The organism is Citrobacter sp. Ce104 (assembly GCF_030334595.1).
GTDB classification, from domain to species: Bacteria; Pseudomonadota; Gammaproteobacteria; order Enterobacterales; family Enterobacteriaceae; genus Citrobacter; species Citrobacter europaeus.
Genome location: NZ_JAOWDP010000065.1, coordinates 1 through 55,421, shown reverse-complemented (window position 1 = coordinate 55,421; position 55,421 = coordinate 1). Strand labels below are relative to the sequence as shown.

Below are 55,421 nucleotides of genomic sequence, written 5' to 3'. Positions count from 1 at the left end.
GATAACACGTTCGGATAACGCGTCATCCCCCAGCTTTTCGCGCCCACGCAGGGCGCACTCCCAGACAATCAGTACACGCCAGCCCAGCGCCTGCAACATTTCACCGTCCCGCGCGTCACGCTGGACATTTTTGCCAATTTTTTCCAGCCAGAATTCCGTTCGTGTTGCGGGGACTTTAAATAGATAGCAGTGGTGATGATGCCAGAAACAACCGTGGGTAAAAATCACACAACGATAATCATCGACCACGAAATCGGGGCGACCGGGTAACGTCGCATCCTGCACGCGAAACGTTACCCCCTGCTCTGTCAGCAAGCTGGCAAGGCGTTTTTCAATGGCAGTATCGCGGGTGGCTATCGCCCGCATATTTTTACTGCGCGTTGCCTTATCGTGAACGTCTGCCACGCAGGTTCTCTTTCTCGCGAATAGCGACCGCCTGTTTGATTTTTGGCTCCAGCAGCCTGGCGACCGCCGCAAACGCCGGGACGACCACCGAGTTACCAAACTGACGATATGCCTGCGTGTCCGACACCGGGATCCTGAACTGATAACCCTGAGGTGATTCGAACCCCATCAGACGCGCGCACTCTCTGGGCGTCAACCTGCGAGGACGGTGTCGCTGATTGTGCGGATCATCAAAATCCTTTTCACCCAGCGCCAGATCCCAGCCGCGGTCGATCAAGATCTCCGCCCCATCTTTATAGTAACGCGCCGATAATGTACGCGTTACGCAATCGGGATTGCCGGGATACACCATGCCATAGCCAAACCCATTCCCCCGCGCCTGATGCTTTTTCGCATAGCGATACAGATATTTCCACAGCACCGGCGTCAACACATATTTTGCATCAACGGTCGGCTCAAGCAGCTCCGCCAGCGTAGTGCGCCGCTGAGGATAGCGGGAGATAATATCGCGCAGCGTGAAGTCTGATTTCAGATTTAGATCGCGGCGAAAGCCGACGAGCACAATACGTTCGCGATGCTGAGGCAAGAAATGTTGCCCGTCGATAATTTTCGGATCGTCCGGTCCGTTATCGTCTGCATCCGCCACGTCATAACCCAGCTCGTCCAGCGTTTGCATAATGATGCGGAAAGTTTTTCCCTGATCGTGGCTCTTCAGGTTTTTGACGTTTTCGAGCACAAATATTGCTGGCCGACGCGCATTGATGATGCGCACCACGTCAAAAAAAAGTGTGCCCTGCGTGTCGCAGGCGAAGCCATGAGCACGACCTAACGCGTTTTTCTTTGATACGCCGGCCAGTGAGAATGGCTGACAAGGAAACCCCGCCAACAGCACATCATGCTGAGGAACATGCTGGCGAATATGTTCTGCCGCCTGCTGGTCGCTCACCCCATCATGATGACTGAGGGTGATATCGCGAATATCTTCATTAAAATGGTGCTGGTGAGGATCGCAGTAGTGATTCGCTTTGTAGGTACGCACCGCATGCTTGTTCCACTCACTGGTGAACACGCACTGCCCGCCAATCGCCTCAAAGCCGCGACGAATGCCGCCAATACCGGCAAAAAGATCGATAAAGCGAAAAGCATAATGTGGATGATGCGCAGGCGGCGTCGGCAGCAAGGCTTTCAGATGAGCCAGCTCGCCATCGCTGAGACGATGCCATGTCTCATTGGCGACAACTCGCTTAAAGATGGCCGGACTCCAGCGGTTCTCGCCAACACCATTCAGATGAGCAACCAGCGTTTTCACGTCATAAATTTCAAGCAACTTCGCCAAAATCACCTGTGCGGTGGCGTCGTTATCATCTGTCATCGGGTTCATGGAGCCTGCTACTGAAAAATTATCCTGCATACATTTAACCGGCCGAAATGGATAACCGACAGATTAACATAAAATAGCGCGGTTGACGTTGCGGCTGTACTGGCAACTAACGCGCTATAAGGGGTTGAATCGCGTCAAGATCCAGCATTTCATATTCTCCTTTTAACTCCGCACTCAGTTTCGCCATGTACGTCAATAAGAAGTCAGCATTATGTTGCGCCAAATGCCGGCCTTGCGCGGTTTGCATCGTTAGCGGCAGCATTAACAGTTTGGTCTGGAAGTGATCGAGCGCGTACTGTTTATCATCAAGACTACGCTGCCTGGCAAACGGATCTTCCGCATCAAACAGCGCCACGCCTAACGCCCCGGACACGGCAAATACACGCGCTAAACCAATCGCCCCCAGCGCCTCAAGCCGGTCAGCATCCTGCACAATTTTGGCCTCAAGGGTTTCTGGTACAATTTTGGCGCTGAAACTGTGCGCCTCAATGGCATGGCACACGGCAGGTAATCGTTGGTGTGGAAAATCAGGGAAATCGTGCATCAAAACGCGACGTGTTTCCTGGGCTGCCATTACCGATGAACGATGACGATCGGGATGATTCTTCGGCAAACTGACGAGATCATGGAAGTAGCATGCCGTCAGCACCACCAGCCAGTCTACGGTCGCATCCGTGCTCAGCTTTTGAGCCGTCTTCCACACACGCCGAAAATGAAAGATGTCGTGAGCAGCGTCGTGCCCTGAATGATTTTCACGCAACCAGGCTTCAAATTTCGACTGCCAGTCATGTCGTTCCATACTCTCACTCTTCGCAGAAAGAAAACCACCTTAGCAACAATTCTCATATCAGACTACCGCCAACCCTGCATATCACCACTATATATTATTTTATAATAATCATATTTTCTGCGAATATATAATCAGCATTAGTCAAGACGAGCAGATAAATTATAAATATGACAGCAAAATAAATAACGAACATCAATAATATATATTTAACAATAAAATAAATATAAAACATAACTCAATGATAACAAAGCATTTATCATAAAAATAAAAACATGATAAACATACAATATTAATGATGATAATGCGCTGGTGACATATTTTGAAATATCTTAAATACATTTGTTACATGTTATATTTTAAATTAAATGAACTTCATAGATAGTATCCGAATGTAGTCTTTCAAATAGTGTTACATATTCATTTTAATTATTATATAAAGGAAATACATAATGAAAAGAAAAGTACTGGCACTGCTTCTCCCTGCTTTATTAGCTGCAGGCGCAGCTAATGCGGCTGAAATTTATAATAAGAACGGCAATAAACTGGATCTGTACGGTAAAGTCGATGGTCTGCGTTATTTCTCTGACGATGCAGGCAGCGATGGCGACATGTCCTATGCACGTCTGGGTTTCAAAGGCGAAACGCAGATCAATGATATGCTGACTGGTTATGGTCAGTGGGAATATAACATTCAGGCCAACGGCACCGAAGGTGATAAAGGCGATTCCTGGACTCGTCTGGCTTTCGCTGGCTTAGGATTTGGTGAGAACGGCACCTTCGATTACGGTCGTAACTATGGCGTCGTCTATGACGTAGAAGCCTGGACCGACATGCTGCCAGAATTTGGTGGCGATACTTACACCCAGACCGACGTGTACATGACCGGTCGTGCTAACGGCGTTGCCACCTATCGCAATAAAGGCTTCTTTGGTCAGGTTGATGGTCTGAACTTCGCCCTGCAGTATCAGGGTAATAACGAAGGTAGCAGCTTAGGTCAGGAAGGTTCCGGTAACAGCACTAACCGTAAACTGGCGAAAGAAAACGGCGACGGCTTCGGTATGTCTACCTCCTATGACTTCGACTTCGGTTTAAGCCTGGGTGCGGCGTACTCCAGTTCCGATCGTACTAACGAGCAAGTTGCAGCTGGCCGCGGCGATCGTAGCTATACCGATAAATATGCTGGTGGCGAAACAGCGGATGCCTGGACTATTGGCGCGAAATATGACGCTAACAACGTGTATCTGGCTGCTATGTACGCAGAAACCCGTAACATGACAGCATACGGCAGCGGCTCTTATAAGAATGCTGCAGGGGAAGATGTTGCGAAAGGCGGTATCGCCAACAAAACGCAAAACTTTGAAGTCACTGCTCAATACCAGTTTGACTTTGGCCTGCGTCCTGCGGTTTCTTTCCTGATGTCTAAAGGTGTTGATTTAGGCGGCTGGGATCGCGACAGCAATGGCAATTACCGCTACACCGACAAAGATCTGGTCAAATATGTTGATGTGGGTATGACTTACTACTTCAACAAAAACATGTCCACCTATGTTGATTATAAAATCAACCTGCTGGATGAAGACGACAGCTTCTACTCTGATAACGGTATCGCGACAGACGACATCGTTGCCGTTGGTTTAGTCTATCAGTTCTAATTGATGCACAAACGCGCAAGCCCGCTTCATATGAAGCGGGCTTTTTATTTATATGAAACGTATTTTTTTACCGCACGGGCATGACAACGATAAACTTGTGAGGATACTCAAAGAAAAAAACATCCGTGAGAACTGTCGTTGAAAGCAAGGCGTGCAAGTGCTTGAATAGTGGCGGAGAGAGGGGGATTTGAACCCCCGGTAGAGTTACCCCTACTCCGGTTTTCGAGACCGGTCCATTCAGCCGCTCTGGCATCTCTCCGTTTTGGCGGTTGCCATGATGCCAGGTAATTTGGCATTTTAACAGACCCAGTTCCGTCAATTTCGTTCAAGTGACGAGTTTGCGAGCAAAACGATGATTAAGTGGCCCTGGAAAGAACAAGAAACAACCCGGAGTGACGACTGGCCGTGGGACGACGCCATGGCTATTCCCCTTTTGGTTAATCTCACCGAGCAAGAACAAGCCAGACTTGTCGCCCTGGCAGAACGCTTTTTACAGCAAAAAAGAATGGTCGCTCTTCAGGGATTTGAGCTGGACCCGCTAAAAAGTGCGCGCATTGCTCTGCTGTTTTGCTTACCTGTTCTGGAACTGGGGATTGAGTGGCTCGACGGGTTTCATGAAGTTCTCATCTACCCTGCCCCGTTTGTCGTAGACGATGAATGGGAAGACGATATTGGGCTGGTGCATAACCAACGCGTTGTACAGTCCGGACAGAGCTGGCAACAAGGCCCAATAATCCTCAACTGGCTTGATATTCAAGATTCCTTTGACGCCTCCGGCTTTAATCTGATCATCCATGAAGTGGCACACAAGCTTGATATGCGTAATGGCGATCGTGCCAGCGGTGTTCCGGCAATCCCCCTGCGCGATATCGCCGGTTGGGAACATGACCTGCATGCCGCAATGAACAATATTCAGGATGAGATCGATCTGGTTGGAGAAACGGCCTGCAGTATAGATGCCTACGCAGCGACCGATCCTGCAGAATGCTTTGCCGTGTTATCCGAGTATTTTTTCAGCGCGCCTGAATTATTTGCTCCGCGTTTTCCTGCCTTATGGCAGCGTTTCATCCAGTTTTATCGCCAGAACCCCATGGAACGGTTACGCGATACCCGGGGAGACGACGATTATCGCTCACCAAATGCGCATTAACACTGAATTTGAAGATTAATTAACCAATTGAAATGACGCGCTAATTTTACTGTTGACACCTCATGGCGAGGTCAGTAATATGCGCCTCGTTCACACGATTCCTCTGTAGTTCAGTCGGTAGAACGGCGGACTGTTAATCCGTATGTCACTGGTTCGAGTCCAGTCAGAGGAGCCAAATTTAAGAAGCCTGCTTAGGAAACTAAGCAGGCTTTTTGCTTTTTATGTCTGTTAAAAAAATGCCTGTAAGAGAGCGCCCGGCTTGCCATAACGCCCCATCCGCCGTTGCATCACATCGTTGATTAAAGTTGTGTAAATGTAAATCGTTTAAACTTTGCACTTATTGTAAGTGCTAGTGATTATCATTTATTGTACGCGAGCCAAAAGAACGAGCCTTGCTCGGTTCACTGTATGTTCCAATTACTCTGGGATAAAAACGATGAATGCTCTGCCTCGCACCGGATTGCGCCGTATCACGCTTGCCTCTGCCCTCGTCTTCTCTGTCAGCCTGCCTGCTTTCGCTCAGGAAACGTTAACGCTTTATACCACCCGCGAACCGGGTCTGATCCAGCCTTTACTTGACAGCTGGACTAAAACCAGCGGCATCAAAGTGAGTACGGTCTATATCAAAGACGGTATGCTTGAGCGTGTTAAGGCTGAAGGCAAAAACTCGCCTGCCGACCTGCTGATGACCGTCGATGCCGGTAATCTCATCGATTTAGTTGAAGCCGGTGTAACCCAGCCGGTAGAGTCAGAAGTACTGAAAGCCGCCATTCCTGCGAATCTGCGCGGTGCGGATAATCAGTGGTTTGCGCTTTCTATGCGCGCTCGCGTGCTGTATGCCGAGAAGTCGCTGCCAATCGATAACTGGCATTACGAACAGCTCGCCAGCCCTGAATACAAAGGAAAAGTCTGTATTCGCTCCGGCCAGCACCCGTACAACACGGCGCTGATCGCCGCGATGATTGCCCATCATGGCGAAGCCAAAACCGAAGAATGGCTGCGCGGCGTGAAGGCTAACCTGGCACGTAAAGCCACCGGCGGCGACCGCGATGTTGCCCGCGATATCCTCGGCGGAATTTGTGATATTGGTCTGGCTAACTCCTATTACGTCGGTCATATGAAGAACGCCAAAGAAGGCAGCGATGCGCGTCAGTGGGGCGATGCCATAAAAGTCGTTAAACCCACCTTTGAAAATGGCGGTACGCACGTCAACATCAGCGGTGCAGCCGTTGCCCGCTATGCGCCGAATAAAGCCGATGCCGTTAAGCTGATGGAATATCTGGTTTCGGCGCCTGCCCAGCAGCAGTACGCGAAAGCGAACTTCGAATATCCGGTACTGAAAGGCGTAACGCTTGACCCGGTTATCAGCGCCACAATCGGTGAAATCGATGTAGATAAAACGCCGCTAACCGAAATCGTGAAGTATCGTAAACAAGCTAGCCTGCTGGTAGATAAAGTTGGATTCGATCAATAAACCTCTGCAGTTTCCGACGTTACGCGGCCTGGTTTCCGGGCCGCAGTCATTATTAACGCCGTTGCATCTTGGCGCGCTGTGCGTCGCACTTGGCGTCCTGACCCCTGTCGTTGCGCTGATCTGGCAGGCCACCCAGGCCGATTTATCCCACTGGGATAATCTCATGACATATGTACTGCCATCTGCGCTAAAAAACACCGTGCTGTTGCTCGCAGGTGTCGCTGTAATGGTCGGTGTCATTGGCGTAGGCAGCGCATGGGCGGTGACGGCATGGGATTTCCCTGGGCGAAAAATTCTCAGTTGGGCGCTGCTGTTGCCGCTGGCGATGCCGACCTACATCGTCGCCTTTGCGTGGCTCGATCTGTTGCATCCGATAGGTCCCCTGCAAACCTTTATCCGTTTCTTACTGGGATTTGACAGCCCGCGACAATTCCGCCTGCCAGATTTACGTTCTCTTTCCGGCGCAATAATTCTGCTCGGATTAGTGCTTTATCCTTACGTCTACCTGACAACCCGCGCTATGTTTATCAGCCAGCCGGCCCATTTACTGGAAGCTGCGCGTACGCTGGGATGCAGCGCAACAGGAGCCTTTTTTCGCGTCGCTCTCCCCATGGCTCGTCCGGCACTGGCCGTTGGGATCAGTCTGGCACTGCTGGAAACGCTCAACGATATTGGCGCGTCAGAATTCCTCGGGGTACAGACCTTAACGGTTACCGTGTACACCACGTGGATCTCGCGTTCTGATTTATCTGCCGCGGCGCAAATCGCCTGCATGATGCTGATGTTTATATTTTTTATTCTGACGCTGGAATTTTATGGCCGCAGAAAACAGGGCTTCAGCAGCCGCAGCCTGCGGGAAATTCAACCCACGCGCGTGCAGGGCTGGCGTGGCTGGCTGCTCGGTGGCGTTATTTCACTGCCGGTTGTGCTGGGTTTTCTGGCCCCGGTCCTGTTTTTAATTTGGGAAAGCGCCAAACGCATAGGCGATGAGAACCCAATATCCTCCTCGTTACTGTCAGCATTACAAAATACGCTATCACTGGCGGCGGGAACCACGCTGGTGGTGGTGTGTGTCAGTATGCTGGTTGCCTGGAGCGCGCGCCACAGCGCCGCAGATAACGCGATGCCGGGATTTCGTCGCGGTGTAATGCGTCTGGCGTCTTTAGGCTATGCGGTTCCCGGCACCATTCTGGCGATTGGTTTTTTAACCCCCGCCATGGCTGTCGACCGCTGGCTGGCTGATTTACTGGATGTTCGCGGCCTGCCGCTGATGTCTGCAGGGATCCTGCTGGTAATTTGTTGTGCCATGCGTTTCCAGGCGATTGCTATCGGCGCGCTGGACTCCGGCCTGGGGCGCATCCCGCCGGCGCTGGAACAGGCTTCACGTCTGCTGGGTGAGAATGGTGCGGGCACATTTGCACGGGTTCATTTCCCATTGCTGCGCCCGGCGTTAGTGAGTAGCGCCCTGCTGGTTTTTGCCGATGCCATGAAAGAACTGCCAACCACATTGCTTTTGCGCCCGGTAAACTTCGAAACGCTGGCAACGTTGCTGTATGCGGAAGCTGCCCGTGGAACCTATGAAGAAGGCGCTATCGCCGCGCTAATGATTGTTTTAGCTGGCACGCTACCGGTTATTTTGTTGGTGCGTCATCAGATGACTCGCCGTGGTTAAGAGAGCAACAATGTCAGAAAATGCATTACGACTCCAGGATGTGCACGTTGCCTACGGTAACAGCCAGCAATCGGTACTGAGCGGATTTTCAATGTCGGTACGTAAAGGAGAAATCGCCTGTCTGCTGGGCGCTTCAGGCTGTGGAAAAACTACGGTGCTACGCGCAGTTGCCGGATTTGAACGGCTGCGAAGCGGAGAGATCTATGTGTCACAGCGCCGCGTTGCCGGTCCCGGGATTCATCTGCCGCCGGAGAAACGTCATGTCGGCATGGTCTTTCAGGAATATGCGCTGTTCCCCCACCTGACCGCGCAGCAAAACGTGGCCTTTGGATTACGACGTATGCCACGCGAGGAGCAGCAGGTTCGGGTGGCGGAGCTGTTAAAAATGGTGGAGTTGCACAGCCATGCCAGCCGTTATCCGCATGAACTTTCCGGCGGGCAGCAGCAGCGTATCGCGCTTGCGCGCGCGTTGGCCCCGCATCCGGAAATCCTGCTGCTCGATGAGCCTTTCTCCAGCCTGGATAAGCGTACGCGTGAGCGTCTTGGCAACGAGGTACGGGATATTTTACGCGCCGCCGGGCAAACGGCACTGCTGGTTACCCACAGCGAACACGAAGCGCAGCTGATGGCTGACCATATTGGCGTGGTAAAAATGGGGCAGTATCAAATTAAAACAGCGACCCACCCTGGCTAAAGGTAATCGGGTCGCCGTGATAATTAATAGTGCGTCTGAACCAGACTGATGTTCACCGGCATGCCGGAGCGTCTTTCCAGCGCCTGATTTCCGCGACTCACATCCACGTCATTCCCGCTGATGAAAGTGCGCAACGCGGGAGTGACTGGCAAGGGAACCTGTCTGTCAGACTCATATTCCGAACGGTTTCGTGACAGGGGTTCATGCACTTCCACCCAACGACTACCGTCGGGCTCTACGCTGTATTTCACCGGTCGGTCTATCAGTTGCACACGCGTCCCAACCGGTACGGTATCAAACAGATATTTAATGTCATCATTACGCAAACGGATACAACCCTGGCTGACCCGCAGACCAATGCCAAAATTCGCATTTGTGCCATGTATGGCATAAAGCCTGCCGATATAAATCGCATACAGCCCCATCGGGTTATCTGGTCCAGCGGGCACAAACGCAGGCAAGGATTCCCCGCGTGCGGCGTATTCACGGCGGGTATTCGGCGTCGGCGTCCAGCTCGGCGCTTCCTGCTTACGCTCGACCGCCGTCACCCAGTTACGCGGCGTTTCTCTTCCCGCCTGACCAATGCCAATGGGTAAAACTTCAACCGTATTACTGCCAGCGGGATAATAGTAAAGGCGCATTTCTGCGACGTTAATGACGATCCCCTCGCGCACGGTATCCGGTAAAATCAGTTGCTGAGGCACAACCAGCGTTGAGCCAGACTGTGGCAGAAAAACATCTACGCCGGGATTGGCTTCAAGCATGTTGCTCAACCCCTGCCCGTACTGCGCGGCAAAGGCTTCGAGCGGCTGAGTGTTTCCTGAAGGGACCGTAATAGTCAAAGGGCTTCCCACCAGGCGACTTCCTTCTGGCGGCAGCGGATAGCTCACCGCCTGCGCGCCCTGACATGCGAGCAGCATAATGAGTGAACAAAGCAGTTTCACACGACGCATCTTTTTCCTTTCCTTCGTCGCAGCAGACATCCGTTAATTATAGCTTTTATTATCTGTTTTAGTGGGTTACGTCTAAAATGTGCATAAAAAACCCCGCCATCCCGCGGGGTTCAGGGCTCACGTAACTACGCTTCCTTACCATCCGGAAGCACAATGTTACTGGCGGCGAGCTGCCCCATGTTGGAGTACATTGCACAGGCCGCTTCAATAATCGGCATCGCCAGCGCGGCCCCGCTACCTTCGCCCAAACGCATCCCCATGTTGAGGTACGGATCCAATTCAAGATGGGCCAGCGCAGTGCGAGCGCCCTTCTCAGCGGAGAAGTGTGATGGGATCAGGTAAGGTTTAATCTGCGGCGCAATCTGGCTGGCCGCCAACGCAGCAGAGTAAGAGAGAAAACCGTCCAGCACCACAGGCAGGCCACAGGAGGCCGCCCCCAGCATCACCCCCGCCATACCGACAAGATCAAACCCGCCAACCTTAGCCAGCACATCGATACCGTCATTACGATCCGGTTGGTTGACGGCAATAGCTCGCCGCACAACCTCAACTTTATTGCCTACTCGGGAAAGCGGCAGGTTAGCGCCGATACCTACCACATCCTCAGCATCGCTGCCGGTCAGCACGCTGACGATTGCTGCTGCAGGTGTCGTATTTGCCATACCAAGTTCACCAACGCCAAACAGCGTTACACCGTCTTTGGCCAACTCATGAGTATAACGAATAACTTCCAGCAGCAGTTCTTCGGCCTGCGAACGGCTCATTGCCGGGCCTTGGGCAATATTGCCGCAGCCGCGCGCCACGCGCATGTTCACCACGCCAGGAATAGGTTCGGCATCAATACCGACATCAATCACATGTACCTTTGCCCCCGCTTGCGCGGCCAGCACACAAACGCCGGTTGTCCCGCGCGTCATATTCGCGGCCTGAATAGCCGTGACGATTTTAGGCGAAACAGCAACCCCTTCATCCCACACGCCGTGATCGGCACACATCACCAGCATCGCTTTGCCGTTCACATGCGGGGTGCCTTTCAGGCCAGGCATACCGGCCAGTTGCACGGCGAGCGATTCGAGCCGCCCAAGGCTTCCCGGCGGTTTAAGCAAGCCGTCGATATGCTGTTGTGCACGCCGCATCGCAGCACTATCAGGTGTTGGGATTGCGCGGAGTAAAGAGGTTAAAGTCTGCATAAGGGTTCCAGTATGTTGGCTGACTCAGAGCAGAGCCAGCAGGAAAATCAACTCGCCAAGTTCAATGGCTGCGCCCAGCGTATCGCCGGTCTGCCCACCCAACGTGCGTTTTAATAACTGCCCAAGAATAAAAATCGCCACTATCGTAACAACCAGCGCTGCAACGCCGCGCATGCCGGGAAGAAGCACGGCAGCCAGGATCGCCGCGAATCCCAACGTGACGCAGGTTTGACGCCCGGTGACTTTACCAATAAAGACATTACCCAGCCCTTCTTCGCGGGCGTAACGATGTCGATACATCAGCAAAACAGCGGTACCCCGTCCGGCGACACACGCTGCAGCAAGCGCCGCCAGCATCGGTGTGCCACGCAAAGCCAGTTCGCTCACCACCAGCACTTTCGCCAGCAACACGAAAATTAACGCCAGTCCGCCGTGGGTTCCCAGACGGCTGTCACGCATGATTTCCAGCATCCGCTCACGTCGACGGGCAGAAAAAATGCCATCACAGGTATCCGCCAGCCCGTCGAGATGAAATCCCCCGGTCAATAACGCCAGGGTAAGGACGGCAAACAGAGCCGCCAATGGCACTCCGCACCAGGGCTGTAGCGCCATAAAGACCAGCCCCGTCAGGCCTCCCAGCACCACGCCAATCAAGGGGAACATCACAATACCGCGCGAATAGTGCTCGAAATCCAGTCCTTGCGACCAGCGTGCAGGAACGGGCAAGCGACTGATAAAAGAGAGCATTGCCCAGAACAACTTACTCATTTAATTTTGACTCCAATTCCTGATACCACCAGCCAGACCTCATCAGCTGCCGCCGCCAGTCGCTGGTTCACGCGTCCTGCAATATCGCGAAAATGCCGTGCCAGACGATTTTCCGGAACAATCCCCATTCCCACTTCGTTGGTGACCAGCACCACCTTTGCCGGACAGCGCTGACAGGCAGCAATCAGCGAACGGATTTCGTCGTCGATGGACTGCTCCATCGCCGCGTAATCCCAGCTATCCGGGTCACTGTCACCGCCCAGCGCAAACAGCAGATTAGTCACCATCGTGGTAATGCACTCCAGTAGAATGGCTTCTTGCGGATTGTTCGTTGCCGTTATCAGTTCATCCAGATGTTGCCAGCGCTCGGCTGTACGCCAGTGCGCAGGGCGTCCATCGCGATGATGCTGAATTCGCGCAGCCATCTCCTCATCAAAAATCTGCGAAGTTGCGATATACAAAACGTTTGGAGAATCAGCGATCAGCGCCTCCGCATGCCGACTCTTGCCGCTTCGTGCGCCGCCCGTAACCAGAATAATCATACTGGCTCCCGGTGTTGCTGCATGATGGTATAAATTTTCTCAATATCGATGTGTTGCCGCATCGCATCCGCCAGCAGATCAAACTGCTGCGATTTATATTGCGCGTAATGGAAGGTGGAATCCAGCGGGGCTAATCCTTTACGCTTTCGCAGGCCATTCACCAGCGCACGGGTAAATTCATCGCTGTCGAACAGACCGTGAAGGTAGGTGCCGAACGCCAGACCATCCGGAGTGACCGCGCCGTCAGCCACATTGCCGCCGTCTTTTCGCAGCGTCATCACCGACCGGCATTCTTCAGTTAACGTCGTTTCGCCCATGTGGATTTCATAACCGCGAACGGATAACCCCGCCGTGCCTGCCAGCCAGTCGGGCAGCGAGGAGGACATTTGCCCTTCAACCAGGGTGGTGGTTTTATGCTGGGCAAAATGGGTTACGGTATTGAGCAAGCCCAGCCCCGGCAGCGTACCGAGTCCTGACTCCACGTCATCAATGATGGTATCGCCGAGCATTTGGTAACCGCCGCAAATCCCCACCACCGGTACGTTATTACGATGCAATTGCACGACGCCGTGCGCCATGCCGCTTTCACGCAGCCACACCAGATCGCCCAGCGTATTTTTGCTGCCGGGCAGAATCACCAGATCGGCCCCCGCCAGCTCTTCTGGCTGGCGAACATAGCGCACGCGCACATCCGGTTGTGCGGCAAGCGCATTGAAATCCGTAAAGTTAGAAATGTGCGGTATTTGAACCACCGCGATGTCGATGTCGCGTTTGTCTGTGCGCAAATATTTGCCCTTTTGCAGCGCAACGCCATCTTCATCTTCCAGATCAACATCCAGCCAGGGCATGACGCCCAGTACCGGAACGTCGGTCAGCGCTTCAATTTGCTCAATACCGGAGTGCAGCAGCGTCACATCACCGCGAAACTTATTGATGATCACCCCTTTGACCCGCGCGCGTTCGTGATCGTGCAACAGCGCCAGCGTGCCATAAATGGAGGCAAACACCCCGCCGCGATCGATATCTGCCACCAGAATGACAGGACATTGCGCCATTTCAGCCATGCCCATATTGACGATATCGCGATCGCGCAGGTTAATCTCAGCCGGACTTCCCGCGCCTTCCAGCACCAGTACATCGAACTCCTGCGCCAGGCTGTTGTAAACTGACAGGATTTGATCCCGCAGACGCGGTTTGTACTCGTGGTAACTCACCGCGTCCATATCGGTCGCCACTTTGCCCATCAGCACGACCTGCGCTTTACGATCGCTGGTTGGCTTAAGCAGCACCGGATTCATACGCACATCTGGCGTAATGCCGGCAGCCTCAGCCTGAAAGATTTGCGCGCGGCCCATCTCTTTGCCCTCTGGCGTAATACCAGAGTTCAGCGCCATATTCTGCGATTTGAACGGTGCGGTACGCAGCCCATCCTGATAAAAAATTCGACACAGCCCGGCGACCAACACGCTCTTACCCACATCAGATGCCGTTCCCTGCAACATTATTGCCTGCGTCATGACGCCTCCTTCAGTGCGTTCTCTCGCATACAACTAAAAAATTCAGCCTCTGTTTTACACAGCGGGAAGCCCAGCTCAGTATGCAGCTTCACCAGCCAGGGCTGAGTTAGTCCCGCTTGTTCAATCAGTTCCGTCTGGGCGAAAACGTCACCCGGCGTGCCATGCGTTAGCACTTCGCCCCGGCGCAAAACGTAAACTGCATCGCTGACCTCATAGATAAGATCGATATCATGGCTGGAGATAACCACGTGATTTCCTTGTGCTACGATGCGTTTGATTATCTCAATCATCTGCATGCGACCTGAAGGGTCAAGGCCTGCAGTAGGTTCATCCAATAGCAAATACTGCGCCTGCAACACCAATGCCCCTGCAATCGCCACACGTTTTTTTTGCCCGTGGCTTAAACACTGAATAGGCTGATGGCGGAAATGCTGGGCGTCGACCAGCGTGAGCGCATCGTCCACCCGACGGGAGATTTCAGCCTCATCCACGCCAAGGTTGCGCAGGCTGAAGGCAATGTCGCTGTCGATATCGGTATAAAAGATTTGCTGATCGGGGTCCTGAAAGACGGTTGCCACCTGCTGACGCAGCGCCAGCAAGCCGCGTTTGCTGTAATCCAGCGGTTTGCCTTGCCACATCACTGTGCCTTGCTGCGGGCGCAGTAAGCCACTCAGGTTCATAAATAGCGTAGATTTCCCGCAGCCATTGGCACCGACCAGCCCGGTGACGGCATGCGTAGAAAAGTCCAGCGTTAGCCCTTTGAGGATGGGGTCATCCTGATAGCGAAACCAAAGCGCTGAGGTGGCAAGCATACTTATCCTTACAGGTGAAAATCACCCTGATACAGTTTGATATCCAGTGTGGTGGTCATTTGCTGGTAGCGGATCAACACGCGGGTAAACAGCAGTCCCACCAACATCGCCAGCGAGCGATAGCCCAACGGCAAGCTACGATAACCAAAACGCAGCGTTTGTGCGCGATGTATAGCCAGCGCCTCGTCTAACAGGATAAAAATAAAGCGCCAGGTTAACAGGATCTGCTCAGTCAACAGGCGAGGAACGCGCCCGCGTTTAAGTAAGATAATTAATTGCGGAAACGGTAGATTCAGTACCAGCCAGAACGTTGCCGCCAGCGCAGCCAGGCTGCGCCAGAAGGTTTCATTAGCGGTGACCAGCCCTGGCCCACTCACGCCTAACCAATAGCTTCCTACAGGAATACTGGCCAGCAACGTCTGTGGATCGCGGCTAAAACTAAACAGAATAGTCACCACGCCAACTGTCAGAAAACCAAATGGCAAAGCCATCCAGCGACACCAGCGCCAGAAGGAAATGCGCAGCAGCCAGCAGCTCAGCGCGGCAATCAATAATAGCTCAATACCCTGCCCCAACGGGGGCAGAGTAAATGCCAGAATCATCATCATCAGCCAGAGCAGAAATTTCCGCACCGGTGAGACATGAAACCAGCGGCTTTGATAGCTAAGCCTGTCAAGCCCGGTCATCACGACGTTGCCTGCCCTTGGTATAACCCAGAATGTAGAAAATCACGGCTGCGCCCAGCGATCCCTGAAGCGTAAACAGCAGGCTTTCAATCTCGCCGCTTGCGGGTTCATACAACGGCTGGAACCACGGTTCATAATGGGGAGCAATTGCCTGAATCTGACTCTCCGCCTCACCGTCTGAACCGCCGTACTCTCCACCGTGGTTGATAAAGAACGGCAGGATCACCAGCGCGACAACCATCACTAACAAAATCAGCGTCTTTTTCATCGTTAATGTCCTTGAGCGGTAATCAACTGCCGTTTGGTTAACTGGTCATAAATCATTACGGTGAGCAGACCTTCCGCAATCGCAATAGGGATCTGCGTCAGGCAGAAAATTCCCATGAACTTGATGATTGAGCCGGTAGCGCCAGCGGACGGATCCGGGAACGCAACGCCCAGTTGCACCGAGGTCACGAAATAAGTGACGAGATCCGCCAGCATCGCGCACAGGAAGACGCAGACATCACGACGCAGCCCCGCACGGCAGGCCATTTTCCACACCATGTAGCCCACAACCGGGCCGATCACCGCCATCGACATACCGTTAGCGCCGAGCGTCGTCAAACCACCGTGCGCCAGCAGCAGTGCCTGGAACAGCAGAACAATTGCCCCAAGGATTGCCACCACGCCCGGTCCAAACAGGATAACCGCCAGACCTACGCCGGTAGGGTGTGAACAACTTCCGGTAACGGAAGGAATTTTCAGCGCCGACAGCACAAAAATAAACGCGCCGCACAAAGCCAGTAACACTTTTTGGTGACTATCTTCCTGTACGATTTGGCGCAGACGCACCAGCCCGTACCACAGACAGGGCAAAAATAGCAGCCACCAGGCCAGCGCCCACATCGGCGGCAAGAAACCTTCCATTATGTGCATGGCGAACGCTTGTTCAGGAACAATCATCAGTAATAGCGCCGCAGCCAACCCGCTGAAAGACAGCTGTTTTAGCTGTTGTTCAAGCTTCATTGTGCATACTCCCACTGTTTATTGACCAGAATGGTCGAGAAATAAGGCAGCGGCTGATCGTCGCTCACCTCATCGAGATGACGCCAGCACTGCTCACCCGGCAGCGTGGCTTCAGACATCATCAATGCGCAATCTAACAATCCCTCTTGTCGCAGCAGTGCTTTGATGCGCGCAAAACGACCGTATACTTTCATCAGCACCAGACTGTCATGTTGCTTTAATGCCTGCTGGATTTCCGCTTCCGGCGCGGTACAGGAGACCACTGCCAGAGACTGTTGCTCCATGGCGAGCGGCGTTTTGGAACGCGCGGCAATCGCAGCGAAAGAGGTCACGCCCGGGACAATTTCTAACCAATCAGGACAGCCTATACGCTGGAGTAAAAAGACCCAGGTGCTGAACAGCATGGCGTCGCCGAGAGTGATAAAGCCCACCTGCTTACCGGCTTCAACTTCCTGTACTAACGCGGCAGCAACGTCATCCCATACGGCCTCTTTTTCAGCGCTGTCGGCACTCATAGGAAAATGGCAGCAGCGAACTTCGGTCTGCTCGCCGATATACTCCCGCACGATCGACAACGCCAGGCTGTCGCCACCTTTCCGCCCGGCAGGCGCATAGAGAATGTCCAGCGTGCCCAGCGTGCGTGCGGCCCGCACGGTAATAAGATCGGAAGCACCTGGCCCGGTGCTTAATGCGTACAGTTTTCCGCTCATGCCGCTTCCTCCAGCGCAACATTAAGCGCCTGTTGTAAATGCGCCACAAACATCGCACGCACCGCTGGATTCTCACCCAAGCCACTGAGCCACGGCGTTGCCGGTATCCCAGCCGCGTTAAACAATGTTTTCCACGAGTCGTCTTCGTCGGAGGCCATGTCATTGATGGCATGATCGCCAGCAACTAGCATCAGCGGCATCAGATGTACCGCCGTCACTCCTTCCTGGGACAAACTTTCAATCAGCACATCGACTTCCGGATAGCTTTCCACCGCCCCAACCCGCGCCGGATAACGCTGCGCCGTCATCATGTGATCGAGGCAGGCATAGGCGGCAAAGGCATGATGACTGGCGCCGTGTCCCATAAAGACCACTTTTTCATTTTCGCCAAGCGCCGGCATTTGCTGTTGCAGCGCCAGCATCAGTTGGGCGTAATCTTCATGACTGCTCAGCAGCGGTACACCCAGCGTCAGGCGAGAAAAAAGCGGGCGCATACTTTGCACTTCGCGGACAATTTTTTCGTATTCGTCGCCGTTGATAATATGCAACGACTGAATAGCCACATCCTGATATCCCTGCTCCGCCAGTTTTTGCAGCGCCTGCAGCGGCGTGTCGATTTCAATGCCGTCACGCTGCTTGAGCTTGCGGATTATCATCCCGGAGGTAAACGCCCGGAACAGGTCGCGGTCAGGGCAACTGGCTGCGAGATCGCGCTCACAGGCCACAATATTTTTCTCACAGGTGTCGTGGTAGCTGGTGCCAAAGCTGACCACCAGAAGCGCCTTTTTCATCTCTAACTCCTTAAGCAGCGGCCAGCCAGCGCGTTAAACGCGCCCCAAAGGCGGCCTGACTTTCCAGTAACTCATCTCCCGTCACCAACGGTGCCGGACGTGTAATCACGATGCAGGGGATACCGGCATCCAGACAGGGTTGAACTTTTTCCTGATAGCCACCTTCCGCGCCTGATGCTTTGGTGATCACCACATCAGCCTGACACTGGCGATAAAACGCGGCGTTGAACTCGGCGCTAAACGGCCCGCACAATGCGAATATTTCACCGACACCAAACCCAAGATCCGCGCATTGCTGAATGACCTCAGGTACAGGCAGCACGCGTGCCAGCAGCGTTTTTTCAGGCAACCCTTCGCGCCAGATAGCCAGATCTTTACTGCCGGTCGTCAGCAGCACGCGATCGCCGAAGCGTCGAGCCACCTCGCATGCTTGCTGAATACTCTGTACGGTATACAACTGCGGGTGGGTTAAACCGCTCAACTGCTCAGGACGCTGATAGCGGCTCAGCAATACGCCCGCGGCTTCGCAAGCGCTCATGATGTTGCGGCTCACCACCTCGGCATACGGATGCGAGGCGTCAATCACCCAGCGCGTCTGATTTTCCTGCAACCAGGCAATCATTTGTTCACGTTCCAGACGTCCGCAGCGCACCTGGCCTTTGATATCTCCCGCCAGCTGTTTCCCCGTTGGGGTTGCAACCGACAGGGTGTAAGCCACGTTTGCCGCATCCAGTTGCTGGCACAGCATGCGCGCATCGCTGGTACCGCCCATGACCAGCACATCACCATAATTCACAGCACATAACCTCTTGGCGTGATCATCAGGCCGTCCTGAACATAGGTGGTTTTGTTGCCAACGATCACAAGACTGGTCATATCAACCGGCTCAAAGTCCATTTCGCCAAGAGTGGTCAGCCATTTTTCCTGCTTTTTACGTCCAGCTGACTTCACAATACCGACCGGCGTTTGCGCGCTTTTGCTGGCAGACAGCAGTTCAAATGCACGCGCCAGATGACCTTCGCGTCCCCGACTGCGCGGGTTGTAGAAACAGATAACAAAGTCTGCTTCGCCGGCGGCAACGATACGTTTTTCGATGACCGGCCACGGCGTTAACAGATCGCTTAAGCTGATGTGGCAGAAGTCGTGCATCAGCGGCGCGCCAAGCAAAGAGGCGGCGGCAATACTGGCGGTCATGCCAGGGATTAACCTGACCTCAACGTCCAGCTTTTGCTTGCTGACCAGTTCGAGCACCAGCCCAGCCATACCGTAAATCCCCGCGTCTCCGCTGCTGATCAGCGCCACATTGTGACCCGCCTGCGCCAGTTCGATAGCCGCCTGGCAGCGTTCAATCTCTTTGCACATCCCGGTTTTGATCACCTGCTTGTCGCCAGTGAACGCTTTTACCAGATGGGTGTAGGTTTTATAGCCAACGATGATTTCCGCTGCCTGCAATGCTTCAACGGCTTCCATGGTCATCATTGCCTGCGAGCCAGGGCCAATTCCAATTACGCTTAACATCAGTGTGAAACTCCCAAAGTGATAGTGACGCCCTGTTCTCGCAGGGTCTCGCCTAACAGTTTTCCGTGGCTCAACAGCCAGGCTGCAGGACCAGAAACGCTTCCTGTACCCACCGTTTTGCGCACAAACGATGAGGCCGGAAAACGGTGCTCATGCTCACGCAGGGCGTCAGCAGTAAAGGTTTCGAAAGGAACGCGACAGCACGAAGCCAGTTGGATAAGTCCCTGTTCATCTTTTTTCAGCGTGATACTGCCAATCGCTTTTAGCGCCAGCGGGTCGAGCTGCTGGGCTTCGAGTTGCCTGGCAAGCAGCGCGGCCAGAAGTGGGAACGGCGTGTCACGACGACAACCAATTCCGGCCACCACACGCTGCGGCACCAGCTTCCAGTGCGGAACAGGCAGATCGGGTAAATTGGTGCGTAAGGTGATACACACCAGCGCATCCAGTTCAGGTAGCTGGTTGAGATCGGTGACCGTGATAAAACCGCGCCGGTCGCAATGGCTGACATCCTGCGCCAGTTCGTCATCCCACCACAGTCCAACTCGCTTATTGCTGACCAGCATCTGATTAACGATCTTGACCGCCGAACGGAAATCACTCATCCGGGCATTCAGTTGAAATGCCAGCGTATCCAGTGCCGCCATATCGTTCACATCCGTCGCCGTAGTGATAACCGGGTCTGCGCCCAACATGCCCGCCAGATAACGCGCCAGCGCATTCGCGCCCCCTGCGTGACCGGAGAGCAGGCTGATGACATGCTGGGCACGTTCATCAATGACCACCACAGCCGGATCGCAAAATTTGTCGTTGACCAGTGGGGCCAACACGCGGACCGCAATGCCGGTCGCCCCGATAAAAATCAGCGCCGAGTAATTCGCAAACGCTTCGCGGGCGGTATTCGCAAAGCCGTTTTCGAAAGGAACAAACCCCTCTTCCAGCAGCTTTTCACTGGTAAAACAGGTGACCGGCAGCATGGCCGCCAGACGTTTCGCCAGCACAACGCCGCCGGGGGTCAGGCAAAAAAGCGCAATAGATTCAGGCTTTACGGTATTCATGGCTAAAGTCCGCCGCATAGAGTTTGGAGTAGTGATACTCCGAGCCCAGGAAATTACCGACCAGAATAAGGGCCGTTTTACGGATGCCCGCATCGCGAACCTTGTCGCCAATATCCGCCAGGGTACCGCGCACGGTCTGGCTTTCTGGCCAGGTGGCCTTGTAGATCACCGCCACTGGCGTGGTCGCCGGATAACCGCCTTCAATCAAACGCTCCGCTACCCGATGAATACGCTGGACGGACAGATAAATCGCCATAGATGTCTGGTGACTGGCAAAAGACTCCAACTGTTCACGTTCCGGTACCGGCGTGCGTCCTTCAAGGCGAGTAATGATCAGGCTCTGCGAAACCTCAGGCACTGTATACTCAACGCCCAGCTCCGCCGCCGCGCCAAGGAATGCGCTAACGCCAGGCACCACCTGCCAGTCGATCCCGCGTTTGGTCAACTCCTCGCCCTGCTCGCGCACGGAACCGTACAGCGAAACATCGCCGGTTTGCAGGCGGACAACGGTCTTACCCGCTTTCACTCCGGCTTCCATCAGGTCGAGGATCTGTTCCAGATGCAGTTCAGCGCTGTCGTGACATTCAGCGCCAGCAGGGCAATATTCCAGTAGTTCCGTGTTAATCAGCGATCCGGCGTAGATAACAACCTGCGCCTGCTGTAGCAACCGGTAACCTTTGAGGGTAATCAGCTCGCGATCGCCAGGACCTGCGCCAACAAACCACACGCTACGGGGATCAAAAATCTCAGACATGGTTTCCTTCCTTCTGACAGGCGATAACAAATACGGGGTTATTCGGTTTGAAATAGTGACCACTGCCAAGCGTGGCAAGCGAGGAAACCTGTAACTGCAGGCAATCCACTCCCTGTACGCCAAGATGGTCCAGATGCGCCAGCGCGGTGTTGAGGTTTTCCTGGAGGATGAACGTCATCACCAGCCGCCCGGCGGGATGTAATTGACGCATTGACCAGTCAATCAGTTCGGTCAAATGGCCGCCGCTGCCGCCCATAAAAATGGCATCGGCTTTTTCCGCGATGGTCATTGGCGCAACGCCAGGAAAAATGTCGATGTTTGCACAGGCAAAATGCTGGCGGTTTTCATCCAGCAATCTGAGCGCAGCCGGGTTACGCTCGATTGCCGTCACGCGCAATCCAGGATATTGCAAAGCGGCTTCTATCGACACGCTGCCAGTTCCGGCACCAATATCAATCAGGTGACTGGCGCGGTGTAATTCAAGTTTTGAGAGGGCAAGTGCGCGTACCGCTTCTTTGGTCATCGGCACTTTCTCTCCACGTAGAAACAGCTCATCTTTCATCGAGGATCACCACTGCATTCATGTCATAGTCGGCGTTAACTTCACTCACAGGCAGGAAATGGATCCGTTCGTTTTCCATCGCCAGGTTTTCGCCAATCACCATCCAGCGATGTCCCTTGCCTCGTGCGATAAGCTGTTGTGCAATTTCCCGTGGGCCACACAGCGTATCTGTCACCATCGCCACCTTGTTATGTCGCGCCAGTTCATCAAAACAGACGCTACGACCATGGCTGCTGGTCAGCCACATATCGTTCATATCAATGCCGGACTGAGCGCACAGGTACTGCACCGCGCTAATGCCGGGAATAATGCGTACATTTTCAATACCGAAATGGCCCACCATGCGCGTCCCGATGCCGTAAAACAGCGGATCGCCAGACGCCAGCACCACAATGTGTTGTTCCTGGTGCGCGCTGATCCAATTCAGGAGTTCCGGGATATTGGCGCCAAGAGCAAACTGTTCACCGGTAAAATCCGGGAATTGCTGCAAATGCCGCTTTCCACCGACCAGAACATCAGCCTCTGCGACCGCTTCACGCGCCGCAGGCGTCATTAAATGCAAACCGGCGGGCCCCATCCCTACAACGGTTAACATTGCATTTCCTCAGCAATTTCTGCGACCGGGCGATTACTGCCAAGCACCTGATTATCAAAAGAAAACATGATAGCGTCGCAGGTCGGGGGATTTTTGGTAAAGCGCAGCGTTTGCAGGACGCGCATACAGATGCGCTTAGCCAGATGGTTATAAATGTGCTGAAAACCGTATGCTTCGATGTGTTCCATCGCCGCCTCGGTGGTATCGCAGTCGCTGACCAGCGTCAGCAGTTCCAGCGGCGCGCCAAGTAATGCGAGGTGGGCCACCAGCGTTTCCATGCGGGCATCGGCAATATGGCTGTGGGTATGGAAGATCCCCGCCGCAATTTTGACGAGCTTGCCTGGATGTCCCACCAGTACGATTTGCCGGAATCCAAGACGTACGGCTTCTTCAATCATGTAGCCAACAAAGTTGCTCATGGTGACCACCACCTGAGTGTCGATCCCCATCTGTTCGCGCACAAAACGCTCGCCGTGGTTTCCAGGCACCAGTACGACACGCTCCAGCCCCGCCGCTCGCTTAATTTCCAGCTCCAGCGACAGTGAACGTTTCCAGCTCTCTTCCGACATCGGCGTGACGATCCCCGTAGTGCCGATAATCGAAATGCCGCCCAGAATACCAAGGCGGGAGTTGTAGGTTTTTTGCGCCCGCTCTTCACCTTCCGGCGCGAAGATTTCAATCTGCGCTCCACGATTCGGCCCAATCGCCTCACGTACCGCAGACTCAATGGTCTGGCGAGGTGTGCGGTTAATCGCCGAACTCCCCACCGGCAGGCCGATCCCTTTGCGGGTTACCGTGCCAACGCCTTCCCCGCCCTGAAGGGTTATCTCTTTACTATCATTTAACGTCACGCGGGCAAAAATCAGCATGCCGTGGGTGGCGTCCACATCATCGCCACCGTCTTTGCGGATGGCCGCTATCGCCTGCTGTCCTTCGATATGCGGCGACTCCACGTTCAGGCACAGCGTCACACCGGAAGGCGTGACAATGGAAACCTGATGGATCAGGTGTTGGCGCAGTACCATCAGCGCTGCCACTTTTGCAGCCGCCGTCGCGCACGATCCCGTGGTATATCCCTTACGCAACGCTTTACCGTTGTGCCAAACCGGCGTATCGAAGGCCTCGCTCATCGCGCCCCCTGCATGTGATAAAGCATGGCGTTGACGATAGCGGCAGCGACATTACTTCCCCCTTTGCGACCTAGCGCTGCAATGGCGGGCAAATTGCTTTGGGTCAGGGCATCTTTCGACTCTTCTGCACCAACGAACCCGACCGGTACACCAACCACACCGCTGACGGCTACATCATGCTCTAGCAGGCGGAACAGCGCTGTCGGCGCGTTGCCAAAGACAAACAGCTTTTCCCCTTCTTCCTTCACCGCAATGTCGACGGCCGCCATGGACCGGGTAATACCCTGCTCTTTTGCCGTACGTACGACGCGCGGGTCGCTGATGTAGCAGCGGCATTCACCGCCGAATTTTGCCAACAGCGTTTTATTGATCCCAGAAAGCGCCATCGTGGTGTCGGTATAAATCACGCTCGAACGGTTAAGCGCCGCGCAAAACTGCTCCAGCACATCACTGGAAAACCACAGAATGTCCAGCCAGTCGAAATCCGCCGTCGTGTGAATGACCCGCTTGATAATGGCTTCATGTAACGGACTGGCAAACTGATAGTCCGGGCGGGTTTCACGGATGATCTCGCCAATAATGTCGAAACTTTTGGCCTCAATCGCCTGGGGTTGCTGGATATATTGCATTGTGTTGTCCTCAGGCTACACCGACCAGCAGGCATCGCAGCGCAATAAACAGCGCCAGTGCCAGCGTCGATGCCACCCACATCAATCGAATCGTATGGGAAATGTCGTCTACCGAAATGTCACGTTGTGCATCACCGATCCACGGTTTCTCAACGCGCTCGCCAAAGTAGTCATTTGGACCACCCAGCCGAATTCCTAATGCGCCGGCAACGGATGCTTCCGACCACGCACAGTTTGGGCTGCTGTGGTTGTAGCGATCGCGCCAGCCAATCTGCAACGCACGCGCGCCATCCTGGCGGCATAAAAATGCCGCTGCGCCCAGCAGCAGCCAGCTCAGCCTCGCAGGGATATAATTTGCGACATCGTCCAGGCGGGCGCTGACCATACCGATAGCGCGGTATTTCTCATGTTTGTAGCCCACCATGGAGTCAAGGGTGTTTACCGCTTTGTAGGCCATCGCCAGAGGCGCACCGCCGAGAAAGAGGAAAAACAGCGGCGCGATGATGCCGTCGACAGTGTTTTCAGCCACGGTTTCTACTACGCCGCGATTGATCTGCTGAGGTTGTAATTGCGAGGTATCGCGTCCCACAATCCATGACAATTTTTCACGACTTGCGGCAAGATTACCGGCACGTAGCGGACGTTCGACATCCTGCGCCGCGTTTGCCAGACAGCGCCCGGCCAGCACGGTAAAGATCATCCAAACCTCCACCACCCAACCAAGCCAGGGATGAATAGATTGCGCCAGCGCCAGCACTCCCCAGGACACTATCCAGGTCAGACCGACCACCACAATCCACATCACCGCGCCGCCGATACGTAGCGCGCGGTCGCTATGGCAGTAACGCCGAACAACTCGCTGCACCGCAGAAACCAGATTGCCAATCCAGCGCACCGGATGTGGCCAGTTCTGCGGATCGCCGATGATATAATCAAGCAGCCAGGCAACACACCACGCGAGGATCGTCATAGCGCACTCCTCGCGGCTGCCAGCCAATGGTTGAGCATCTGCGGACGTTGAGCAAAATGAACGTGTAGATAGCTGGCGAAGGTGTTTCCGACCTGCCAGCCGCCAGACCAGGCTTGCAGCGTTTTGCCATCGCGCACTTTGCGACAGTTCATCACCGCTGGCGTTTCAGGGGTAAAATCGGAGTAGTGGAATTCATGTCCGCGCAGCACTTCGCCTTCTGCGGCTAACAATGTTTGCTGTGTGGCCTGCGCTTCACAGTAGCCAAATCGGGTCAGACGTTTCCCCATTTTGCTGTGACCGGGAATGATATCCGCCATCAGCCAGGTATCGCCGTGGCTATCCTCCAGCGAACTGCCGAGATACATCAATCCCCCGCACTCGGCATAAATCGCGACACCCCGCTGATGCGCTGCCCGCAGTTGGCTAAGCATCGAAACATTGCGAGCCAGCGTCGCAGCATGTAACTCAGGATATCCGCCACCTAACCAGACCATCTGACAATCGGGTAAGCTGGTGTCGTGCAACGGGCTAAAACGAACAATCTTAAGCCCTGCGCGCGCAAGGAGCGTGATGTTATCCGGGTAGTAGAAGTTGAACGCTTCGTCATCGGCGATGGCAAGCGTTAGCCCTGCTCCGGCGTCTGCGGCAGGCAGCGCTGGCCATTCACCAGTGGGAAGGTTGGTTAACTGGCTTAATTTCAGCAGCGCATCGATATCAAGAGTTTGCTCCAGCGTCGCGGCAAACTCCTGCCACGGCTGCTGGTTAATAACCGACTCGCGTGCGGTAACCAAACCCAGATGCCGTTCAGGAAGCGCAACGCCTTCCATTCGGGGAACATAACCCAATACGGGGACATCGCAGTAACGCTCAATCGCCACTTTCAGGAGCTGGTAATGCGATTCGCTGTTGACCCGGTTAACAATGACGCCGGCGATGTTCAAGGTTGGATCAAAATGTTGAAATCCCATTACCGTCGCGGCGATCGAGGTGGAAACGGCTTTGCCATCAACCAGTAAGATAACCGGGCAGCCTAACTGTTTGGCCATCGCGGCGGTGCTGCAGTAATTTGGGTCGGTGCCATAACCGTCATACAGCCCCATAACACCTTCAATCACCGCGATTTCCGCATGTTGCATTTGCTCGCAGAATAGAGCGTTCAACGTGGGGACGGGAAGCATGAAGCTATCAAGATTGCGCGAAGCAGTACCGCATACCGCTGTATGCCAGCCGGTATCAAGGTAATCAGGACCCACTTTGCAAGGCTGGACGCGTAAACCGCGTTTTTTCAACAAGCTCAACAAGCCCAGCGTCACCGTGGTTTTACCACAGCCGCTTCCGGTACCTGCAAGAACAAATGCGTGAAAATTGGCCGCCATACCCTGATCCTGTTCAGGGTGGTAGGGGTGTAGAGATACCCAGTCTCTCGACTGTATGCATCTGAACCACCCACTTCCCACCGAAGTTGTTGGTAGTCACTGACAGGCAGGTCTTCTGGCTTAGCGTCATCCTCACCCGTCCTTCCCAATCTTGCGATCAGTGGTCCATACGGGGTCGTCAGCATCACAGCAGCGGGGGCTGCGGGGGATTCTCACCCCCTTCCCTACCACAAATGTGGCAAACCTGTCAGTTCAAGAGCCTGGTTAATTAAGCTCTCTGTTATGAGGTAAATTCACAACCTCATGACAATAATTCAATTTAATATCTTTCCGGGTTCATTCAGCCAATTATCTGGCCTAAACCCACTTATTCATATGTTCAAACTTTGAATGAAAGCGTCAGTAAAGAATAAAGAAAGTCATTCACACAGACACTGTATCTCATCACAAAAATAAAAACTGGTGCAGTTTATCCCTCTGATACCATTAATTTGTTGCGCTATGACAATTTATTGACTGGTGTCGTTACTTTTCATTTTATAATGACTGACATAGCGCCCTATATCAAAAATCGGCAATAGCAAAATATTGCTATTTAGGCGGATTCACTACGTGAAATGACATTAATTTGCTGGCGAAATGCCTGCGGCGTAACCTGATACGTTTGACGGAAAACTTTGCAAAAATAACTGGTTTGCGAGAAGCCCAAATTACGCGCAATGCTGGCAATACTCCAGTCACTGTGACAAAGCAACTCTTTGGCACTGGCCATTCTCTGCTGGTTTACCCATGCGTTAAAACCGATACCCTGATATTTTTTGAACAATTTACTGAAATAGTAAGGACTCAGGAAAACATGAGAGGCAACATCCTCCAGACGCAATTCGTCTGATAAATGCGCATCAATATAGCGCAGAGCTTTTTTCATTTTACTGTCGTGAGGGTTGGTACTGCGGTTCGCACGAACCGGCTCTGACTGCTGCGGATTATCCTTGATAACAACAAAATTAAGTTGTTTCTTAAGACAATTTTCTACAATGAGTTTGAGAAGATCCGCAGAAGCGATGACTCGCGAATAGTCCATCTCCGGTACATTACGAAATTCACTGACCAGCTCGGGATCCGCTTGCCAGCGATCATCTACATTCAGAATATCAACCAGACCGACATCATTACTTAAGCGGACTTGTCCACAAAGCACAAACCCTACCAGGTGTCCCGCAATGACCAGCGGAATTGAGAAATCGGTAAGCCCGGCGTGACAGCGATAGATGCAGGGTTGATCGGATTTCGAAGCTTCCAGTCCCCCACAGCGATCGCTCATACGACAGCGGGTACTGTGCTGCGGATGCTGGCGCATCAGCTGGCAAAATGGGGTGAAATTAAAAAGCTCAGAAATTTCATCACCGTGAATATTGACAACCACAACGGCCAGACTGGTGGCCTGCGCAAAATCCTGTGCGATTTTATTAATGAGTTCTGAGTTCAGGGCACTCGCAGAAATCATGATAAAACCTCTCAGTTAATTTATTGTTATAAACAAAACATATTATTCACATTCATTTTCATCCTGCCATCCTGAGCAATGATGAAAGTCATCATTGAACATAACAAAAGTCTCCCATTGTTGGGAGACTTTTTCAGCGGTTCAGGAAACCGGATCACGAAAACAGTTTTTACCTTTCAAAAATAAACTTCTTCTGTGAAGCTAGCTCTCATTTTCCTCCAGCTTACACGTATTACACGGTAAATTTTTGCCAATAAAATAACGATAAATTGCTGCGCCCGCGCAAGCACCGATGATAGGGGCGACAATCGGCACGATAAAATAAGGAATATCACGTCCACCTGTCATCGCAACATCTCCCCATCCGGCCATCCAGGCAAACAATTTAGGACCAAAATCACGCGCCGGATTCATTGCAAATCCGGTAAGCGGACCGGTGGATGCGCCGATAACAGCGACCAGAATACCAATCAGCAATGGCGCCAACGGACCTTTAGGAACACCGTTACCATCATCAGTCAGCGCCATGATCATTCCCATAAGAATGGAGGTAATCACCACTTCGACTAACGCGGCCTGCCATACGCTGAGCGCCGCTGCAGGATACGTACTAAAAATGCTGGCAAGTTGCAGGCTTTCCAGACTACCGCGCACCATCTGGTGGGCCGATTCATACTCGGTAAACAGACTGCCGTAGAGCAAATAACCCAGCAGTGCGCCACCGAAGGCACCCGCAACCTGTGCCACGGAGTAAGGTAAAACTTTACGCCCCGGAAAACAGGCAAACAGCCACAGAGCAATAGTGATAGCAGGGTTGAGATGCGCGCCAGATATCCCGGCAGTCAGATAGACTGCAAGCGAGATCCCCAGTCCCCATATGATGCAGATTTCCCACAATCCCAGGCTGGCACCCGCGACTTTCAGGGCACTCAGGCATCCAATACCAAAAAATAAAAACAGCCCGGTACCCAAAAACTCAGCAATGCATTGTGCTTTTAGTGAATCGTTCATTGTGACACCTTCTAAGCAGAGTTCGTGTCTTTACCAGCGGACTCCTTGCTGGCAAGTAGAATACTTCAAGGCTTACTATAAAAAGGCATGTCGGCAAATTGTTGGCAATCTGCGAGTGGTATGATTTTTAAAATCGTGCTGCGATAGCAAATTCTTGCTATCACCTTTATTAAAACAGGTGATAAAACGAGGACTCACCCTATTAAAAGCACATTTTCAAAATAATAAAATATTGCTAATAGCAGAATTCCGTTTTCAAACCATCATCACAATTTCATTTTTCCGCATAGCAAATGATATTTAAACTGTCACTCAGAAAAGTGTAAATATGGAATTGACATAACCAAATAATCACATCATAAAAAATTAAAATAACAATACAAAACAACAACATATAATAAAACACAGCAATTTTATATCACCGTATCCTCACTATTTTTTCACTCTTACTTTCAACTCAGCCATTCTTTTTCCTCGCTTCTTTTTATAGTCATGAAAATCGGGACAACCCAGGCGAGGTCTTTATGCAACAAGAAGCGTTAGGAATGGTAGAAACCAAAGGCTTGACTGCAGCCATAGAGGCCGCAGATGCAATGGTGAAGTCAGCCAATGTAATGCTGGTCGGCTACGAAAAAATTGGTTCGGGGCTGGTAACAGTTATTGTCCGCGGCGATGTCGGTGCAGTCAAAGCAGCAACAGATGCAGGTGCCGCCGCAGCCCGTAACGTGGGAGAAGTGAAAGCCGTACACGTCATCCCACGCCCTCATACCGATGTAGAAAAAATCTTACCGAAGGGAATTAGCTAATGAGCAGCAATGAGCTGGTTGAACAGATCATGGCGCAGGTGATTGCTCGTGTGGCAACGCCGGAACAGCAGGCTATCCCTGAAAATAATCCTCCAACACGAGAAACGGCTATGGCAGAGAAAAGCTGCAGTTTAACGGAGTTTGTCGGTACTGCGATTGGCGACACCGTCGGTCTGGTAATCGCCAACGTAGACAGTGCCCTCCTGGACGCGATGAAACTTGAAAAACGGTATCGCTCCATTGGCATCCTCGGCGCACGCACTGGTGCGGGTCCTCACATCATGGCCGCCGATGAAGCGGTAAAAGCAACAAATACTGAAGTCGTCAGTATTGAGTTACCACGTGATACCAAAGGCGGCGCAGGTCACGGTTCGCTGATTATTCTCGGCGGCAACGATGTTTCCGACGTGAAACGCGGCATTGAGGTTGCGCTGAAGGAGCTGGATCGCACCTTTGGCGATGTTTATGCCAACGAAGCCGGTCACATCGAAATGCAGTACACCGCACGCGCCAGCTACGCACTTGAAAAAGCCTTTGGCGCACCGATTGGCCGTGCCTGTGGCGTTATCGTCGGCGCGCCAGCATCCGTTGGTGTCCTGATGGCTGATACCGCGCTGAAATCCGCCAATGTGGAAGTTGTGGCCTACAGCTCCCCAGCCCATGGAACCAGCTTCAGTAACGAAGCCATCCTGGTCATTTCAGGTGATTCCGGCGCTGTTCGTCAGGCCGTTATTTCCGCCCGTGAAATCGGTAAAACCGTTCTAGGGACCCTCGGCTCAGAGCCGAAAAACGATCGTCCGTCCTACATCTGATATCAGTGAGGCTGATTCATGAGATCGAAAAGATTTGAAGCACTGGCGAAGCGCCCTGTGAATCAGGATGGCTTCGTTAAGGAGTGGATCGAAGAAGGCTTCATTGCGATGGAAAGCCCGAACGACCCCAAGCCGTCAATTAAAATCGTCAACGGTACAGTCACTGAACTGGACGGTAAATCCGCCAGTGAATTTGACTTAATTGACCATTTTATTGCCCGCTATGGCATTAACCTGGCACGCGCTGAAGAAGTCATGGCGATGGACTCGGTAAAACTTGCCAATATGCTTTGCGACCCTAACGTGAAGCGCAAAGACATTGTGCCGCTGACCACCGCAATGACGCCGGCAAAAATTGTCGAAGTGGTGTCCCATATGAACGTCGTTGAGATGATGATGGCCATGCAGAAAATGCGTGCGCGTCGTACACCATCTCAACAGGCGCACGTTACTAACGTTAAAGATAACCCGGTGCAGATTGCCGCTGATGCTGCTGAAGGCGCATGGCGCGGGTTTGACGAACAGGAAACAACCGTTGCCGTTGCGCGTTATGCGCCATTTAACGCCATTGCGCTGTTAGTCGGCTCACAGGTTGGACGCCCTGGCGTATTAACCCAGTGCTCGCTGGAAGAAGCAACCGAACTTAAACTCGGCATGCTAGGCCACACCTGCTACGCGGAAACCATCTCCGTCTATGGTACTGAACCCGTCTTTACCGACGGCGACGATACACCATGGTCGAAAGGCTTCCTCGCCTCTTCCTACGCCTCACGTGGCCTGAAGATGCGCTTTACCTCCGGCTCAGGCTCAGAAGTTCAGATGGGTTACGCCGAAGGCAAATCGATGCTTTATCTGGAAGCCCGCTGTATTTACATCACCAAAGCCGCTGGCGTACAGGGTTTACAAAATGGTTCAGTAAGCTGCATCGGCGTGCCTTCCGCGGTGCCATCAGGCATTCGTGCTGTGCTTGCTGAAAACCTGATCTGCTCTTCTCTGGATCTGGAATGTGCTTCCAGCAACGACCAAACCTTTACCCACTCGGATATGCGTCGTACTGCCCGCCTGTTGATGCAGTTCCTGCCGGGTACTGACTTCATCTCTTCCGGTTATTCCGCGGTACCGAACTACGACAACATGTTTGCGGGTTCGAACGAGGATGCCGAAGATTTTGACGACTACAACGTTCTCCAGCGTGACCTCAAGGTAGATGGGGGTCTGCGTCCGGTTCGTGAAGAAGACGTTATCGCCATTCGTAATAAAGCGGCGCGCGCACTACAGGCCGTCTTTGCTGGAATGGGATTACCGCCAATCACTGATGAAGAAGTGGAAGCTGCGACCTACGCCCACGGTTCGAAAGATATGCCTGAACGAAACATCGTTGAAGACATCAAGTTTGCGCAAGAGATCATCAATAAAAACCGTAACGGTCTGGAAGTGGTGAAAGCCCTTGCTCAGGGCGGGTTTACCGATGTCGCTCAGGACATGCTCAACATCCAGAAAGCCAAGTTAACCGGGGATTATCTGCATACCTCCGCCATTATCGTTGGCGACGGACAGGTGCTATCCGCAGTAAATGACGTCAACGACTATGCCGGTCCGGCAACAGGTTATCGCCTGCAAGGCGAACGCTGGGAAGAGATCAAAAACATCCCTGGCGCACTTGATCCCAACGAACTTGGCTAAGGGGTGAAAAATGGAAATCAATGAAAAGCTGCTGCGCCAGATAATTGAAGACGTACTGTCTGAAATGCAAACCAGCGACAAACCTGTCTCATTCCGCGCATCGACAACGGCTAGCGCACCACAGGCTGCTGCGGTACAAGGAGACAGTTTTCTGACCGAGATTGGCGAAGCCAAACAAGGCCAGCAGCAGGACGAAGTGATAATTGCCGTAGGTCCGGCGTTTGGACTGTCGCAAACCGTCAATATCGTAGGGATCCCGCATAAGAATATCTTGCGAGAAGTGATTGCCGGTATTGAAGAAGAAGGTATTAAAGCGCGTGTTATACGCTGCTTTAAATCCTCCGATGTGGCGTTTGTCGCCGTTGAGGGTAACCGTCTGAGCGGTTCCGGGATCTCTATCGGCATCCAGTCAAAAGGCACCACGGTTATCCACCAGCAGGGGTTACCGCCGCTTTCAAACCTGGAGCTGTTCCCTCAGGCACCGCTTCTGACGCTGGAAACCTATCGCCAGATCGGTAAAAACGCCGCGCGTTATGCCAAGCGTGAATCTCCGCAGCCCGTCCCTACTCTGAATGATCAGATGGCTCGTCCTAAGTACCAGGCGAAATCGGCCATTCTGCACATAAAAGAGACTAAATACGTCGTGACGGGCAAAAACCCGCAGGAACTGCGCGTGGCGCTTTAATAAAGGATAACTCCATGAATACCGATGCAATTGAATCGATGGTTCGGGATGTGCTGAGCCGGATGAACAGCCTGCAAGGCGAGTCCGTAACGCCTGCTGCGACGAGCTCATCAACACATACCGCGAAAGTCACGGATTACCCTCTCGCGAATAAACATCCTGAGTGGGTAAAAACCGCAACCAACAAAACTCTGGATGATTTCACGCTTGAAAATGTTCTGAGCAACAAGGTGACGGCGCAGGACATGCGCATCACCCCTGAAACGCTGCGCCTGCAGGCAGAAATAGCCAAAGATGCCGGACGTGACAGGCTGGCGATGAACTTCGAGCGCGCCGCTGAGCTAACTGCTGTTCCTGACGATCGCATTCTTGAGATCTACAACGCGCTGCGCCCGTACCGCTCAACGAAAGATGAGCTGATGGCCATCGCCGACGATCTCGAAAATCGTTATCAGGCCAAGATCTGTGCAGCTTTCGTTCGTGAAGCGGCAGCGCTGTACGTTGAGCGTAAAAAACTCAAAGGCGACGACTAACTCAGGGACAGGATCATGCGATATATAGCTGGCATTGACATAGGCAACTCATCAACGGAAGTTGCTCTGGCAACCCTGGATGAGTCTGGCGCGCTGAGCATCACCGGCAGCGCCCTGGCAGAAACCACCGGGATTAAGGGCACATTACGTAATGTGTTTGGCATCCAGGAGGCGCTTACGCTGGCGGCAAAAAACGCCGGTATCAATGTCAGCGATATTTCGCTCATCCGTATTAACGAAGCCACCCCGGTCATTGGCGACGTGGCGATGGAAACGATAACCGAAACCATCATCACTGAATCCACCATGATCGGCCATAACCCCAAAACGCCGGGCGGCGTCGGGTTAGGCGTAGGCATCACGATTACGCCGGAAGACCTGCTCAGTCGCCCGGCGGATACGCCCTACATTCTGGTGGTGTCATCGGCATTTGATTTCGCCGATGTCGCCACGATGATTAATGCTTCCGTCCGTGCCGGATATCAGTTGACTGGCGTTATTTTGCAGCAGGACGATGGCGTTCTGGTTAGTAATCGTCTGACTCAGCCTCTGCCCATCGTCGATGAAGTCCTTCATATCGACCGCATCCCTCTGGGTATGCTGGCTGCCATTGAGGTCGCGGTCCCAGGAAAGGTTATTGAAACGCTTTCTAACCCCTACGGGATTGCAACCGTCTTTGGCCTCAATGCCGAGGAGACTAAAAACATTGTCCCGATGGCGCGGGCGCTGATCGGCAACCGCTCTGCCGTGGTGGTGAAAACACCGTCAGGCGATGTGAAAGCACGAGCTATTCCCGCCGGAAATCTGGAGCTACAGTCGCAAGGTCGTACTGTACGTGTCGACGTTGCAGCTGGCGCTGAAGCGATTATGAAAGCGGTTGGTGAATGCCTGAAACTGGATAACGTCATCGGAGAGGCTGGCACCAATATTGGCGGCATGCTGGAGCATGTGCGCCAGACAATGGCTGAATTAACCAACAAACCCAGCCACGAAATTTTTATTCAGGATCTGCTGGCGGTCGATACCTCGGTTCCCGTCAGCGTGACAGGTGGCCTGGCCGGAGAGTTCTCCCTTGAACAGGCCGTCGGCATTGCCTCCATGGTGAAATCAGACCGCCTGCAAATGGCGATGATTGCTCAGGAAATCACGCAAAAGCTCAACATTGACGTCCAGGTTGGCGGCGCCGAAGCCGAAGCGGCCATTCTGGGAGCCTTAACCACCCCAGGCACGACGCGCCCGCTGGCCATTCTGGATCTCGGCGCGGGATCGACTGACGCCTCCATCATCAACCCGAAAGGCGAAATTATTGCCACACACCTGGCGGGCGCGGGCGATATGGTCACGATGATCATTGCCCGTGAACTGGGGCTGGATGACCGTTATCTCGCTGAAGAGATCAAAAAGTATCCGCTGGCAAAAGTCGAAAGCTTATTCCATCTTCGCCACGAAGATGGCAGCGTCCAGTTCTTCCCCACGCCTCTCCCACCAACGGTTTTTGCCCGCGTGTGTGTAGTAAAACCCGATGAACTGGTGCCACTGCCAGGCGAACTGGCGCTGGAGAAAGTACGGGCCATCCGCCGCAGTGCGAAAGAACGCGTTTTCGTTACCAATGCGCTCAGAGCGCTACGTCAGGTGAGTCCGACCGGGAACATTCGGGATATTCCCTTTGTGGTACTGGTTGGCGGCTCATCGCTGGACTTCGAAGTTCCACAGCTGGTCACCGATGCGCTGGCACATTATCGCCTGGTTGCCGGGCGCGGCAACATTCGTGGCACCGAAGGTCCACGCAATGCGGTTGCGACCGGGCTGATTCTCTCCTGGTACAAGGCGTTCGCTCATGGAAAGTAATCTCACCACGCCCGCCATTGTGATCTTCACCACTGCTGGCTGCGCTGACGTCTGGAGTGACGTGCTGCTGGGTATTGAAGAAGAAGGGATCCCCTTTGTCATCCAGGAGAGCCAATCAACTGACGTTATCCACAACGCATGGCTGGCTGCCTGCCAATCGCCATTGCTGGTTGGCATTGGCTGCAGTCGCGAAAAACTGGTCGTGCACTACAAAAACTTACCCACATCAGCGCCACTTTTTACGCTGACGTATCAACAAGATAACCACGCTCGTCGCAGTATTGGTAATAACGCTGCGCGGCTGGTTAAAGGCATTCCGTTCCGGGAATGCCACTCATAACCCACAGGAGAAAAGCAGTATGAATAACGCACTGGGACTGGTTGAAACAAAAGGGCTTGTCGGCGCTATTGAAGCCGCTGATGCCATGGTGAAATCCGCAAACGTGCAGTTGGTTGGTTACGAAAAAATCGGCTCAGGCCTGATCACCGTTATGGTTCGCGGCGATGTCGGCGCGGTAAAAGCTGCCGTAGATGCCGGAAGCGCAGCGGCAAGCGCCGTTGGTGAGGTGAAATCCTGCCACGTTATCCCGCGTCCGCACAGCGACGTTGAAGCCATTTTACCTAAATCCGCATAAGCGTTAAAACCAAGGAGCACAGCGTGAAGCAATCACTGGGATTACTTGAAGTTAGTGGTCTGGCATTAGCCATCAGTTGCGCGGACGTCATGGCGAAAGCCGCCTCCATCACGCTGGTGGGCCTCGAAAAAACCAACGGCTCAGGCTGGACGGTGATCAAGATAATCGGGGATGTGGCCTCCGTTCAGGCGGCCATTTCCACCGGTGTCAGTTTTGCTGAACAACGTGACGGACTGGTGGCCCACAAAGTCATATCCAGACCAGGGGACGGTATCCTGTCACATAGCGTTACCCAGGAGTCGGAACCTACACCCGAACCCACACCAGCCATAGCGCATGAAGAGATGCTTGTAGACCCGGCAGCACCTGAAGCGCCGCAAGATGCAGAGCTGATTAGCTGCAATCTGTGTCTTGATCCTGCCTGCCCTCGTCAAAAGGGCGAGCCGCGCACTCTTTGTCTGCACTCTGGCAAACGAGGTGAAGCGTAATGGATAAACAGCAACTGGAAACAACGGTCGCTAAAGTTCTGGATGAAATGCGCGAGCGCCCGATTCCGCTGGGGATCTCTAATCGTCATATTCATCTGTGCGCTGAAGATTACGGTCGCTTGTTTCCCAATCACCCTATTAGTGAGAAAAAAGAGCTGCTGCAGCCCGGACAATATGCAGCAGAGCAAACCGTCACGCTGGTGGGGCCAAAAGGCCAGTTAAAAAATGTGCGTTTACTCGGCCCACTGCGTAGCACCAGTCAGGTCGAGATTTCCCGTACCGACGCCCGCACGCTGGGAATTGCTGCTCCGTTGCGGATGTCAGGCAATATCAAGGGCACGCCTGGCGTTCGCCTCGTCAGCCCATTTGCTGAGCTGAACTTAGCATCCGGGGTAATTGTCGCCCAACGGCATATCCATATGTCGCCTCTCGATGCCCTGATCCTGCGCGTATCCCATGGCGATAAAGTCTCGGTCGCCATTAATGGCGATGAACGTCGACTGATTTTCGATAACGTCGCCGTACGCGTTTCGCCGGATATGCGCCTTGAGATGCATATCGATACAGACGAAGCCAATGCTGCAGGTGCTGATAATCCGCAGGCATTTGCCACACTGGTGAGCCCACGATGAACAACGAACTGCTGCAACGCATTATCGAGGAGGTTGTTTCCCGATTAAAAAAACGCGCGGAAAGCACGCTCACTCTTAGCGTCGCGCAGTTACGGGAACTCGATTCACGGAAAGTATGCTGCCAGTACTCGGCGATCCACCTCCTGCAGGTCGACCTGCCATTGTTGCAGCAAATTGCCGAGGATTGCTCAGCCAATGCGCCGGTGGTAACCATTCACGAGGCGCTGGCATGCGGAGTCCGCGTGAAAATTTCACTACATCATCGATTGTTACCCGCGATCCCCGTGAAAAAACTCGCGCGTCTGCCGCTGGAGTTCAGTGACGAGCTGGGGCGAATCATTTTTTTGCATCCTGACAAACTTCTCAGCTATGCCGACGTTGCCCAATTGAAAGGTGGCGTACTGGTGCTACGCCGCCGATGTGTCGTGACGGCTCTGGCTCAGGAAGCGGTCAGTACGCGAAATGTTCAATTAATTAAGCAGGAGTGAACTATGCATCTGGCACGGGTTACAGGCGTTGTGGTTTCCACGCAAAAATCTCCATCGCTGGTGGGGAAGAAACTGCTGCTGGTACGTCGGGTGAGTGCTGACGGAGAGCTTCCCGCATCCCCGCTAAGCGGAGATGAAGTCGCCGTTGATTCCGTCGGCGCGGGTACCGGCGAACTGGTATTGCTCAGCAGCGGCTCCAGCGCCAGACACGTTTTTTCTGGCCCTAATGAGGCCATCGACTTGGCTATCGTCGGCATTGTCGACACGCTTTCTCGTTAGGAGGAACTATGGCGATTTATACCCGCACCGGCGATGCTGGCACAACGGCCCTTTTTACCGGGCAACGCGTGAGCAAAACGCACCCGCGCGTCGAGGCTTACGGTACGCTGGATGAACTTAATGCGGCGCTTAGCCTGTGCGTTTGCGCGGCGAAAAACCCGCAGCACCGCCAGTTACTTGAAAACATTCAACTGCAGCTTTTTTGGTTCAGCGCCGAGCTGGCAAGCGAAAGCGAAGAACCAACGCCAGAGCAGCGTTATATCAGCTCGGAAGAAATTGCAGCACTGGAAGCCGCCATCGATACCGCAATGGGCAGGGTACCTCCCCTGCGCAGCTTTATCTTACCTGGCCGCAGTGAAGCCGCCAGCCGTCTGCATTTTGCCCGCACGCTGGCTCGTCGCGCAGAGAGGCGACTGGTCGAGCTCTCCACCGAGATCGCCGTCAGACACGTGCTGATGCGTTATATCAATCGCCTGTCCGACTGTTTATATGCGCTTGCACGTGCAGAAGATCATGACGCCCATCAAAACGACATTATTCAGAAGGTGGCGGAGCGCTATCTTGCCGCCATCCGTACTTCAGCCACGAGGGAGCCGGCTATGTCTCTGTCTTTTCAGGAACTCCACCAACTCACTTGCGCTGCGGTAATGAGAGCAGAAGAACTCCAGGTTCCGGTCGTCATCAGCATTGTCGATGCGAACGGGACCCAAACGGTGGCCTGGCGCATGCCTGACGCATTACTCGTCAGTAGCGAACTGGCGCCGAAGAAAGCCTGGACTGCCGTGGCGATGAAAACCGCCACGCATGAGTTGACATCAGAGGTACAACCAGGCGCCGCGCTTTACGGTCTGGAAAGCCATATGCAGGGAAAAGTCGTCACCTTTGGTGGCGGGTACGCTTTATGGCGTGAGGGTTTACTCCTTGGGGGTCTTGGCATCAGCGGGGGAAGCGTTGAGCAGGATATGGACATTGCAGAAACGGCCATTGCGGCGATTAACGTGAGAACACATCAATGAATACTTCAGAACTTGAAACCCTTATTCGTAACATTTTGAGTGAACAACTCGCCCCGGCAAAAACAGACGTTAAGAATAACGGAATTTTTCCGTCCGTTGGCGAAGCGATCGATGCCGCTCATCAGGCTTTTCTGCGTTACCAGCAATGTCCATTGAAAACCCGCAGCGCCATCATAAACGCCCTGCGCGAAGAACTGACGCCTCATCTTGCTTCACTGGCCGCTGAGAGCGCTGCCGAAACGGGAATGGGCAACAAAGAGGATAAGTTCCTTAAAAATAAAGCCGCGCTGGACAACACCCCGGGTATCGAAGATCTCACCACCACGGCGCTAACCGGCGACGGCGGCATGGTGTTATTTGAGTATTCTCCATTTGGCGTAATTGGCTCCGTCGCCCCAAGCACCAACCCGACGGAAACCATTATTAACAACAGCATCAGTATGCTGGCTGCGGGAAATAGCGTTTATTTTAGCCCGCATCCGGGTGCTAAAGCAGTCTCACTGAAGCTGATTGCCATGATTGAAGATATTGCTTTCCGTTGCTGCGGGATTCGCAATCTTGTCGTCACGGTCACAGAACCCACCTTTGAGGCTACCCAGCAGATGATGGCGCACCCTAAAATCGCAGTTCTGGCGATTACCGGTGGCCCTGGCATTGTTGCTATGGGCATGAAAAGCGGGAAGAAAGTCATTGGCGCAGGCGCAGGGAATCCGCCCTGCATTGTTGATGAAACGGCCGACCTGGTTAAGGCGGCGGAAGATATCATCAATGGCGCATCCTTTGATTACAACCTCCCCTGCATTGCTGAGAAGAGCCTGATTGTTGTTGATGCTGTTGCTGAACGACTGGTTCAACAAATGCAGTCTTTTGGCGCGATGCTACTCAATAACGAAGAGGTAGACAAACTGCGCGCAGCCTGTCTGCCAGAAGGCGTGGCCAATAAAAAACTGGTGGGTAAAAGCCCGGCAATCTTACTGGAAGCAGCAGGAATACCGGTTCCGGCAAAAGCGCCTCGATTACTGATAGGCATCGTCAAGGCTGACGACCCGTGGGTGACCAGCGAGCAACTGATGCCAATGCTCCCCGTCGTCACGGTGAGCGATTTTGACAGCGCGTTAACGTTGGCCCTCAAGGTTGAAGAGGGATTGCATCACACCGCCATTATGCATTCGCAGAATGTGTCACGTTTGAACCTTGCCGCGCGCACGCTTCAGACCTCCATCTTTGTGAAAAATGGCCCCTCTTACGCCGGGATTGGCGTGGGTGGTGAAGGCTTTACTACTTTCACCATTGCGACGCCAACTGGCGAGGGAACAACATCTGCGCGCACTTTCGCACGCTCTCGTCGTTGCGTGCTGACAAACGGTTTTTCTATTCGCTAATGGGGCCGTTATGAAAAGCTTTTCACTGCAAACTCGATTGTACAGCGGCCAGGGAAGTCTGGATGTGCTCAAGCGCTTCACGAATAAGCATATCTGGATTATCTGCGATGGTTTTCTCGCGCGCTCCCCCCTGATTGAAAAGCTGCGCGACGCTCTGCCAGCGGATAACCGCATCAGCATTTTCAGCGACATTACTCCCGATCCTACCATTAACACGGTAGTACATGGGATTGCGCAAATGCAGTCCCTGCGACCAGATGTCGTCATTGGTTTTGGTGGCGGCTCAGCTCTGGACGCTGCAAAAGCCATCGTCTGGTTCAGCCGACAGTTCGGTATTGAAATTGAAACCTGTGTCGCTATCCCTACCACCAGCGGCACAGGCTCGGAAGTCACCAGCGCCTGCGTGATTAGCGATCCGGATAAAGGCATTAAATATCCATTATTCAATAATGCGCTTTATCCGGACATGGCCATCCTTGATCCGACGCTGGTCGTCAGCGTTCCGCCAGCCATAACCGCAAATACCGGCATGGACGTGTTAACGCATGCGCTGGAGGCTTACGTGTCCACAAAAGCCAGCGACTTCACTGACGCGCTGGCTGAAAAAGCGGCACAAATCGTCTTCCAGTACCTGCCTGTCGCCGTCAGTAAAGGCGAATGCCTGGCAACCAGAGGGAAAATGCACAACGCCTCAACGCTCGCGGGAATGGCATTCAGTCAGGCTGGACTGGGGATCAATCATGCGATTGCCCATCAGTTGGGCGGTCAGTTTCATCTGCCGCACGGACTTGCCAATGCGCTGCTGCTGACCCATGTCATTCATTTTAATGCCCGCGATCCGCGGGCTGCTAAGCGCTATGCCCGTTTCGCTAAAGCCTGTCACTTATGCCCGGATAGCGCGAACGATACAGCGGCATTGAATGCGCTTATTCGTCATATCGAGCTACTCAAAAAACAGTGTGCGTTACCTTCTTTTGTTGACGCGCTTAAAGACGGAAAGCAAGCCTGGTCACAACGTATACCGTCGATGGTTCAGGCCGCGCTGGCTGACGTCACCCTGCAAACCAATCCGCGTGTTGCCGACGCCAGTGCCATGCAGGAACTGCTTGAGGAATTATTATGAAGACAGCCATGACGGCAGAGTCCACGCTTTATGATGCGCAGACAATTCGCGAACGCGTTCGCGCAGCGGGTGTTGTCGGGGCAGGAGGCGCGGGCTTTCCTGCTCACGTAAAATTACAGGCGCAGGTCGATACATTTCTGGTCAATGCGGCGGAATGTGAGCCAATGCTGAAAGTTGACCAGCAGTTAATGGCCGTCCAGGCTGAGCGACTTATCCGCGGCGTTCAATATGCCATGACGGCTACCGGAGCCAGTGCCGGAATTATTGCGCTCAAAGAGAAATACCAAAAAGCGATCAAGGCGTTAACGCCCCTTCTGCCTGCCGGGATCCGCTTACATATTTTGCCTGATGTCTACCCGGCAGGTGATGAGGTTCTGACCATCTGGATGGCAACAGGTCGGAGAGTTCCGCCTGCCGCGTTGCCTGTTAGCGTCGGCGTAGTAGTCAATAACGTCCAGACCGTGCTCAACATCGCGAGAGCAGTTGAGCAACAGTACGCCGTTACGCGTCGTACCCTGACCGTTAACGGCGCAGTCGCCAAACCAATCACCCTCACTGTCCCTATCGGAATGTCTTTACGTGATGTTCTGGCGTTGGCCGGCGGCGCAACCGTTGACGATCCCGGCTTTATCAACGGTGGTCCGATGATGGGCGGCCTGATTACTTCACTGGATACCCCAGTCAGCAAGACCACCGGAGGCCTGCTGGTTTTGCCTAAGTCTCATGCGTTGATTCAGCGGCGGATGCAGGATGAACGCACTGTGCTTTCTGTAGCAAAAACCGTTTGCGAGCAGTGCCGTTTGTGTACGGATTTGTGCCCAAGGCATTTGATCGGCCATGAATTATCCCCGCACCTGTTGGTTCGTGCGGTGAATTATCAGCAGGCGGCCACGCCGCAACTGCTGCTCACAGCCCTGACCTGTTCAGAATGCAATGTGTGTGAAAGCGTAGCCTGTCCGGTTGGGATATCACCGATGCGAATCAACCGCATGCTTAAACGCGAGCTGCGGGCTCTCAACCATCGATATGAAGGGCCGCTAAATCCTGAGGATGAAATGGCGAAGTACCGGCTGATCCCGGTTAAACGCCTTATCACCAAACTGGGTCTTAGCGACTGGTATCACGACGCGCCACTGGCTGAGACTGATTATTCCACCGATAAAACGACGCTGTTGCTACGCCAGCATATTGGCGCCAGCGCCACCCCATGTGTACAGCAAGGTGAACGCGTTGTTCGCGGTCAATGCGTTGCCGATGTGCCGTCCGGTGCATTAGGCGCGCCTGTTCACGCCAGTATTGACGGTATTGTCAGCGAAATCACTGAGCAATCCATCACGGTAATTAGAGGTTAATCATGTCTCAGGCTATAGGGATTTTAGAACTCACCAGCATTGCCAAAGGAATGGAAGCTGGCGATGCCATGTTAAAAAGCGCGAATGTGAATTTACTGGTCAGCAAGACCATCTGCCCGGGAAAATTTCTGCTCATGCTCGGTGGTGACGTAGGTGCCGTACAACAGGCGATAGCCACTGGAACATCTCTGGCTGGCGATATGCTCGTTGACAGTTTGGTACTCCCCAACATTCATGCCAGCGTACTTCCCGCAATCAGCGGACTAAACAGCGTGGATAAGCGTCAGGCAGTTGGCATTGTCGAAACATGGAGCGTTGCTGCCTGCATCTGCGCCGCCGACCGGGCGGTTAAAGCCTCTAACGTCACGCTGGTTCGCGTCCATATGGCATTTGGTATTGGCGGCAAGTGCTACATGGTCGTTGCCGGCGATGTGTCGGATGTGAATAACGCGGTAACGGTTGCCAGTGAAAGTGCGGGTGAAAAAGGCCTGCTGGTTTACCGCTCGGTCATACCTCGCCCGCATGAAAGCATGTGGCGACAAATGGTGGAGGGATAATGGAAAGACAACCCACCACGGATCGAATGATTCAGGAATATGTTCCAGGCAAGCAGGTCACGCTGGCGCATCTTATCGCCAATCCTGGTAAAGATTTGTTCAAGAAACTGGGATTACCAGATTCAGTTTCCGCAATCGGTATTCTGACCATTACCCCTAGCGAAGCCTCAATCATCGCCTGTGATATCGCCACGAAATCCGGGGCGGTAGAGATTGGCTTTCTCGACCGGTTTACCGGCGCGGTGGTACTGACTGGCGATGTTTCCGCCGTTGAGTACGCGCTGAAACAAGTAACCCGAACGCTGGGCGAAATGATGCGTTTTACCGCTTGCCCCATCACCCGGACGTAAAGCATGAAACGCATAATGCTAATTGGCCCCAGCCAGTGCGGTAAAACGTCGATCACGCAGTGCATGCGGGGAGAGGCGCTTCACTATCAGAAGACCCAGGCCATAGTCTGGTCTCCTACGGCAATAGACACACCGGGCGAATATCTCGAAAACCGCTGCCTGTACAGCGCGCTGCTGGTCAGCGCCTGTGAAGCAGACATTATCGCGCTGGTTCTGAATGCTGACGCGCCATGGTCACCTTTTTCTCCAGGTTTTACAGGTCCCATGAACCGTCCCGTTATCGGTCTCGTCACCAAAGCCGATTTAGCTAACCCGCAGCGTATTTCTCTTGTGGAGAGTTGGTTAGTTCAGGCTGGCGCACAAAAAGTATTTGTCACCAGCGCGCTGGAGAATACCGGTGTCGATGAGATGTTCACTTTTCTGAATGCAAAGGAACCTTCATGTCTCACAAAATAATGGCCATTAATGCAGGCAGCTCCTCGCTTAAGTTTCAGCTACTGGCGATGCCACAGGGTGAAATGATTTGCCAGGGACTGATTGAGCGTATCGGTATGTCTGATGCGCATGTCACCCTAAAAGCACCAGCGCAGAAATGGCAGGAGACTTTGCCCGTAGCCGATCACCGTGAAGCAGTGACGCTGCTGCTGGAAAAACTGCTCAGTCACAATATTATCAGCAGTCTGGAAGAGATTGACGGCGTTGGCCATCGCGTCGCCCACGGCGGAGAATCCTTTAAAGATTCCGCGCTGGTAACCGATGAAACGCTGGCGGAAATCGAACGCCTTGCAGAACTGGCACCGCTTCATAACCCGGTAAATGCGTTGGGAATTGCGGTATTTCGCCAGCTATTGCCAAATACGCCGGCCGTTGCGGTTTTTGACACGGCTTTTCATCAGACCCTTGATGAACCCTCTTTCATCTATCCTCTGCCCTGGCGCTACTATTCAGAGTTGGGTATTCGTCGCTATGGTTTTCATGGCACCAGCCACAAGTACGTCAGCGCTAAGCTGGCTGAAAAACTGGGCGTGCCGCTCAGCGCCCTGCGCGTTGTTTGTTGTCATTTGGGCAACGGCAGCAGCATCTGTGCTATCAAAGGCGGGCATTCGGTAAATACATCAATGGGCTTTACGCCGCAGTCTGGCGTAATGATGGGCACGCGAAGTGGCGATATTGATCCATCCATTTTGCCGTGGATTGCCCTGCGTGAAGGCAAAACTCCCCAGCAGCTCAACCAATTGCTCAACAATGAATCTGGATTGCTCGGCGTTTCTGGTATTTCACCCGACTATCGTGATGTTGAACATGCCGCAGATACGGGCAATCACCAGGCCGCACTGGCGTTGACGCTTTTTGCCGAGCGGATTCGCGCCACTATTGGCAGCTATATTATGCAGATGGGCGGCCTGGATGCGCTGGTGTTTACCGGAGGAATTGGCGAGAACTCAGCACGGGCCCGCACCGCAATTTGTCACAACCTGAATTTCTTAGGTCTGGCCGTTGATGAAGAAAAAAATCAGCGTAACGCCACCTTTATTCAGACGGAAAATGCGGTGGTCAAAGTGGCGGTGATTAATACCAATGAAGAGTTAATGATAGCTCAGGACGTTATGCGTTTAGCGATATCAGAAACTGTGACATTGGGCATTCCCGCCTGATATTGCCACACCGCAAATTGCGGCAAATCATGGTAATAGCGCGATCGCCATGACACTATGCGCCGAGGATTGCTGAACACAAAGGTGAAGACGTGGCTGTTGCGCAATGTCCCGCATCGTGCGGAGAACTTATCCAGGGCTGGATTCTGGGCAGTGAGAAACTGGTCTCCTGCCCGGTCGAATGGTATAGCACCGTTGAGGTCAGTTCAGGCTCACCGCTAACGGACGAACGTCCACTTTCCCGGGCAATGGTAGACAGGTTATTACAGCACTGGCAGTACCCGGCGCATCTTAGTCAGGATATCCGAATTGATGTTCAGTCAACCATTCCCGTCGCTAAAGGGATGGCCAGCAGCACTGCGGATATTGCCGCCACGGCGATCGCCACGGCGCATTACCTCGGCCATCAACTGGACGAACCGGCACTGGCGCAGCTTTGTGTTTCGCTGGAGCCGACCGACAGCACCGTTTTTCGGAAGCTTACTCTTTTCGATCATAACAACGCCTCCACGCAAATTGCCTGTGAAACTCAGCCTCAACTCGATCTGCTGGTTCTTGAAAGTCCGGAAACATTACGTACCGCGGATTATCACCGTATTCCACGTCATTCCGGCTTGCAGGCGGGAGCAGCGGCATTAAAACGGGCATGGGAAAAAGTGCAGGAAGCCTGTATCAGCCAAAATCCTTACCGCCTGGGAGAAGCCGCTACGCTTAGCGCGATCGCCAGCCAGTTACTGTTACCAAAACCGGATTTTGATTCACTGTTAGCGCTGGTAGAAGAATGTGATTTATACGGCGTCAACGTCGCGCACAGCGGCAGCGTAGTCGGGCTGATGCTGGACAGAAAGCGACATGATGTGGATTACATTAAATGGATGCTGGCGCAGAAAAAACTAACGGCCCACTGGCCGGAACAGCATTTGTTGCGGATGGTTACTGGTGGGGTCGAACTGCAATAAGGGTCGCCGCAATGCAGCGACCCGAACAAAGATATAATCGTTACTCGGCTTTCGCTTCGGCGTTTTTCACTTCGCCCATCGCTTTCAGCTTCTTAGAGATATCGCGGCGTTCTTTAGAGATCTCGGCATTTTTGATGATGTAATCATCAACACGATCTTCATAATCGCTTTTCATGCTGGCAATAATGCCCTGAATCGCTTCCACGCTCATTCCAGGCTTGATGTAGTCGCTCAGGTTATCTAACAGCAGAACGCGTTTCTGGTTGTCACGGATCTTTTTCTCAACGTCCTGGATTTCACGTTGCAGTTTGTTTTTACGACGGAACAGACGAACAAATTCCAGCACGTCCTGGAAAGAAGGCTTGGTAGTTTCCATTTTTACACCCCTGATAATGTGAGATTCGGATTCGTTAAAACAACGGCTAAAGTGGGTCAACATTACTTTCATGCCCGCCATACTTCAAGTTGCATCTGCATCGACAATGCATGGTTGAAACCTGAATTATTGAGGGTAAGCCATTGCAGTTACCAATGGTTTTAGCCTTTTTCAGTATCATACCTCTATTCTTTGCTGAATCGAAGCAGCAGCAGAATCAATCCCCTCATCTGCTCTTTATTTGCGCAGCGCGCGACAGATTAAATGTGAGAGTAACTCCAACTGCCGCGCCATTTCCATGTTCAACCAAACGTAGCCGTGAATGGGCGTTTCAGCGACATTATCGCCTTTCTGTTCTGCAATGAGCTGGCGTAGTTCCGCCACGGTGTCATTGAGCTTTTCCGTATTGGCTAGCACCGGCTGCGGATTCCCTTCGTACAAAGCGTGGGTTATCGTCAGTAGCGCCTGCTGCGTCATGAGCTGATTTTCACGCAAAGTTTGCGCATTCAGCATGACAAAGTGGCTGGTGCGGCTGGCCCAAAGCGCATTGATTTGCAGCTCAAGCATGCAGACCAGATTGCGATTAACCGTCTGAATAGCTTCAAAGATCGATTTTTGAATGTGGGTTTCTTTGCTGGCAGGAACGATGAGCCCACGCATTTTGACAACGTCGCTTAAGAGCTGTTGTAAATGCTTCTCCAGCCGCGGTTGCTCAAGCAGATTAGGGGATAGCGCGGCCTGATAAACCCGATTGTACCCCGTTACGCAATGCGCCAGTTGGATACGCCAGTGTATAAATGCCCGCTGCGGCCAAATGCCGGTAAACAGCATCGCCAGTAACGACCCCAGAATAACATCGCCACCGCGCCATAACGCGGTATTCATATCTCCGGCAGGCGCCCCCACGACCACGGCAAGCGTGATGCCAATCAACAGCGCCTGATAGGGCCTTTTACCCAACGCCAGCCAGCCGCAGAGAAACATCGCCACCGCGCACCATATCAGCATTAGCGGAAGCGAAAAGAGTTCCAGACGCAGGGCAATCAATCCAAGCACTGAGCCCAGGATAGTTCCGCCTATACGCTCAAACGCTCTGGGAACAACGTTACCCCAAAAAGAAATTGGCCCCATAATCACCACCAGCGTGATCAGAGGCCATGTACCTTCAGGAATGTTAAACAGACGTACCAACAGAAAAGTAAGAAGAAACGCCAGCGCAATGCGAATACCATGCACCACACGATAATGACGATACAAACGAATTTCAAAAGGACTTAGTGACTTATCTGCACGCACTCATGCACTCCGTCAGGGAATAGCAAAGAAGCGAATTGTACCTGTTTTACGGTGAAAACATCATCCTGATTTACACCTTAAGCAGTTACTTCGGTTGCACCGGCACATACATTTCAATGTCCCAGTAGCCGTCCTCCATGCCATTGTTCATATAAACTTCAAAGCAGGGTTTAGCGGCTATCGTATAAGTCGTATCCTGCATCAGGCGCTCAAAAAACTGATACCACGGCGTCGCAAAATCATGATTTTCAACGCGCGCTACGGCTACAGCATAGTCGCCACCCGCCAGCTCGGTGAGGATCACCCCTTCGCTGTTTTCCGGTATTTCAAAACCTTCAGGCACAGAAACCACGGTATCACAGCGCAGTTTTTCTGCTGGAACCACGTCAGGATTGTCGTAATAAACAGCTATCCATTCCAATGGCACAACCTGTTTACCGTCGACCCACTTCATTAACTGCTCAAAACCCTGTTTAACCGTTTGTTCCCATGGTCCAACCATATGGAAACCGGCAATCATGCGTTTATCAACCTGCTTTATCTCGTACTCCATACAACCTCCACTGTTACACTGTATTTATATACAGTGTAATTTTTAGCTATGTCGGCCACAAGGAAACAGTGATTATTATGTGAGCAGATTCGCACTCTTGCCAGCCTGGCGCATCGGGAAAACTACGCTTTGTGGTGGAAATAATCGCTCAGACGCGAAAAGACGCCGCCTTCGCCAACGGACTCCAGCGTAACCAGAGGCCAATGCGCCACCAGCTTATCGCGATCGTAGAGTTCAATTTCCCCCACACGTTGATGCGCGGCGATTGGCGCAACCAGTTCTTTCTTATCAAGGACATATTTTGCTTTGATGTTAGGGACTTCCGCCTTAGGCAGGGCCATCCAGAAATCCTGCTCGGTACCGAGGCTGATTTTTTCTTTATCGCCATACCAGATCCGTTCAGTACCAACCTGCTTACCGCTACGCAAAACCTGCACCGTATCAAAGTTGTGTTGCCCCCACTGCAGCAGTTTACGTGCCTGGTCTTCGCGCCCTTTCGCACTCTCCGCGCCCATCACAACCGCAATCAGGCGGCGCTGCCCGTCAACGGCGGAAGCAATCAGGTTAAACCCGGCGCCGGACGTGTGCCCTGTCTTCAGGCCATCAACGTTCATGGTTTTATCCCATAACAAGCCGTTACGGTTTTGCTGCGTGATGCCGTTCCAGGTCAGGCTTTTCTCACTGTACATATGGTAGAAATCCGGCTCCCCGTGGATGATAGCGCGGGACAGCACGGCCAGGTCGTACGCCGAGCTATGCTGACCCGGCGCATCCAGGCCATGTACCGTTTCAAAATGGGTATCCTGTAGGTTCAGCTTTTGCGCATAGTTATTCATCATCGCGACAAACTGCGGTTGTCCCCCGGCGATATAATCCGCCAGCGCCACACAAGCGTCATTTCCTGAATCAACGATTAATCCACGGCTGAGGTCGCGTACCGAAACGCGATCCCCTTCTTTCAGGAACATCAGGGATGAACCGACAAATACCGGGTTATCTTTCGCCCACGCATCGCGCCCGACGGTGACAATATCTGTCGGACTAATACGGTTGCTGTCGATTGCGCGATCGACAACATAGCCGGTCATCAGCTTAGTCAGGCTGGCGGGATTGCGCTGCTGGTGTTCATTACCGGCTGTCAGAATTTGGCCCGTGGTGTAATCCATTAATACCCACGCCCCGGCAGCGATCGCCGGAGGTTGTGGGGCGAAGCTTACGGCATCATTCGCCCAGGCGGACGTAAAACTCATCGTGAATAGTGAAGCGGCAATAAACAAACGGCGTTTCAACAGCATGTCCTCAGAAAAGGGAGAAATAGCCGTTCTTTTTACGGAAGTTCTGTCGAACAAACATGGATAAATTGCAAGAAAATGTGACATAAGGCACATTTTCTTGCTGTCAGGAAAGATTTTCAGAGACAAGCCTCGTCCGGAACTACCCTTTACGCGGCGCAGTCTCTGCGTGATGGCTGCGATGGCGGTGATAGCCATCGATCATACTGCGGAAAATTTGCCCCGGCGTGTCGCCCAGCGTGCACAGGTAAATATGCGCGCAGATAAACAGTAAGCCCACAACCGCTAACGCCATATGCAGCACCAGCATCACCGGCCCCGCCCCAATCACCTGCGGGTAAAGACATAGCAACCCCGTGATGATCAGCAACGGAACCAGCGCGTACATGATGGCAAGATAGGCCAGCTGTTGCAGCGGATTGAATTTGTCCTCTGCCGTTGCGGCAAACGGGTGCGGCTCGCCTTTCATGATGCCATACAGATAGAAGCGCGTTTGCAGCAGGCAGCGTGATATCAACCCGTTCAACTTCACGCGATAATGGCAGCCGTTGCCGCTGGTTGCGTTTATTAACACAAAGCCAATCCAGAAGGCCAACAATGCAAAACCGCACCAGGTATGGATTTGCACCATCAATGCCACCGGTCCGACTGAGAAGTGGCCAAACAAACCACTCAGCAGTAGCAGGATAAAGAGTAGCGCGTTGCCCCAATGCCAGCGGCGGACCGCCAGCGAATAGAGGTAGTCCCGATGCTCTTCTCCGGCTGTCGTTTTGGGCGCCAGCATCCGACGCAACAACGCGTGCGTGACCAGGCCCGCAATCATCAGCACGACAACAACGCCTGCATAAATGAGCCACAGCGGCCAGTAGTCTGGCGCATAGCTAAGCTCTGCTCCCCAGATAGAATTCATACGTTTCCCTCCTGATGGATCTCTTTACGCCGATAGACACTTACCGGGCCGCTGCGCGTATCCTGCTGGCGATAAACCTCTTTTTGATTTATCCAATGCTGAATTTCCGGGTCGTCGCGACGGCCAAACTTCAGCGCATCCGTCGGGCAAACGGAAACGCAGGCAGGTGACTGACCACTATCCAGGCGAGTATCCGCGCAGAAGTTACATTTGTCGGCAATCCCCGTTTGCGGGTTGAGGTAGCGTACGTGGAACGGACAAGCGGCAACGCAGTAGTCGCAACCAATACAGCGAGACTTATCCACTTGCACAATGCCATTTTCGTCACGAAATGAAGCGCCGGTAGGACAGACGCTGACGCAAGGCGCATCTTCACAATGCTGACAGGAAACGCGAACAAACTGGAAATGGGACAGCACCTCGGGTTCATGTTCGGGTGAACGGATCTGCACCTGTAGGCGGCTATATCCTTCCGGCACGTCATTCAGTACCTTGCAGGCAACTGTACACGCCTGACAGCCAATACAGCGTTTCTCGTCATGCAGCATGACATAAGGGTTTGTTGATTGATTCATGATGTTCTCCTTTCTCATGCCCGACTAAGCGTAACGCCAGCGGTGTGTACCACCGTACCGGAAACCGGACTGGTAACATGCGGAAGCAAATTACCGCAGTGAATACCGTGCGTCGTCGCCGCTGTTTTGGCTCCCGCCTTGGCGCCAAATCCCATATAAACAAACAGCGTATCGGGTCGAATTCCGGCAGTGACCAGCGCTTTGCCTTTTTCCTTGCCGGTCGCATTTTCCAGCCAGATCTCATCGCCGTTTTTAATCCCTTTTTCGCGGGCCGTTTGTGGGTGGATCCACACCGCGTTGTCCCACATCAGCTCACTGAGCAGTGGCACATATTGCGTCGCGCCATTGGTATGTACCGCCACTTTTCCCTGAATAAAATAGAGTTCATTGTCGCTTTTGAGGGCAAAATTGCGGGCGCGCGGAATGCCGTAGCCAGGCAGAAGCGTTTCCAGCGCCTCAGAGTAGAGTTCGATTTTTCCCGACGGGGATTTAAAGCGCAGTTGCTCGCCATAGGTGCCGTCGCCGTCAACCGCCACAGCGCCCGGATAGCGCGCCACAAACTGACGCACCGCTTCAGGTTCACGCAGCAGCAGCGGAACACCCCACTCACGATATCCTTTCTGACGCAGTTCAGCGGACAGTGCATGATCGCCATTGAGCTGGAACAGTTGTCGCGTCTGCATATCCTGCCAGGGATAGAATTGCCCAAGACCTAATTGCACGGCCAGTTCTTTCCAGATTTGCCAGCTCGGACGTGCATCGCCTATAGGTTCAACAACCTGTTGGCGCAGGGCATAGGCCGGATTCAGGCCCGACATGTCAGAGACTTCTTCATCGCGCTCAAGGTAAGTACATTCAGGCAAAAGATAATCGGCATACGCCGCGCTTTCGCTTAAATAGACATCGCAACTGACCACCAGATCGAGCTGTTCAACGGTTTTAACCAGATCTGGCCGACAGGTTACCGTCTGGAAGGGATTGTGACGGGACATAATCCAGCCCTTCACCGGGTAAGGCGTCTGATTTAACACAGCGTCGATAATGCTTTGTACCACGCCACCGCCCGCCGCAATGTACTTAAACTGAGGGGCAACCAGATCGATGCGCTGTGCAGCTGGTTTGGGTAATTTGACATCGGGTTTTGCCAGCACAGGAGCAACCTTCTCTCCGGCCAGCTTGTTGTAGGTTGCCGCGGCTTTTTTCTGGTACAAGCCACCCTCACGCTCAATATTACCCAGCAGCGCATTGAGGGTAAAAATCATACGCCGCATATCAATTTCTTCTTGCGAAAACGTCGCGCGATGGCCTGGGCTGACGATAGCATGAGGCGCACAGGCGGCCATTTCGCGGGTGACCCGGACAATAACATCAGCAGGCACATCCGCTTGCTTTTGCGCCCATTCCGGCGTGGTTTCTTGTACTGCTTCTGCCAGTTGGTCAAACCCGGTGGTGTAGCGTGCCACAAAGTCTGCGTCATACAGATTTTCATTAATCATGACGTGACACATGGCCATTAACACCGGCAGGTCGCCGCCCGGTTTAAGCGCATGCCATTCATCCGCCTTGCTGGAGAAGACGGACAGACGGGGATCGAAACTGACCATTTTGGCGCCCTTTTCCTGCGCGGTCATTAGCTCATGCGTATCGGCAACTTCAATGCCTTCATAGAGGTTATGGCCAAAAGAGACCATATATCGGGTATTGGCGATATCCATGGCTAAGTCACCGCCCATCATCACTTTCGCGGCAATGGCTTTTCCGGCAGGACACGTCGACGCGTGAGTAAAGGTGTTTGGCGATCCAAATGCTGTTGCCAGATGAAATAAATGACCAGAAAGCGAACCGGATTTGGAAGAGAATACGACCCCTTGCGGACCATGCTGCGCCTTTATTGCCGTCATTTTTTCAGCAATTTCTTTATACGCCTGCTGCCAGCTAATGACCTGCCATTCACCGCTCCCGCGAGGTCCTGTGCGCTTCATGGGTTTAACAATACGATGTGGGTCGTTGACCAGGCTAACACCGCTGCCACCACGAGCGCAGATCCGCGTCCCCTGCTGAGGCGCATTAGGGTTCCCCTGAATAAAAACCGTCTTATTATTAATTACCTGCGCCTGAATTGGGCAGCGAAAAGAACACATTTCGCACAAACTTGGCGTCAGGGATGTTTTCCCCTTAATGCTCTGTGGAGAATTTCGCGCCAGTGCGCCTGGCGGGAAACTCCCTATCGCGCAGGCTGAGCAACCGATGCCCACTCCTCGCAAAAAATTACGCCGACTAATGCTCATATAACCTCCTGTTATTAGATATATCCAATGATTATATGGCGTTTAAATTATTAATTTTTAACCTCACTCACATTTCATTACAATATGAAGTCGTCAATTCAAGATTATAAAAACCTATTGTTTATAAAAGACTTTTAAAACTTCCAGAAACAACAAACCGACAGAAAAAATAACAATAATGGTTATCAATTAGATTATTTTCCAGCCCGTCAATTTCAGGAAATTTATTCCAGTAATTTCCTTTAATAGCACAGAGTTTATTATTCAATTCTATTAAAGCCGCATTCATCGCAATTTTAGTGCGTGCGCCATCCAGCATCGATAATGCCATTGCTGATTACCTCGCTATTTTTTGGTATTCTTGGCCGAGCGCTAAATTGATCCCGGACATAACTGAACAATGAATGACGGCAAGCAGCAACCTGGTTTTCTCTTCCACGATTACGGGAATAACTTTTCAATTAATTGATTTCAATTGAATTTTACGCCATTGAATTCAAAATATGTACTAAAAAATGTACTCAAAACTCTGTACTTTTAATTTGACTGGCTGCCACCCCCTGCACAATACTGTATACAATTACAGTAAGTAGGAGATTCAGTTATGTTTGTTGAATTGATATACGACAAGAGAAATGTTGAAGGTTTAACTGGCGCCAGAGAGGTCATCCTGGCTGAGCTGACAAAGCGAGTGCACCAGATTTTCCCTGATGCCGAAGTGAAGGTGAAGCCGATGCAGGCAAACGGCTTGAATAGCGATGCCAGTAAAAGCGATCGGGAAAAGCTGAACCGCATGCTGGAGGATATGTTTGAAGAAGCCGATATGTGGCTGGTATCTGAGTTCCCGACAGTTCGCCAGGTTGGGCTGTAAAGTTGTGCAGGTTGCCAGCATCGATCTTTACCGGCGGCCTGCATCATGTCTACCCCCTGCCTGCAGGAAATTTTCGGTATAGTGTTGACACTCCTACATCGTAAATTATTGCCACGCGCTGACGCGTTTCCCCCGCAGCAATTAATCTCCCTGCCTGCGCCCACTGTTCATCCGTTAGTTTTGGCCTACGGCCACCAATGCGACCTTCCGCGCGCGCAGCTTCTAAACCTGCACGGGTGCGTTCGACAATAAGCTCCCTTTCCATTTCAGCCAATGCGCCCATTACATGAAAGAAGAACCGCCCCATAGGCGTACTCGTATCGATGCTATCCGTCAGGCTCCGGAAGTTAACCCCTTTCTCCCGCAGTTCCTCCACTAACACAACAAGATGTCGCATGCTTCGCCCGAGCCGATCCAGTTTCCAGACCACCAGCGTATCGCCCTCCGATAGCGTCCGGAGCACCTTTTTTAACCCTGGTCTGTCGGACACCTTACCGCTGATCTTGTCTTCGAAAATCAGCTCACATCCTGCACACTCGAGCGCGTTTCGCTGAAGTGCAGTGTTCTGGTCATTAGTTGACACCCTCACGTAGCCAATAAGCATGAGTTTCTTTCCTGCAAAAGGCCGGAAGCATGCCACCTGAGCGATAAATGATCATTATTAAAAACGTTGGT

At 52.9% G+C, this 55,421-nt stretch carries 62 protein-coding genes, 2 tRNA genes and 1 riboswitch (1 of these 65 running past the window's edge); of the genes, 28 read left to right on the top strand and 36 right to left on the bottom strand.

Going from position 1 to position 55,421, the window contains the following annotated elements; genetic code table 11:
* The 3 genes from OGW16_RS15070 to OGW16_RS15060 all read right to left on the bottom strand — a co-directional run.
* Window positions 1–405, bottom strand: partial view of a very short patch repair endonuclease gene (locus OGW16_RS15070; RefSeq protein ID WP_043016793.1) — the 5' portion only. Its footprint begins 63 nt before the window's first position; the window shows 405 of its 468 coding nt (coding positions 1–405); its start codon is at window positions 403–405; the stop codon falls past the left edge of the window.
* Entirely contained in the window at window positions 386–1,816 is a 1,431-nt protein-coding gene (locus OGW16_RS15065) for a DNA cytosine methyltransferase (protein WP_434542752.1), read from the bottom strand. The genes OGW16_RS15070 and OGW16_RS15065 overlap by 20 nt, the downstream gene beginning before the upstream one ends.
* A gap of 76 nt (window positions 1,817–1,892) precedes the next feature.
* Entirely contained in the window at window positions 1,893–2,585 is a 693-nt protein-coding gene (locus OGW16_RS15060) for a phosphohydrolase (RefSeq protein ID WP_286518576.1), read from the bottom strand.
* A 440-nt stretch (window positions 2,586–3,025) separates the two neighbouring features.
* Between OGW16_RS15060 and ompC the strand changes: the two genes are divergently transcribed.
* On the top strand, window positions 3,026–4,228 hold the full coding sequence (gene ompC, locus OGW16_RS15055; RefSeq protein ID WP_087052585.1) for a porin OmpC: 1,203 nt from the start codon (window positions 3,026–3,028) through the stop codon (window positions 4,226–4,228).
* Between the two features lie 169 nt (window positions 4,229–4,397).
* On the opposite strand, the gene OGW16_RS15050 is transcribed toward ompC, so the two are convergent.
* A tRNA-Ser gene (locus OGW16_RS15050) sits at window positions 4,398–4,487 on the bottom strand.
* A 93-nt stretch (window positions 4,488–4,580) separates the two neighbouring features.
* Here OGW16_RS15050 and mtfA point away from each other — a divergent pair.
* The 5 genes from mtfA to OGW16_RS15025 all read left to right on the top strand — a co-directional run bounded on the left by mtfA (window position 4,581) and on the right by OGW16_RS15025 (window position 9,218).
* Window positions 4,581–5,378, top strand: coding sequence for a DgsA anti-repressor MtfA (gene mtfA / locus OGW16_RS15045; RefSeq protein WP_075145996.1), 798 nt, complete (start codon window positions 4,581–4,583; stop codon window positions 5,376–5,378).
* A 99-nt stretch (window positions 5,379–5,477) separates the two neighbouring features.
* Window positions 5,478–5,553, top strand: a tRNA-Asn gene (locus OGW16_RS15040).
* A 261-nt stretch (window positions 5,554–5,814) separates the two neighbouring features.
* Entirely contained in the window at window positions 5,815–6,852 is a 1,038-nt protein-coding gene (locus OGW16_RS15035) for an extracellular solute-binding protein (protein WP_087051381.1), read from the top strand.
* The gene (locus tag OGW16_RS15030; protein WP_200007711.1) at window positions 6,836–8,524 is read left to right on the top strand and encodes an ABC transporter permease; all 1,689 of its coding nucleotides are present in this window, start codon (window positions 6,836–6,838) and stop codon (window positions 8,522–8,524) included. Before OGW16_RS15035 ends, OGW16_RS15030 begins: the two co-directional genes overlap by 17 nt.
* 10 nt (window positions 8,525–8,534) lie before the next feature.
* Window positions 8,535–9,218 carry an ABC transporter ATP-binding protein gene (locus OGW16_RS15025; RefSeq protein ID WP_075145994.1) on the top strand — a complete coding sequence of 228 codons (684 nt, stop codon included), beginning with the start codon at window positions 8,535–8,537 and terminating at the stop codon, window positions 9,216–9,218.
* A 23-nt stretch (window positions 9,219–9,241) separates the two neighbouring features.
* Here the strand turns inward: OGW16_RS15025 and ldtA are convergent, their stop codons facing one another.
* The 23 genes from ldtA to pduF form a co-directional block, all read right to left on the bottom strand.
* A complete protein-coding gene (gene ldtA / locus OGW16_RS15020; protein ID WP_043016801.1) occupies window positions 9,242–10,171 on the bottom strand; it encodes a L,D-transpeptidase in 930 nt (309 codons plus the stop codon).
* A 125-nt stretch (window positions 10,172–10,296) separates the two neighbouring features.
* Window positions 10,297–11,361 carry a nicotinate-nucleotide--dimethylbenzimidazole phosphoribosyltransferase gene (cobT, locus tag OGW16_RS15015; protein ID WP_043016802.1) on the bottom strand — a complete coding sequence of 355 codons (1,065 nt, stop codon included), beginning with the start codon at window positions 11,359–11,361 and terminating at the stop codon, window positions 10,297–10,299.
* Window positions 11,362–11,385: 24 nt separating this feature from the next.
* Window positions 11,386–12,129: an adenosylcobinamide-GDP ribazoletransferase gene (gene cobS, locus OGW16_RS15010; protein ID WP_019077089.1), complete on the bottom strand. Its 744-nt coding sequence runs from the start codon at window positions 12,127–12,129 to the stop codon at window positions 11,386–11,388.
* On the bottom strand, window positions 12,126–12,671 hold the full coding sequence (gene cobU, locus OGW16_RS15005) for a bifunctional adenosylcobinamide kinase/adenosylcobinamide-phosphate guanylyltransferase (RefSeq protein WP_080624988.1): 546 nt from the start codon (window positions 12,669–12,671) through the stop codon (window positions 12,126–12,128). The genes cobS and cobU overlap by 4 nt, the downstream gene beginning before the upstream one ends.
* Window positions 12,668–14,188 carry a cobyric acid synthase gene (locus tag OGW16_RS15000; protein WP_087051379.1) on the bottom strand — a complete coding sequence of 507 codons (1,521 nt, stop codon included), beginning with the start codon at window positions 14,186–14,188 and terminating at the stop codon, window positions 12,668–12,670. Before OGW16_RS15000 ends, cobU begins: the two co-directional genes overlap by 4 nt.
* On the bottom strand, window positions 14,185–15,000 hold the full coding sequence (locus OGW16_RS14995; RefSeq protein ID WP_047410272.1) for an energy-coupling factor ABC transporter ATP-binding protein: 816 nt from the start codon (window positions 14,998–15,000) through the stop codon (window positions 14,185–14,187). Before OGW16_RS14995 ends, OGW16_RS15000 begins: the two co-directional genes overlap by 4 nt.
* A gap of 8 nt (window positions 15,001–15,008) precedes the next feature.
* Complete coding sequence (locus tag OGW16_RS14990; protein ID WP_043016807.1) at window positions 15,009–15,686, bottom strand: energy-coupling factor ABC transporter transmembrane protein; 678 nt, start codon at window positions 15,684–15,686, stop codon at window positions 15,009–15,011.
* Window positions 15,673–15,954, bottom strand: a complete 282-nt coding sequence (locus OGW16_RS14985) for an energy-coupling factor ABC transporter substrate-binding protein (RefSeq protein WP_043016808.1) — start codon at window positions 15,952–15,954, stop codon at window positions 15,673–15,675. The genes OGW16_RS14990 and OGW16_RS14985 overlap by 14 nt, the downstream gene beginning before the upstream one ends.
* A gap of 2 nt (window positions 15,955–15,956) precedes the next feature.
* Entirely contained in the window at window positions 15,957–16,694 is a 738-nt protein-coding gene (gene cbiM, locus OGW16_RS14980) for a cobalt ECF transporter S component CbiM (protein WP_043016809.1), read from the bottom strand.
* Complete coding sequence (locus tag OGW16_RS14975) at window positions 16,691–17,404, bottom strand: cobalt-factor II C(20)-methyltransferase (RefSeq protein ID WP_087052581.1); 714 nt, start codon at window positions 17,402–17,404, stop codon at window positions 16,691–16,693. The genes cbiM and OGW16_RS14975 overlap by 4 nt, the downstream gene beginning before the upstream one ends.
* Window positions 17,401–18,195 (bottom strand): sirohydrochlorin cobaltochelatase, encoded by a 795-nt coding sequence (cbiK, locus tag OGW16_RS14970; protein ID WP_043016811.1) that lies wholly within the window; start codon window positions 18,193–18,195, stop codon window positions 17,401–17,403. The genes OGW16_RS14975 and cbiK overlap by 4 nt, the downstream gene beginning before the upstream one ends.
* A gap of 10 nt (window positions 18,196–18,205) precedes the next feature.
* Window positions 18,206–18,991, bottom strand: a complete 786-nt coding sequence (locus OGW16_RS14965) for a cobalt-precorrin-6A reductase (protein WP_043016812.1) — start codon at window positions 18,989–18,991, stop codon at window positions 18,206–18,208.
* Window positions 18,988–19,713 carry a precorrin-3B C(17)-methyltransferase gene (locus tag OGW16_RS14960; protein ID WP_003030278.1) on the bottom strand — a complete coding sequence of 242 codons (726 nt, stop codon included), beginning with the start codon at window positions 19,711–19,713 and terminating at the stop codon, window positions 18,988–18,990. Before OGW16_RS14960 ends, OGW16_RS14965 begins: the two co-directional genes overlap by 4 nt.
* Window positions 19,713–20,768, bottom strand: a complete 1,056-nt coding sequence (cbiG, locus tag OGW16_RS14955) for a cobalt-precorrin 5A hydrolase (RefSeq protein ID WP_193145023.1) — start codon at window positions 20,766–20,768, stop codon at window positions 19,713–19,715. Before cbiG ends, OGW16_RS14960 begins: the two co-directional genes overlap by 1 nt.
* Window positions 20,749–21,522: a cobalt-precorrin-4 methyltransferase gene (locus OGW16_RS14950; protein ID WP_003030275.1), complete on the bottom strand. Its 774-nt coding sequence runs from the start codon at window positions 21,520–21,522 to the stop codon at window positions 20,749–20,751. The genes cbiG and OGW16_RS14950 overlap by 20 nt, the downstream gene beginning before the upstream one ends.
* Complete coding sequence (locus OGW16_RS14945; protein WP_043016815.1) at window positions 21,515–22,084, bottom strand: decarboxylating cobalt-precorrin-6B (C(15))-methyltransferase; 570 nt, start codon at window positions 22,082–22,084, stop codon at window positions 21,515–21,517. Before OGW16_RS14945 ends, OGW16_RS14950 begins: the two co-directional genes overlap by 8 nt.
* The gene (locus tag OGW16_RS14940) at window positions 22,074–22,679 is read right to left on the bottom strand and encodes a cobalt-precorrin-7 (C(5))-methyltransferase (protein ID WP_047410261.1); all 606 of its coding nucleotides are present in this window, start codon (window positions 22,677–22,679) and stop codon (window positions 22,074–22,076) included. Before OGW16_RS14940 ends, OGW16_RS14945 begins: the two co-directional genes overlap by 11 nt.
* The gene (gene cbiD / locus OGW16_RS14935) at window positions 22,673–23,809 is read right to left on the bottom strand and encodes a cobalt-precorrin-5B (C(1))-methyltransferase CbiD (protein ID WP_043016817.1); all 1,137 of its coding nucleotides are present in this window, start codon (window positions 23,807–23,809) and stop codon (window positions 22,673–22,675) included. The genes OGW16_RS14940 and cbiD overlap by 7 nt, the downstream gene beginning before the upstream one ends.
* Window positions 23,806–24,438, bottom strand: coding sequence for a cobalt-precorrin-8 methylmutase (locus OGW16_RS14930; RefSeq protein WP_043016818.1), 633 nt, complete (start codon window positions 24,436–24,438; stop codon window positions 23,806–23,808). Before OGW16_RS14930 ends, cbiD begins: the two co-directional genes overlap by 4 nt.
* 10 nt (window positions 24,439–24,448) lie before the next feature.
* The gene (gene cbiB / locus OGW16_RS14925; RefSeq protein WP_087051377.1) at window positions 24,449–25,408 is read right to left on the bottom strand and encodes an adenosylcobinamide-phosphate synthase CbiB; all 960 of its coding nucleotides are present in this window, start codon (window positions 25,406–25,408) and stop codon (window positions 24,449–24,451) included.
* Window positions 25,405–26,784 carry a cobyrinic acid a,c-diamide synthase CobB gene (locus OGW16_RS14920; RefSeq protein ID WP_043016820.1) on the bottom strand — a complete coding sequence of 460 codons (1,380 nt, stop codon included), beginning with the start codon at window positions 26,782–26,784 and terminating at the stop codon, window positions 25,405–25,407. Before OGW16_RS14920 ends, cbiB begins: the two co-directional genes overlap by 4 nt.
* A gap of 88 nt (window positions 26,785–26,872) precedes the next feature.
* Window positions 26,873–27,047, bottom strand: a riboswitch (cobalamin riboswitch).
* 332 nt (window positions 27,048–27,379) lie between these two features.
* Complete coding sequence (gene pocR / locus OGW16_RS14915) at window positions 27,380–28,291, bottom strand: transcriptional regulator PocR (protein WP_043016821.1); 912 nt, start codon at window positions 28,289–28,291, stop codon at window positions 27,380–27,382.
* A gap of 201 nt (window positions 28,292–28,492) precedes the next feature.
* Window positions 28,493–29,302 (bottom strand): propanediol diffusion facilitator PduF, encoded by an 810-nt coding sequence (gene pduF, locus OGW16_RS14910; RefSeq protein WP_043016822.1) that lies wholly within the window; start codon window positions 29,300–29,302, stop codon window positions 28,493–28,495.
* A gap of 524 nt (window positions 29,303–29,826) precedes the next feature.
* On the opposite strand from pduF, the gene pduA reads away from it, so the two are divergent.
* The 21 genes from pduA to OGW16_RS14805 all read left to right on the top strand — a co-directional run bounded on the left by pduA (window position 29,827) and on the right by OGW16_RS14805 (window position 46,585).
* Window positions 29,827–30,108: a propanediol utilization microcompartment protein PduA gene (gene pduA, locus OGW16_RS14905; RefSeq protein ID WP_003030255.1), complete on the top strand. Its 282-nt coding sequence runs from the start codon at window positions 29,827–29,829 to the stop codon at window positions 30,106–30,108.
* A complete protein-coding gene (gene pduB / locus OGW16_RS14900) occupies window positions 30,108–30,920 on the top strand; it encodes a propanediol utilization microcompartment protein PduB (protein ID WP_003834129.1) in 813 nt (270 codons plus the stop codon). The genes pduA and pduB overlap by 1 nt, the downstream gene beginning before the upstream one ends.
* Window positions 30,921–30,938: 18 nt before the next feature.
* The gene (pduC, locus tag OGW16_RS14895; RefSeq protein WP_003030249.1) at window positions 30,939–32,603 is read left to right on the top strand and encodes a propanediol dehydratase large subunit PduC; all 1,665 of its coding nucleotides are present in this window, start codon (window positions 30,939–30,941) and stop codon (window positions 32,601–32,603) included.
* Between the two features lie 10 nt (window positions 32,604–32,613).
* A complete protein-coding gene (pduD, locus tag OGW16_RS14890) occupies window positions 32,614–33,288 on the top strand; it encodes a propanediol dehydratase medium subunit PduD (RefSeq protein ID WP_047410249.1) in 675 nt (224 codons plus the stop codon).
* A gap of 14 nt (window positions 33,289–33,302) precedes the next feature.
* The gene (gene pduE, locus OGW16_RS14885; RefSeq protein ID WP_181231297.1) at window positions 33,303–33,821 is read left to right on the top strand and encodes a propanediol dehydratase small subunit PduE; all 519 of its coding nucleotides are present in this window, start codon (window positions 33,303–33,305) and stop codon (window positions 33,819–33,821) included.
* A 15-nt stretch (window positions 33,822–33,836) separates the two neighbouring features.
* On the top strand, window positions 33,837–35,669 hold the full coding sequence (locus OGW16_RS14880) for a diol dehydratase reactivase subunit alpha (protein ID WP_286518575.1): 1,833 nt from the start codon (window positions 33,837–33,839) through the stop codon (window positions 35,667–35,669).
* Window positions 35,659–36,009: a glycerol dehydratase reactivase beta/small subunit family protein gene (locus OGW16_RS14875; protein WP_043016826.1), complete on the top strand. Its 351-nt coding sequence runs from the start codon at window positions 35,659–35,661 to the stop codon at window positions 36,007–36,009. The genes OGW16_RS14880 and OGW16_RS14875 overlap by 11 nt, the downstream gene beginning before the upstream one ends.
* 19 nt (window positions 36,010–36,028) lie before the next feature.
* Window positions 36,029–36,304 (top strand): propanediol utilization microcompartment protein PduJ, encoded by a 276-nt coding sequence (pduJ, locus tag OGW16_RS14870; RefSeq protein WP_001057752.1) that lies wholly within the window; start codon window positions 36,029–36,031, stop codon window positions 36,302–36,304.
* Between the two features lie 23 nt (window positions 36,305–36,327).
* Window positions 36,328–36,792 (top strand): BMC domain-containing protein, encoded by a 465-nt coding sequence (locus tag OGW16_RS14865; RefSeq protein WP_047410243.1) that lies wholly within the window; start codon window positions 36,328–36,330, stop codon window positions 36,790–36,792.
* Window positions 36,792–37,424: a phosphate propanoyltransferase gene (locus OGW16_RS14860; RefSeq protein ID WP_286518574.1), complete on the top strand. Its 633-nt coding sequence runs from the start codon at window positions 36,792–36,794 to the stop codon at window positions 37,422–37,424. The genes OGW16_RS14865 and OGW16_RS14860 overlap by 1 nt, the downstream gene beginning before the upstream one ends.
* A complete protein-coding gene (pduM, locus tag OGW16_RS14855) occupies window positions 37,421–37,912 on the top strand; it encodes a microcompartment protein PduM (protein WP_087051372.1) in 492 nt (163 codons plus the stop codon). Before OGW16_RS14860 ends, pduM begins: the two co-directional genes overlap by 4 nt.
* 3 nt (window positions 37,913–37,915) lie before the next feature.
* Entirely contained in the window at window positions 37,916–38,191 is a 276-nt protein-coding gene (locus OGW16_RS14850; RefSeq protein WP_043016830.1) for a EutN/CcmL family microcompartment protein, read from the top strand.
* Window positions 38,192–38,199: 8 nt separating this feature from the next.
* Window positions 38,200–39,207, top strand: coding sequence for a two-domain cob(I)yrinic acid a,c-diamide adenosyltransferase PduO (gene pduO, locus OGW16_RS14845; protein ID WP_075145984.1), 1,008 nt, complete (start codon window positions 38,200–38,202; stop codon window positions 39,205–39,207).
* Window positions 39,204–40,589 (top strand): CoA-acylating propionaldehyde dehydrogenase PduP, encoded by a 1,386-nt coding sequence (gene pduP, locus OGW16_RS14840; RefSeq protein ID WP_043016832.1) that lies wholly within the window; start codon window positions 39,204–39,206, stop codon window positions 40,587–40,589. Before pduO ends, pduP begins: the two co-directional genes overlap by 4 nt.
* 10 nt (window positions 40,590–40,599) lie before the next feature.
* On the top strand, window positions 40,600–41,712 hold the full coding sequence (locus tag OGW16_RS14835; RefSeq protein ID WP_043016833.1) for a 1-propanol dehydrogenase PduQ: 1,113 nt from the start codon (window positions 40,600–40,602) through the stop codon (window positions 41,710–41,712).
* Window positions 41,709–43,064: a cobalamin reductase PduS gene (gene pduS / locus OGW16_RS14830; protein ID WP_043016834.1), complete on the top strand. Its 1,356-nt coding sequence runs from the start codon at window positions 41,709–41,711 to the stop codon at window positions 43,062–43,064. The genes OGW16_RS14835 and pduS overlap by 4 nt, the downstream gene beginning before the upstream one ends.
* A 2-nt stretch (window positions 43,065–43,066) precedes the next feature.
* Window positions 43,067–43,621: a propanediol utilization microcompartment protein PduT gene (gene pduT, locus OGW16_RS14825; protein WP_003030201.1), complete on the top strand. Its 555-nt coding sequence runs from the start codon at window positions 43,067–43,069 to the stop codon at window positions 43,619–43,621.
* Window positions 43,621–43,971 carry a propanediol utilization microcompartment protein PduU gene (gene pduU / locus OGW16_RS14820; protein WP_003030198.1) on the top strand — a complete coding sequence of 117 codons (351 nt, stop codon included), beginning with the start codon at window positions 43,621–43,623 and terminating at the stop codon, window positions 43,969–43,971. Before pduT ends, pduU begins: the two co-directional genes overlap by 1 nt.
* 3 nt (window positions 43,972–43,974) lie before the next feature.
* Entirely contained in the window at window positions 43,975–44,427 is a 453-nt protein-coding gene (gene pduV / locus OGW16_RS14815; protein WP_043016835.1) for a propanediol utilization protein PduV, read from the top strand.
* On the top strand, window positions 44,412–45,626 hold the full coding sequence (locus OGW16_RS14810; RefSeq protein ID WP_043016836.1) for an acetate/propionate family kinase: 1,215 nt from the start codon (window positions 44,412–44,414) through the stop codon (window positions 45,624–45,626). Before pduV ends, OGW16_RS14810 begins: the two co-directional genes overlap by 16 nt.
* A 92-nt stretch (window positions 45,627–45,718) precedes the next feature.
* The gene (locus OGW16_RS14805; protein WP_075145982.1) at window positions 45,719–46,585 is read left to right on the top strand and encodes a GHMP family kinase ATP-binding protein; all 867 of its coding nucleotides are present in this window, start codon (window positions 45,719–45,721) and stop codon (window positions 46,583–46,585) included.
* A 40-nt stretch (window positions 46,586–46,625) separates the two neighbouring features.
* On the opposite strand, the gene OGW16_RS14800 is transcribed toward OGW16_RS14805, so the two are convergent.
* The 8 genes from OGW16_RS14800 to OGW16_RS14765 form a co-directional block, all read right to left on the bottom strand.
* Window positions 46,626–46,961: a DUF496 family protein gene (locus OGW16_RS14800; RefSeq protein ID WP_043016838.1), complete on the bottom strand. Its 336-nt coding sequence runs from the start codon at window positions 46,959–46,961 to the stop codon at window positions 46,626–46,628.
* 237 nt (window positions 46,962–47,198) lie between these two features.
* Complete coding sequence (locus tag OGW16_RS14795; protein ID WP_043016839.1) at window positions 47,199–48,257, bottom strand: FUSC family protein; 1,059 nt, start codon at window positions 48,255–48,257, stop codon at window positions 47,199–47,201.
* Between the two features lie 85 nt (window positions 48,258–48,342).
* On the bottom strand, window positions 48,343–48,810 hold the full coding sequence (gene sbmC, locus OGW16_RS14790) for a DNA gyrase inhibitor SbmC (RefSeq protein ID WP_043016840.1): 468 nt from the start codon (window positions 48,808–48,810) through the stop codon (window positions 48,343–48,345).
* Window positions 48,811–48,932: 122 nt separating this feature from the next.
* Window positions 48,933–50,105, bottom strand: coding sequence for a serine-type D-Ala-D-Ala carboxypeptidase DacD (dacD, locus tag OGW16_RS14785; protein ID WP_043016841.1), 1,173 nt, complete (start codon window positions 50,103–50,105; stop codon window positions 48,933–48,935).
* A 139-nt stretch (window positions 50,106–50,244) separates the two neighbouring features.
* Window positions 50,245–51,012, bottom strand: a complete 768-nt coding sequence (phsC, locus tag OGW16_RS14780; protein WP_100194524.1) for a thiosulfate reductase cytochrome B subunit — start codon at window positions 51,010–51,012, stop codon at window positions 50,245–50,247.
* Window positions 51,009–51,587 (bottom strand): thiosulfate reductase electron transport protein PhsB, encoded by a 579-nt coding sequence (gene phsB / locus OGW16_RS14775; protein ID WP_075145980.1) that lies wholly within the window; start codon window positions 51,585–51,587, stop codon window positions 51,009–51,011. Before phsB ends, phsC begins: the two co-directional genes overlap by 4 nt.
* A 14-nt stretch (window positions 51,588–51,601) precedes the next feature.
* Window positions 51,602–53,875 (bottom strand): thiosulfate reductase PhsA, encoded by a 2,274-nt coding sequence (gene phsA, locus OGW16_RS14770; protein WP_047410211.1) that lies wholly within the window; start codon window positions 53,873–53,875, stop codon window positions 51,602–51,604.
* A 121-nt stretch (window positions 53,876–53,996) separates the two neighbouring features.
* Window positions 53,997–54,206, bottom strand: a complete 210-nt coding sequence (locus tag OGW16_RS14765; protein WP_047410208.1) for a hypothetical protein — start codon at window positions 54,204–54,206, stop codon at window positions 53,997–53,999.
* Between the two features lie 273 nt (window positions 54,207–54,479).
* Here OGW16_RS14765 and OGW16_RS14760 point away from each other — a divergent pair, with 273 nt between their 5' ends.
* Entirely contained in the window at window positions 54,480–54,746 is a 267-nt protein-coding gene (locus OGW16_RS14760) for a DinI family protein (RefSeq protein WP_286518573.1), read from the top strand.
* 49 nt (window positions 54,747–54,795) lie between these two features.
* On the opposite strand, the gene OGW16_RS14755 is transcribed toward OGW16_RS14760, so the two are convergent.
* Window positions 54,796–55,350 (bottom strand): recombinase family protein, encoded by a 555-nt coding sequence (locus OGW16_RS14755; RefSeq protein ID WP_286518572.1) that lies wholly within the window; start codon window positions 55,348–55,350, stop codon window positions 54,796–54,798.
* Between the last annotated feature and the right edge of the window lie 71 nt (window positions 55,351–55,421).

Excerpts from the sequence above, each read along its gene's own strand:
- OGW16_RS15065 (WP_434542752.1), bottom strand. The coding sequence starts at position 1,816 with ATGCAGGATAATTTTTCAGTAGCAGGCTCCATGAACCCGATGACAGAT.
- OGW16_RS15060 (WP_286518576.1), bottom strand. The coding sequence starts at position 2,585 with ATGGAACGACATGACTGGCAGTCGAAATTTGAAGCCTGGTTGCGTGAA.
- ompC (WP_087052585.1), top strand. The coding sequence starts at position 3,026 with ATGAAAAGAAAAGTACTGGCACTGCTTCTCCCTGCTTTATTAGCTGCA.
- mtfA (WP_075145996.1), top strand. The coding sequence starts at position 4,581 with ATGATTAAGTGGCCCTGGAAAGAACAAGAAACAACCCGGAGTGACGAC.
- OGW16_RS15035 (WP_087051381.1), top strand. The coding sequence starts at position 5,815 with ATGAATGCTCTGCCTCGCACCGGATTGCGCCGTATCACGCTTGCCTCT.
- OGW16_RS15025 (WP_075145994.1), top strand. The coding sequence starts at position 8,535 with ATGTCAGAAAATGCATTACGACTCCAGGATGTGCACGTTGCCTACGGT.
- ldtA (WP_043016801.1), bottom strand. The coding sequence starts at position 10,171 with ATGCGTCGTGTGAAACTGCTTTGTTCACTCATTATGCTGCTCGCATGT.
- cobT (WP_043016802.1), bottom strand. The coding sequence starts at position 11,361 with ATGCAGACTTTAACCTCTTTACTCCGCGCAATCCCAACACCTGATAGT.
- cobS (WP_019077089.1), bottom strand. The coding sequence starts at position 12,129 with ATGAGTAAGTTGTTCTGGGCAATGCTCTCTTTTATCAGTCGCTTGCCC.
- cobU (WP_080624988.1), bottom strand. The coding sequence starts at position 12,671 with ATGATTATTCTGGTTACGGGCGGCGCACGAAGCGGCAAGAGTCGGCAT.
- OGW16_RS15000 (WP_087051379.1), bottom strand. The coding sequence starts at position 14,188 with ATGACGCAGGCAATAATGTTGCAGGGAACGGCATCTGATGTGGGTAAG.
- OGW16_RS14995 (WP_047410272.1), bottom strand. The coding sequence starts at position 15,000 with ATGCTTGCCACCTCAGCGCTTTGGTTTCGCTATCAGGATGACCCCATC.
- OGW16_RS14990 (WP_043016807.1), bottom strand. The coding sequence starts at position 15,686 with ATGACCGGGCTTGACAGGCTTAGCTATCAAAGCCGCTGGTTTCATGTC.
- OGW16_RS14985 (WP_043016808.1), bottom strand. The coding sequence starts at position 15,954 with ATGAAAAAGACGCTGATTTTGTTAGTGATGGTTGTCGCGCTGGTGATC.
- cbiM (WP_043016809.1), bottom strand. The coding sequence starts at position 16,694 with ATGAAGCTTGAACAACAGCTAAAACAGCTGTCTTTCAGCGGGTTGGCT.
- OGW16_RS14975 (WP_087052581.1), bottom strand. The coding sequence starts at position 17,404 with ATGAGCGGAAAACTGTACGCATTAAGCACCGGGCCAGGTGCTTCCGAT.
- cbiK (WP_043016811.1), bottom strand. The coding sequence starts at position 18,195 with ATGAAAAAGGCGCTTCTGGTGGTCAGCTTTGGCACCAGCTACCACGAC.
- OGW16_RS14960 (WP_003030278.1), bottom strand. The coding sequence starts at position 19,713 with ATGTTAAGCGTAATTGGAATTGGCCCTGGCTCGCAGGCAATGATGACC.
- cbiG (WP_193145023.1), bottom strand. The coding sequence starts at position 20,768 with ATGAATACCGTAAAGCCTGAATCTATTGCGCTTTTTTGCCTGACCCCC.
- OGW16_RS14950 (WP_003030275.1), bottom strand. The coding sequence starts at position 21,522 with ATGTCTGAGATTTTTGATCCCCGTAGCGTGTGGTTTGTTGGCGCAGGT.
- OGW16_RS14945 (WP_043016815.1), bottom strand. The coding sequence starts at position 22,084 with ATGAAAGATGAGCTGTTTCTACGTGGAGAGAAAGTGCCGATGACCAAA.
- OGW16_RS14940 (WP_047410261.1), bottom strand. The coding sequence starts at position 22,679 with ATGTTAACCGTTGTAGGGATGGGGCCCGCCGGTTTGCATTTAATGACG.
- cbiD (WP_043016817.1), bottom strand. The coding sequence starts at position 23,809 with ATGAGCGAGGCCTTCGATACGCCGGTTTGGCACAACGGTAAAGCGTTG.
- OGW16_RS14930 (WP_043016818.1), bottom strand. The coding sequence starts at position 24,438 with ATGCAATATATCCAGCAACCCCAGGCGATTGAGGCCAAAAGTTTCGAC.
- cbiB (WP_087051377.1), bottom strand. The coding sequence starts at position 25,408 with ATGACGATCCTCGCGTGGTGTGTTGCCTGGCTGCTTGATTATATCATC.
- OGW16_RS14920 (WP_043016820.1), bottom strand. The coding sequence starts at position 26,784 with ATGGCGGCCAATTTTCACGCATTTGTTCTTGCAGGTACCGGAAGCGGC.
- pocR (WP_043016821.1), bottom strand. The coding sequence starts at position 28,291 with ATGATTTCTGCGAGTGCCCTGAACTCAGAACTCATTAATAAAATCGCA.
- pduF (WP_043016822.1), bottom strand. The coding sequence starts at position 29,302 with ATGAACGATTCACTAAAAGCACAATGCATTGCTGAGTTTTTGGGTACC.
- pduA (WP_003030255.1), top strand. The coding sequence starts at position 29,827 with ATGCAACAAGAAGCGTTAGGAATGGTAGAAACCAAAGGCTTGACTGCA.
- pduB (WP_003834129.1), top strand. The coding sequence starts at position 30,108 with ATGAGCAGCAATGAGCTGGTTGAACAGATCATGGCGCAGGTGATTGCT.
- pduC (WP_003030249.1), top strand. The coding sequence starts at position 30,939 with ATGAGATCGAAAAGATTTGAAGCACTGGCGAAGCGCCCTGTGAATCAG.
- pduD (WP_047410249.1), top strand. The coding sequence starts at position 32,614 with ATGGAAATCAATGAAAAGCTGCTGCGCCAGATAATTGAAGACGTACTG.
- pduE (WP_181231297.1), top strand. The coding sequence starts at position 33,303 with ATGAATACCGATGCAATTGAATCGATGGTTCGGGATGTGCTGAGCCGG.
- OGW16_RS14880 (WP_286518575.1), top strand. The coding sequence starts at position 33,837 with ATGCGATATATAGCTGGCATTGACATAGGCAACTCATCAACGGAAGTT.
- OGW16_RS14875 (WP_043016826.1), top strand. The coding sequence starts at position 35,659 with ATGGAAAGTAATCTCACCACGCCCGCCATTGTGATCTTCACCACTGCT.
- pduJ (WP_001057752.1), top strand. The coding sequence starts at position 36,029 with ATGAATAACGCACTGGGACTGGTTGAAACAAAAGGGCTTGTCGGCGCT.
- OGW16_RS14860 (WP_286518574.1), top strand. The coding sequence starts at position 36,792 with ATGGATAAACAGCAACTGGAAACAACGGTCGCTAAAGTTCTGGATGAA.
- pduM (WP_087051372.1), top strand. The coding sequence starts at position 37,421 with ATGAACAACGAACTGCTGCAACGCATTATCGAGGAGGTTGTTTCCCGA.
- OGW16_RS14850 (WP_043016830.1), top strand. The coding sequence starts at position 37,916 with ATGCATCTGGCACGGGTTACAGGCGTTGTGGTTTCCACGCAAAAATCT.
- pduO (WP_075145984.1), top strand. The coding sequence starts at position 38,200 with ATGGCGATTTATACCCGCACCGGCGATGCTGGCACAACGGCCCTTTTT.
- pduP (WP_043016832.1), top strand. The coding sequence starts at position 39,204 with ATGAATACTTCAGAACTTGAAACCCTTATTCGTAACATTTTGAGTGAA.
- OGW16_RS14835 (WP_043016833.1), top strand. The coding sequence starts at position 40,600 with ATGAAAAGCTTTTCACTGCAAACTCGATTGTACAGCGGCCAGGGAAGT.
- pduS (WP_043016834.1), top strand. The coding sequence starts at position 41,709 with ATGAAGACAGCCATGACGGCAGAGTCCACGCTTTATGATGCGCAGACA.
- pduT (WP_003030201.1), top strand. The coding sequence starts at position 43,067 with ATGTCTCAGGCTATAGGGATTTTAGAACTCACCAGCATTGCCAAAGGA.
- pduU (WP_003030198.1), top strand. The coding sequence starts at position 43,621 with ATGGAAAGACAACCCACCACGGATCGAATGATTCAGGAATATGTTCCA.
- pduV (WP_043016835.1), top strand. The coding sequence starts at position 43,975 with ATGAAACGCATAATGCTAATTGGCCCCAGCCAGTGCGGTAAAACGTCG.
- OGW16_RS14810 (WP_043016836.1), top strand. The coding sequence starts at position 44,412 with ATGTCTCACAAAATAATGGCCATTAATGCAGGCAGCTCCTCGCTTAAG.
- OGW16_RS14800 (WP_043016838.1), bottom strand. The coding sequence starts at position 46,961 with ATGGAAACTACCAAGCCTTCTTTCCAGGACGTGCTGGAATTTGTTCGT.
- sbmC (WP_043016840.1), bottom strand. The coding sequence starts at position 48,810 with ATGGAGTACGAGATAAAGCAGGTTGATAAACGCATGATTGCCGGTTTC.
- dacD (WP_043016841.1), bottom strand. The coding sequence starts at position 50,105 with ATGCTGTTGAAACGCCGTTTGTTTATTGCCGCTTCACTATTCACGATG.
- phsC (WP_100194524.1), bottom strand. The coding sequence starts at position 51,012 with ATGAATTCTATCTGGGGAGCAGAGCTTAGCTATGCGCCAGACTACTGG.
- phsB (WP_075145980.1), bottom strand. The coding sequence starts at position 51,587 with ATGAATCAATCAACAAACCCTTATGTCATGCTGCATGACGAGAAACGC.
- phsA (WP_047410211.1), bottom strand. The coding sequence starts at position 53,875 with ATGAGCATTAGTCGGCGTAATTTTTTGCGAGGAGTGGGCATCGGTTGC.
- OGW16_RS14765 (WP_047410208.1), bottom strand. The coding sequence starts at position 54,206 with ATGGCATTATCGATGCTGGATGGCGCACGCACTAAAATTGCGATGAAT.
- OGW16_RS14760 (WP_286518573.1), top strand. The coding sequence starts at position 54,480 with ATGTTTGTTGAATTGATATACGACAAGAGAAATGTTGAAGGTTTAACT.
- OGW16_RS14755 (WP_286518572.1), bottom strand. The coding sequence starts at position 55,350 with ATGCTTATTGGCTACGTGAGGGTGTCAACTAATGACCAGAACACTGCA.